The organism is Streptomyces sp. NPDC007084 (genome assembly GCF_040703595.1).
Classification (GTDB): Bacteria; Actinomycetota; Actinomycetes; order Streptomycetales; family Streptomycetaceae; genus Streptomyces.
In genome coordinates, this window is record NZ_JBEYFY010000003.1 from 1 (window position 1) to 57,671 (window position 57,671).

Annotated in this window: 44 protein-coding genes; 16 read left to right on the forward strand and 28 right to left on the reverse strand. The window is 70.6% G+C overall.

What is annotated here, in order from left to right; genetic code table 11:
* Window positions 1-45: 45 nt before the first annotated feature.
* Window positions 46-378 carry a hypothetical protein gene (locus AB0912_RS03595; RefSeq protein ID WP_366696285.1) on the reverse strand — a complete coding sequence of 111 codons (333 nt, stop codon included), beginning with the start codon at window positions 376-378 and terminating at the stop codon, window positions 46-48.
* 200 nt (window positions 379-578) lie between these two features.
* Between AB0912_RS03595 and AB0912_RS03600 the strand changes: the two genes are divergently transcribed.
* Window positions 579-1,397 (forward strand): rhomboid family intramembrane serine protease, encoded by an 819-nt coding sequence (locus tag AB0912_RS03600; RefSeq protein ID WP_366696286.1) that lies wholly within the window; start codon window positions 579-581, stop codon window positions 1,395-1,397.
* A 23-nt stretch (window positions 1,398-1,420) separates the two neighbouring features.
* On the opposite strand, the gene hemE is transcribed toward AB0912_RS03600, so the two are convergent.
* Window positions 1,421-2,488 carry a uroporphyrinogen decarboxylase gene (hemE, locus tag AB0912_RS03605; RefSeq protein ID WP_366696287.1) on the reverse strand — a complete coding sequence of 356 codons (1,068 nt, stop codon included), beginning with the start codon at window positions 2,486-2,488 and terminating at the stop codon, window positions 1,421-1,423.
* A 314-nt stretch (window positions 2,489-2,802) separates the two neighbouring features.
* Here hemE and AB0912_RS03610 point away from each other — a divergent pair, with 314 nt between their 5' ends.
* From AB0912_RS03610 to AB0912_RS03630, 5 genes are all read left to right on the forward strand, one after another.
* The gene (locus tag AB0912_RS03610; protein ID WP_366696538.1) at window positions 2,803-3,429 is read left to right on the forward strand and encodes a DUF3000 domain-containing protein; all 627 of its coding nucleotides are present in this window, start codon (window positions 2,803-2,805) and stop codon (window positions 3,427-3,429) included.
* 360 nt (window positions 3,430-3,789) lie between these two features.
* Complete coding sequence (locus tag AB0912_RS03615) at window positions 3,790-4,452, forward strand: response regulator transcription factor (protein WP_019073943.1); 663 nt, start codon at window positions 3,790-3,792, stop codon at window positions 4,450-4,452.
* A 158-nt stretch (window positions 4,453-4,610) separates the two neighbouring features.
* The gene (locus AB0912_RS03620) at window positions 4,611-5,888 is read left to right on the forward strand and encodes a ribonuclease D (protein WP_366696288.1); all 1,278 of its coding nucleotides are present in this window, start codon (window positions 4,611-4,613) and stop codon (window positions 5,886-5,888) included.
* A 424-nt stretch (window positions 5,889-6,312) separates the two neighbouring features.
* Entirely contained in the window at window positions 6,313-7,539 is a 1,227-nt protein-coding gene (locus AB0912_RS03625; RefSeq protein ID WP_366696289.1) for an acetyl-CoA C-acyltransferase, read from the forward strand.
* A complete protein-coding gene (locus AB0912_RS03630) occupies window positions 7,536-9,662 on the forward strand; it encodes a 3-hydroxyacyl-CoA dehydrogenase NAD-binding domain-containing protein (RefSeq protein ID WP_366696290.1) in 2,127 nt (708 codons plus the stop codon). Before AB0912_RS03625 ends, AB0912_RS03630 begins: the two co-directional genes overlap by 4 nt.
* Window positions 9,663-9,797: 135 nt before the next feature.
* On the opposite strand, the gene AB0912_RS03635 is transcribed toward AB0912_RS03630, so the two are convergent.
* The 6 genes from AB0912_RS03635 to AB0912_RS03660 form a co-directional block, all read right to left on the reverse strand.
* Entirely contained in the window at window positions 9,798-10,814 is a 1,017-nt protein-coding gene (locus AB0912_RS03635; protein WP_366696291.1) for a hypothetical protein, read from the reverse strand.
* 107 nt (window positions 10,815-10,921) lie between these two features.
* Entirely contained in the window at window positions 10,922-11,980 is a 1,059-nt protein-coding gene (locus AB0912_RS03640; RefSeq protein WP_366696292.1) for an NlpC/P60 family protein, read from the reverse strand.
* A 35-nt stretch (window positions 11,981-12,015) separates the two neighbouring features.
* Window positions 12,016-12,498 carry a poly-gamma-glutamate biosynthesis protein PgsC/CapC gene (locus AB0912_RS03645; protein ID WP_358818429.1) on the reverse strand — a complete coding sequence of 161 codons (483 nt, stop codon included), beginning with the start codon at window positions 12,496-12,498 and terminating at the stop codon, window positions 12,016-12,018.
* Window positions 12,495-14,354 (reverse strand): poly-gamma-glutamate synthase PgsB, encoded by a 1,860-nt coding sequence (pgsB, locus tag AB0912_RS03650; protein WP_366696293.1) that lies wholly within the window; start codon window positions 14,352-14,354, stop codon window positions 12,495-12,497. Before pgsB ends, AB0912_RS03645 begins: the two co-directional genes overlap by 4 nt.
* A 6-nt stretch (window positions 14,355-14,360) precedes the next feature.
* Window positions 14,361-16,622: a HAMP domain-containing protein gene (locus AB0912_RS03655; RefSeq protein WP_366696294.1), complete on the reverse strand. Its 2,262-nt coding sequence runs from the start codon at window positions 16,620-16,622 to the stop codon at window positions 14,361-14,363.
* A 372-nt stretch (window positions 16,623-16,994) separates the two neighbouring features.
* Window positions 16,995-18,221 (reverse strand): CapA family protein, encoded by a 1,227-nt coding sequence (locus AB0912_RS03660; RefSeq protein ID WP_366696295.1) that lies wholly within the window; start codon window positions 18,219-18,221, stop codon window positions 16,995-16,997.
* A gap of 104 nt (window positions 18,222-18,325) precedes the next feature.
* Between AB0912_RS03660 and AB0912_RS03665 the strand changes: the two genes are divergently transcribed.
* On the forward strand, window positions 18,326-19,219 hold the full coding sequence (locus AB0912_RS03665) for a hypothetical protein (protein WP_366696296.1): 894 nt from the start codon (window positions 18,326-18,328) through the stop codon (window positions 19,217-19,219).
* A 4-nt stretch (window positions 19,220-19,223) separates the two neighbouring features.
* A complete protein-coding gene (locus tag AB0912_RS03670) occupies window positions 19,224-19,598 on the forward strand; it encodes an NTP pyrophosphohydrolase (protein WP_366696297.1) in 375 nt (124 codons plus the stop codon).
* Between the two features lie 129 nt (window positions 19,599-19,727).
* Here the strand turns inward: AB0912_RS03670 and AB0912_RS03675 are convergent, their stop codons facing one another.
* From AB0912_RS03675 to ngcE, 9 genes are all read right to left on the reverse strand, one after another.
* Window positions 19,728-21,251, reverse strand: a complete 1,524-nt coding sequence (locus AB0912_RS03675; RefSeq protein WP_366696298.1) for an amino acid permease — start codon at window positions 21,249-21,251, stop codon at window positions 19,728-19,730.
* Between the two features lie 165 nt (window positions 21,252-21,416).
* Complete coding sequence (dxs, locus tag AB0912_RS03680) at window positions 21,417-23,348, reverse strand: 1-deoxy-D-xylulose-5-phosphate synthase (RefSeq protein ID WP_366696299.1); 1,932 nt, start codon at window positions 23,346-23,348, stop codon at window positions 21,417-21,419.
* Window positions 23,349-23,543: 195 nt separating this feature from the next.
* Window positions 23,544-24,833, reverse strand: a complete 1,290-nt coding sequence (locus tag AB0912_RS03685) for a sugar ABC transporter permease (RefSeq protein ID WP_366696300.1) — start codon at window positions 24,831-24,833, stop codon at window positions 23,544-23,546.
* A complete protein-coding gene (locus tag AB0912_RS03690; protein WP_366696301.1) occupies window positions 24,830-25,621 on the reverse strand; it encodes an ATP-binding cassette domain-containing protein in 792 nt (263 codons plus the stop codon). The genes AB0912_RS03685 and AB0912_RS03690 overlap by 4 nt, the downstream gene beginning before the upstream one ends.
* A gap of 183 nt (window positions 25,622-25,804) precedes the next feature.
* Window positions 25,805-26,905 carry a substrate-binding domain-containing protein gene (locus AB0912_RS03695; protein WP_366696539.1) on the reverse strand — a complete coding sequence of 367 codons (1,101 nt, stop codon included), beginning with the start codon at window positions 26,903-26,905 and terminating at the stop codon, window positions 25,805-25,807.
* Window positions 26,906-27,038: 133 nt separating this feature from the next.
* Window positions 27,039-28,238 (reverse strand): ROK family transcriptional regulator, encoded by a 1,200-nt coding sequence (locus tag AB0912_RS03700; RefSeq protein ID WP_366696302.1) that lies wholly within the window; start codon window positions 28,236-28,238, stop codon window positions 27,039-27,041.
* A 245-nt stretch (window positions 28,239-28,483) separates the two neighbouring features.
* Window positions 28,484-29,422, reverse strand: a complete 939-nt coding sequence (locus AB0912_RS03705) for a carbohydrate ABC transporter permease (protein ID WP_366696303.1) — start codon at window positions 29,420-29,422, stop codon at window positions 28,484-28,486.
* Window positions 29,423-29,437: 15 nt separating this feature from the next.
* Entirely contained in the window at window positions 29,438-30,370 is a 933-nt protein-coding gene (locus AB0912_RS03710; RefSeq protein WP_366696304.1) for a sugar ABC transporter permease, read from the reverse strand.
* Between the two features lie 58 nt (window positions 30,371-30,428).
* Window positions 30,429-31,877: an N-acetylglucosamine/diacetylchitobiose ABC transporter substrate-binding protein gene (gene ngcE / locus AB0912_RS03715; protein WP_366696305.1), complete on the reverse strand. Its 1,449-nt coding sequence runs from the start codon at window positions 31,875-31,877 to the stop codon at window positions 30,429-30,431.
* Window positions 31,878-32,449: 572 nt separating this feature from the next.
* Between ngcE and AB0912_RS03720 the strand changes: the two genes are divergently transcribed.
* A complete protein-coding gene (locus tag AB0912_RS03720; RefSeq protein WP_366696540.1) occupies window positions 32,450-36,187 on the forward strand; it encodes a GH92 family glycosyl hydrolase in 3,738 nt (1,245 codons plus the stop codon).
* A gap of 89 nt (window positions 36,188-36,276) precedes the next feature.
* Here the strand turns inward: AB0912_RS03720 and AB0912_RS03725 are convergent, their stop codons facing one another.
* From AB0912_RS03725 to AB0912_RS03735, 3 genes are all read right to left on the reverse strand, one after another.
* A complete protein-coding gene (locus AB0912_RS03725) occupies window positions 36,277-39,555 on the reverse strand; it encodes a GH92 family glycosyl hydrolase (protein WP_366696306.1) in 3,279 nt (1,092 codons plus the stop codon).
* Between the two features lie 591 nt (window positions 39,556-40,146).
* Entirely contained in the window at window positions 40,147-42,861 is a 2,715-nt protein-coding gene (acnA, locus tag AB0912_RS03730) for an aconitate hydratase AcnA (RefSeq protein WP_366696307.1), read from the reverse strand.
* A gap of 318 nt (window positions 42,862-43,179) precedes the next feature.
* Window positions 43,180-44,157 (reverse strand): aminoglycoside phosphotransferase family protein, encoded by a 978-nt coding sequence (locus tag AB0912_RS03735; protein ID WP_366696308.1) that lies wholly within the window; start codon window positions 44,155-44,157, stop codon window positions 43,180-43,182.
* Between the two features lie 280 nt (window positions 44,158-44,437).
* Between AB0912_RS03735 and AB0912_RS03740 the strand changes: the two genes are divergently transcribed.
* From AB0912_RS03740 to AB0912_RS03750, 3 genes are all read left to right on the forward strand, one after another.
* Complete coding sequence (locus AB0912_RS03740) at window positions 44,438-44,629, forward strand: DUF4236 domain-containing protein (protein ID WP_366696309.1); 192 nt, start codon at window positions 44,438-44,440, stop codon at window positions 44,627-44,629.
* A gap of 255 nt (window positions 44,630-44,884) precedes the next feature.
* On the forward strand, window positions 44,885-46,414 hold the full coding sequence (locus AB0912_RS03745) for a UDP-N-acetylglucosamine 1-carboxyvinyltransferase (RefSeq protein WP_366696310.1): 1,530 nt from the start codon (window positions 44,885-44,887) through the stop codon (window positions 46,412-46,414).
* Between the two features lie 217 nt (window positions 46,415-46,631).
* Window positions 46,632-47,600: a DUF5996 family protein gene (locus AB0912_RS03750; RefSeq protein WP_366696311.1), complete on the forward strand. Its 969-nt coding sequence runs from the start codon at window positions 46,632-46,634 to the stop codon at window positions 47,598-47,600.
* A 31-nt stretch (window positions 47,601-47,631) separates the two neighbouring features.
* On the opposite strand, the gene rpsN is transcribed toward AB0912_RS03750, so the two are convergent.
* Both rpsN and rpmB read right to left on the reverse strand, forming a co-directional pair.
* On the reverse strand, window positions 47,632-47,937 hold the full coding sequence (gene rpsN / locus AB0912_RS03755; protein ID WP_366696312.1) for a 30S ribosomal protein S14: 306 nt from the start codon (window positions 47,935-47,937) through the stop codon (window positions 47,632-47,634).
* Window positions 47,937-48,173, reverse strand: coding sequence for a 50S ribosomal protein L28 (gene rpmB / locus AB0912_RS03760; RefSeq protein WP_366696313.1), 237 nt, complete (start codon window positions 48,171-48,173; stop codon window positions 47,937-47,939). The genes rpsN and rpmB overlap by 1 nt, the downstream gene beginning before the upstream one ends.
* Window positions 48,174-48,364: 191 nt before the next feature.
* On the opposite strand from rpmB, the gene rpmG reads away from it, so the two are divergent.
* From rpmG to rpmF, 3 genes are all read left to right on the forward strand, one after another.
* Complete coding sequence (gene rpmG / locus AB0912_RS03765) at window positions 48,365-48,529, forward strand: 50S ribosomal protein L33 (RefSeq protein WP_366696314.1); 165 nt, start codon at window positions 48,365-48,367, stop codon at window positions 48,527-48,529.
* Window positions 48,530-48,578: 49 nt separating this feature from the next.
* Window positions 48,579-48,836, forward strand: coding sequence for a type B 50S ribosomal protein L31 (locus AB0912_RS03770; RefSeq protein WP_366696315.1), 258 nt, complete (start codon window positions 48,579-48,581; stop codon window positions 48,834-48,836).
* A 228-nt stretch (window positions 48,837-49,064) separates the two neighbouring features.
* Window positions 49,065-49,235, forward strand: a complete 171-nt coding sequence (gene rpmF, locus AB0912_RS03775) for a 50S ribosomal protein L32 (protein ID WP_366696316.1) — start codon at window positions 49,065-49,067, stop codon at window positions 49,233-49,235.
* A 162-nt stretch (window positions 49,236-49,397) separates the two neighbouring features.
* On the opposite strand, the gene AB0912_RS03780 is transcribed toward rpmF, so the two are convergent.
* The 6 genes from AB0912_RS03780 to AB0912_RS03805 form a co-directional block, all read right to left on the reverse strand.
* Window positions 49,398-50,285, reverse strand: coding sequence for a TIGR03943 family protein (locus AB0912_RS03780; protein ID WP_366696317.1), 888 nt, complete (start codon window positions 50,283-50,285; stop codon window positions 49,398-49,400).
* Window positions 50,282-51,319: a permease gene (locus AB0912_RS03785; RefSeq protein WP_366696318.1), complete on the reverse strand. Its 1,038-nt coding sequence runs from the start codon at window positions 51,317-51,319 to the stop codon at window positions 50,282-50,284. Before AB0912_RS03785 ends, AB0912_RS03780 begins: the two co-directional genes overlap by 4 nt.
* Before the next feature lie 345 nt (window positions 51,320-51,664).
* Complete coding sequence (locus AB0912_RS03790; protein ID WP_366696319.1) at window positions 51,665-52,462, reverse strand: hypothetical protein; 798 nt, start codon at window positions 52,460-52,462, stop codon at window positions 51,665-51,667.
* Window positions 52,463-52,639: 177 nt separating this feature from the next.
* A complete protein-coding gene (locus tag AB0912_RS03795; protein ID WP_366696541.1) occupies window positions 52,640-53,455 on the reverse strand; it encodes an ABC transporter permease in 816 nt (271 codons plus the stop codon).
* 101 nt (window positions 53,456-53,556) lie between these two features.
* On the reverse strand, window positions 53,557-54,510 hold the full coding sequence (locus tag AB0912_RS03800) for an ABC transporter permease (RefSeq protein ID WP_366696320.1): 954 nt from the start codon (window positions 54,508-54,510) through the stop codon (window positions 53,557-53,559).
* A gap of 33 nt (window positions 54,511-54,543) precedes the next feature.
* On the reverse strand, window positions 54,544-56,166 hold the full coding sequence (locus AB0912_RS03805; protein ID WP_366696321.1) for an ABC transporter substrate-binding protein: 1,623 nt from the start codon (window positions 56,164-56,166) through the stop codon (window positions 54,544-54,546).
* Between the two features lie 521 nt (window positions 56,167-56,687).
* Here AB0912_RS03805 and AB0912_RS03810 point away from each other — a divergent pair.
* On the forward strand, window positions 56,688-57,173 hold the full coding sequence (locus AB0912_RS03810; protein WP_366696322.1) for a nuclear transport factor 2 family protein: 486 nt from the start codon (window positions 56,688-56,690) through the stop codon (window positions 57,171-57,173).
* Window positions 57,174-57,671 lie beyond the last annotated feature (498 nt).

The following is a 57,671-nucleotide window of genomic DNA, read 5'->3' on the forward strand; positions in this document are numbered from 1 at the left end:
GGCCTCGGCCGCCCGCTGCCGCCGTCCGCCGCCCCGGCCCCGGCGTCAGGCGGACTCGTGGCCCGCCGCGCCGTTGACGCGGTCCAGCGCCTGCCGGGCCTGTTCCCCCGGCGCGCGGGGCGGCAGCGAGGAGACGGAGGCGGGCGCGGTCACCGAGGGCGGCGCCTGGGCGGGCTTGGCGTGCGCCGCGGACCGGGTGGAGCGCAGCCGGTGGCTGACGGCCTCGTCCAGGGTCACCGGCCGCTGCATCCGGGCCGCGAGCCGTCCGGCCTCCTGGCCGAGCGCGGCGACGTCCTCCCAGGGGAGATGCACCACCAGCGCTATCCGCGCCTCGCCGTCGGGCAGGGCCTGCATCGCGGGAGTCACTCCGTCGTTCATCGCCTGTGTCCTCACGTCGTCACGTCGTCGCGTCGAACCCACGCCGCGGCGTCCGACACGGCGGGGGCGGTCGAGGACACATACGGCCGCCGGGGCCGGTGTGTTCAGCGGGGCGCCCCGGGAGCACCGGCCACGCGCGCTCGTCCGCCGGCACCGGCGGCGCGCGGATTCACCCCGCGCATCGGGGGCAGTACTTTCTTGTGGTCATCCCCGTCCATGACGTGAACCCGGTGCGGCGCACGCCTTATGTCACGTACGCGCTGATCGCCGCCAATGTCATCGTGTTCCTCTACACCCCAGGCCTGGCCGGATCCGTGGCGGGTGACAGCGCGCTCTCGCAGCTGTGTCATCTGCACGCGTTCATGGACCAGTACGCGGCCGTGCCGCAGGAACTGATCCACCATCGGATGCCGCGGCTGGTGCCGACCGGAGAGGTCGGCGCCGGACCGGACGGCCCGGGCTGTGTGCTCGGGCCGCCGGACTACGACAAGTCGCCGCCGCTGTCGGTGCTCACGGCGATGTTCCTGCACGGAAGCTGGCTGCACCTGCTGGGCAACATGCTCTTCCTGCTGATCTTCGGCAACAACATCGAGGACCGCCTCGGCCACGTCCGCTTCACCCTGTTCTACGGGGCGTGCGGCTTCGCGGCGGCCTATGGCTTCGCGCTGGTCAACGAGGACTCGGGCGACCCGCTGATCGGCGCCTCGGGGGCGATCGCGGGCGTCCTCGGCGCCTATCTGGTGCTGTATCCGAAGGCCAGGGTGTGGGTGCTGGTCCCGTTCCTGGTGTTCCTGCCGCTCCGGCTGCCCGCGTGGATCGTGCTGGGCTTCTGGTTCGTGCTCCAGGCCGCCTACTCGTCGGGGGCGGCCGTGCCGGACGCGGGCACCGTCGCCTACGCGGCGCACGTCGTCGGTTTCCTGGCCGGCATGCTGCTGGCCTGGCCGCTGCGCCCCGGCACCCCGCCACCACCCGAGCCGCGCCGCCTGCTGTTCGGCAGACAGGCGCGGCCCGGCTGGTGAACCGGCGGGGTGAGGGACAAGGCCTAGCGGGCCGTCTGGGTGTGGACGTACTCCACGAGGCGGGTCAGGGCGTCCGGGTCCATCGAGGGCAGCACGCCGTGGCCGAGGTTGAAGACGTGGCCCTCCAGGCCGGCGGCCGCGTCCAGCACCTCGCGGGTCTTGGCCTCGACGGCCTCGGTCGGCGCGAACAGCACGGCCGGGTCGAGGTTGCCCTGAAGCGCCTTGCCGGGTCCGACGCGGCGGGCGGCCTCGTCGAGCGGGACGCGCCAGTCGACGCCGACCACGTCCGCGCCGGCCTCGCCCATGAGGCCGAGCAGCTCGCCGGTGCCGACGCCGAAGTGGATGCGCGGGACGCCGTATCCGGCGACGGCGTCGAAGACCTTCGTGGACGCCGGGAGGATCGAGCGGCGGTAGTCGGCGGGGGCGAGCGCGCCGACCCAGGAGTCGAAGAGCTGGACGGCGCTCGCGCCCGCCTCGATCTGCACCGTGAGGAAGGCGGAGGTGATCTCGGCGAGGCGGTCGAGCAGGTCGGCCCAGAGCCGCGGGTCGCCGTACATGAGCGCCTTGGTGTGCTCGTGGTTCTTCGAGGGGCCGCCCTCGACGAGGTAGCTCGCGAGGGTGAAGGGGGCGCCCGCGAAGCCGATGAGGGGGGTCTCGCCCAGCTCGGCGGTCAGGAGCTTGATGGCCTCCGTGACGTACCAGACGTCCTCGGGGGTCAGGTCGCGGAGCTGGGCCAGGTCGGCGCGGGTGCGGATCGGGTTCTGCACGACGGGTCCGACGCCCGGCTTGATGTCGAGGTCGACACCGATGGCCTTGAGCGGGACGACGATGTCGCTGAAGTAGATCGCCGCGTCCACGCCGTGCCGGCGGACCGGCTGGAGGGTGATCTCGGCGACCAGCTCGGGCCGCATGCAGGACTCCAGCATGGGGATGCCCTCGCGCACCTTGAGGTACTCGGGCAGTGAGCGGCCGGCCTGCCGCATGAACCACACGGGCGTGTGCGGCACGGGCTCGCGCCTGCACGCCTTGAGGAAGGCGGACTCGTACGTGGCTGTCGGCTGCTGCCCGGCGGGGCTGTGGTTGGCGCTCACGACGGAAAGTCTCCCACGGCCCGCCGACATCCCCGTCCCGGCCTCCGGGGCTCCACGCGACCGGCGCGGTCGACGGGAGGACGGCTTCCACGGCCGGTGCCGTCGGCTCCGCCGGGGGTGTGCCCTCGGCTCCGGCGGCCGGTGCCGGCGGCTTCGGCGGGCGGCCGGGGGCACCCCGGAGAGCGGTGTTCGCCGAGCGCGATCCGGACAGGGGTCCCACGCACGGGTGTCCCTCCCTGCGCGCGGGCTCCGTTCCCCTTAATCTTCCCCGCATGGCTGCGGCTCAGGGACGACTGTCGGACGGCGCTGGCGGAATGGACGACGCGAAGGAGGAGGACAGGAATGCGGTGGAGACGGCCCCGTTGCCCTTCCGGGCTGCCGTCGACGCACTGAGGGCCGCGCGACCGCGGCCGGACATCGAGATCGACCCGACGCGACCACCGCAGCGCCTGGCGCCCTACGCCTACGCGCTGGAGGCCGCGGTCGTCGCCGACGACGAGGACCTGGCCGACGGCCGGCTCGTCCTGCTGCACGACCCGGCGGGGCACGACGCCTGGCAGGGCTCCTTCCGGCTGGTGACCCTGGTCCGCGCGGAACTGGAACCGGAGATGGCCGCGGACCCGCTGCTCCCCGAGGTCTGCTGGTCGTGGCTGACGGGCGCGCTCCAGGCCCGCGGACTGTCGTACGGCGAACCGAGCGGCACCGTCACGCGCGCCAGTTCGCACTACTTCGGCGGGCTGTCGGAACGGCCCGCCGCCTCGCAGATCGAGATCCGGGCCTCCTGGACGCCCCGGGAGGGCCTCGGCGGAGTGCCGGACACGGCCGCGCACCTCGCGGGCTGGTGCGATCTGCTGTGTCAGATCGCCGGGCTGCCGCCGGTGCCCCCGGGCGACGCCTCGGTGGTCACCCTGCCGCAGCGCCGGGGCCCCCAGTCCCGCTGAGGGAGCCCCCCGCCCGCTCGAAGCACCCCGGAAGAACCTGGAAGTCCCCCCGAAAGGGCGCGCGTCGCGACGCGCGCCTTTCTCATGTCGTGACCCGTTTGACCTCCGGCTTCCCCACCCTTGCCGGTTTCTTTGTCGATACGGCCACTTTCGGCCGCGTATCGACGCAGACCGACTCGGTTCGATCTTCGGATGATCGATCGCGTGTCCGAATTGCACGGATTGTTACTCATCACTTCGTGATCATTCTCTAAAGGTCCACAGGTTTGATGCCGAAGACGTCTGTGACCTTGAAAGCACGGTTCATCCTGGCTCGCCCCCCAGAGCCGGTCCCCCGTCCCCGCACCCCCAGGAGGCCTGGTGTCCGTTCTCCTTGAGCAGCCCGCAAGCCTGGTCGCCTACCGCCCGAACAAGCCGACCGCCATGGTGGTCGTGGCCGACCCCCGGGTCCGCTCCACCGTCACCCGCCACCTGTGGGCGCTCGGAGTGCGCGACGTCATCGAGGCGTCGTCCGTCGCGGAGGCCCGTCCCCGCATCGGCAACCCGCGCGACATCTGCGTCGCCGATGTCCACCTGCCGGATGGTTCCGGCCTCACCCTTCTGTCCGAAACCCGAGCCGCGGGCTGGCCCAACGGCCTCGCCCTCTCCGCCGCCGACGACATCGGCGCCGTGCGCAACGCCCTCGCGGGCGGCGTCAAGGGCTATGTCGTCACCGGCACCCGCACCAACGTCGGGCTCCCCACCCGGCCCGGCGCCGCGCCCATCGGCTCGGCCGCCGCCCGTATGCACCGCCGCCCCCCGGGTGCCCCGAGCCACCCGGGCGGCTACCGCGAACTGTCCGGCCGAGAGGTCGAGGTCCTGCGCCTGGTCGCGGAGGGCCAGTCGAACAAGGCCATCGGCGTCTCCATGGGACTGTCCGCGCTGACCGTCAAGAGCCACCTCGCCCGTATCGCCCGCAAGCTCGGCACGGGCGACCGCGCCGGGATGGTCGCGGTCGCGCTGCGGACCGGCATCATCCACTGACCCCTCCCCCCTCCCCCGCCACCCGCACTCTCCACCCGGCCTCCTCCCCCGTGCGTGAACCGGATCTTTCACCGAGCTGACTGGTTTACGACCCCCAGACGCCCGTCGACGGAACGTTCCGTCGACGGGCGTTGTCCATACACGGATACCCTTGACAGGTGACCGACGCCCAAGAGACCGCAGCAGACAGCTCACTGCGAACCACCGGAGGCGGCCCTCCGGACGACGTCGAATCGGCGCCGATCCCCTTGCTGGAACCCCGCGAGGGCATTCCGCCCGTGATCGCGGACGAGGCCGCCCTCGCCGAGGTGGTCGCCGCCTTCGCCGCGGGCACCGGCCCGGTGGCCGTCGACGCCGAACGCGCCTCCGGGTACCGGTACGGCCAGCGCGCCTATCTCGTCCAGCTCCGCCGCGCGGGCGCGGGCAGCGCGCTCATCGACCCCGTCGCCTGTCCCGACCTGTCGGGCCTCGGCGAGGCGATCTCCGACGCCGAGTGGGTACTGCACGCCGCCACTCAGGACCTGCCCTGTCTCCGCGAGATAGGCATGATCCCCACCAGCCTCTTCGACACCGAGCTGGCCGGCCGGCTCGCCGGGTTCCCCCGGGTGGGCCTCGGCGCCATGGTCGAGAGCGTCCTCGGCTTCGTCCTGGAGAAGGGGCACTCCGCCGTCGACTGGTCGACCCGCCCGCTGCCCGAGCCCTGGCTGCGCTACGCCGCGCTCGACGTCGAACTCCTCGTCGACCTGCGCGACGCCCTGGAGAAGGAACTCGACCGGCAGGGCAAGCTGGACTGGGCCCGCCAGGAGTTCGACGCGATCGCCTCGGCCGAGCCCGCCCCGCCGCGCAAGGACCCCTGGCGCCGCACCTCCGGCATGCACAAGGTCCGCCGCCGCCGGCAGCTGGCCGTCGTACGGGAGCTGTGGGAGACCCGGGACCGGATCGCCCAGCGCCGGGACATCTCGCCCGGCAAGGTGCTCGGCGACTCGGCCATCGTGGAGGCGGCCCTCGCCCTGCCCGCCAACGTGCACGCCCTGTCCGCGCTGAACGGCTTCGGGCACCGCATGGGCCGCCGTCAGCTCGACCAGTGGCAGGCCGCCGTCGACCGGGCCAGGGAGCTGCCGGACGCCGAGCTGCCGCAGCCCGGCCAGCCGGTGACCGGACCGCCGCCGCCGCGCGCGTGGGCCGACAAGGACCCGGCCGCCGCCGCCCGGCTGTCCGCCGCGCGGGCCGCCGTGTCGGCGCTGGCCGAGCGGCTCAACATGCCGCAGGAGAACCTGATCACCCCCGACACCGTGCGCCGGGTCTGCTGGGAGCCGCCCGCCACGCCGGACGCCGAGTCGGTGGGCGCCGCGCTCACCGGGTACGGGGCGCGGCCCTGGCAGGTCGAGCTGGTGACCCCGGTCCTGGTGACGGCGCTGTCCTTGAAGACGGTCTGACGTCCAGCGGTTCCGGAACGGGGGTTGGCGGCGCTTGAAGGCGGTTCACCGGCCCCCTGAAGGTGGTCCGGCCGCGTCTTCGAGCGGCGGGGCGGCACACCCGGAACGGCCGGACGGGGTGCCCGGAGCGGCCGGACGGGGTGCCCGGAGCGGCCGAACCACGCCGAACGGGCGCCCCGGGCCGGTGCGGAGGGTCGAGATCGCGCCAAGATCCGCGGGCCTGCCGGGGCGGGTAAGGGCCGGGCCGCCGGCCGGGGCGTAGGCCGGGGTGTAGGCCGGGGTGTAGGCCTTCCGGATGTGACGTTCACCGCTCCCGGCCGCGGGACTGGGCACGATGGTTACTCGTAAGTAGCATGGGTGCTGAGCGCGCGCTCAGGCGTGTGCCCGCGCAGCAGTGCCATCCCGCATCTGGAGGAGAGCCATCGTGCCTCGTACCGTCAGGGACGTCGTCTTCGTCGACGGCGTCCGCACCCCGTTCGGCAAGGCGGGCCCGAAGGGCATCTACCACGAGACCCGCGCCGACGATCTCGTCGTGAAGGCCATCCGGGAGCTGCTGCGCCGCAACCCCGGTCTTGACCCCCAGAAGATCGACGAGGTCGCCATCGCCGCGACCACGCAGATCGGCGACCAGGGTCTGACCCTGGGCCGCACGGCGGGCATCCTCGCCGGGCTGCCGCAGTCGGTCCCGGGCTACTCCATCGACCGTATGTGCGCGGGCGCGCTGACCGCCGTCACCAGCACCGCGGGCTCCATCGCGTTCGGCGCGTACGACGCCGTCATCGCCGGCGGTGTCGAGCACATGGGCCGTCACCCGATGGGCGAGGGCGTGGACCCGAACCCGCGGTTCGTCAGCGAGAAGCTGGTCGACGAGTCCGCCCTGTTCATGGGCATGACCGCCGAGAACCTGCACGACCGCTACCCGACGATCACCAAGCGGCGCGCCGACGAGTACGCCGTGCGCTCGCAGGAGAAGGCCGCCAAGGCGTACGCCAACGGCAAGATCCAGCAGGACCTGGTGCCGATCTCGGTGCGCAACACCAACGCCGAGGCGGGCGAGACGGGCTGGGGCCTGGTCACCGCCGACGAGCCGATGCGTCCGGGCACCACGCTGGAGAACCTGGCCAACCTGAAGACCCCGTTCCGGGTGCACGGCCGGGTCACGGCGGGCAACGCGGCCGGTCTGAACGACGGCGCGACCGCCTCGATCCTCGCCTCCGAGGACTTCGCCCGCGAGCACGACCTGCCGGTGAAGATGCGGCTCGTCTCGTACGCCTTCGCGGGCGTCGAGCCGGAGGTCATGGGCTACGGCCCGATCCCGGCCACCGAGAAGGCCCTCGCGAAGGCCGGTCTGTCGATCGAGGACATCAACCTCTTCGAGATCAACGAGGCCTTCGCCGTCCAGGTGCTCGCGTTCCTGGAGCACTACGGCATCGCCGACGACGACGCGCGCGTCAACCAGTACGGCGGCGCCATCGCCTACGGCCACCCCCTCGCCTCCTCCGGCGTCCGGCTGATGACCCAGCTCGCCCGCCAGTTCGAGGAGCAGCCCGAGGTCCGTTACGGCCTCACCACCATGTGCGTCGGCTTCGGCATGGGCGCCACGGTGATCTGGGAGAACCCGCACCACAAGGACGCCGGAGGCGACAAGTGAGCACCGCTGAACTCCTCAAGGGCGCGGCCGAGCTGTTCCCCGACGAGGTCGTGACGTCCGCGCACGTACGCCACCTCGACCTGCCGTTCGGTGCCGGGCGCTTCGCGCTCATCACCCTCGACAACGGCTTCGACCACACCAAGCCGACCACCTTCGGCCCCGCGTCGCTGGCGAACCTCAACGCCGCCGTCGACCAGGTCGAGAAGGAGGCCGCGGCCGGCGAGATCGTCGGTGTCGGTGTCACCGGCAAGCCGTTCATCTTCGCGGTCGGCGCCGACCTCAAGGGTGTCGAGCTGCTGAAGCGCCACGAGGACGCGCTCGCCATCGGCAAGGGCGGCCACGAGGTCTTCAAGCGTCTGTCGGGCCTCGCGGTGCCGACGTTCGCCTACTACAACGGGGCGGCGATGGGCGGTGGCGTCGAGGTCGGTCTGCACTGCACCTACCGGACCGTCTCCGCGGCCCTGCCGGCGTTCTCGCTGCCCGAGGTCTTCCTCGGTCTGGTGCCCGGCTGGGGCGGCTGCACGATCCTGCCGAACCTGATCGGCGCCGACAAGGCCGTCTCGGTCATCATCGAGAACTCGCTCAACCAGAACAAGCAGCTCAAGGGCGGTCAGGTCTACGACCTCGGCATCGCCGACGCGCTGTTCGAGGGCGCGGACTTCCTGGAGCAGTCGCTGCTGTGGACGGCCGCCGTCCTCAAGGGCGAGATCGCCGTGGAGCGTCCGGCGGTCGACCGCGGCGAGGCCTGGGACCAGGCCGTCGCCCGCGGCCGGGCCATCGCGGACAGCAAGGTGCACGGGGCCGCCCCGGCCGCCTACCGCGCGCTCGACATCATCGCCGCGGCCAAGGACGGGGACCTCCAGAAGGGCTTCGACGCCGAGGACACCGCGCTCGCCGACCTGATCATGGGCGGTGAACTGCGCGCGGGCATCTACGCGTTCAACCTGGTCCAGAAGCGCGGCAAGCGTCCGGCGGGCGCGCCGGACAAGTCGCTGGCGCGTCCGGTCACCAAGGTCGGCGTCGTCGGCGCGGGCCTGATGGCCTCGCAGCTCGCCCTGCTCTTCCTGCGCCGCCTCGAAGTGCCCGTCGTCCTGACGGACATCGACCAGGAGCGCGTCGACAAGGGTGTGGGCTACGTCCACTCCGAGATCGACAAGCTGCTCCTCAAGGGCCGCGTCAACCAGGACAAGGCCAACCGCCTCAAGGCCCTGGTCTCCGGTGTGCTCGACAAGGCCGAGGGATTCTCCGACGCGGACTTCATCATCGAGGCCGTGTTCGAGGAGATCGGTGTCAAGCAGCAGGTGTTCGCGGAGGTCGAGGCGGTCGCTCCGGCGCACGCGATCCTCGCCACCAACACCTCCTCGCTGTCGGTCAGCGAGATGGCGTCGAAGCTGAAGAACCCCGAGCGGGTCGTCGGCTTCCACTTCTTCAACCCGGTCGCGATCCTGCCGCTCCTGGAGATCGTGCGCGGCGAGCAGACCGACGACGCCTCGCTGGCCACGGCGTTCGCCGTCGCCAAGAAGCTGAAGAAGACCGCGGTGCTGGTGAAGGACGCCCCGGCGTTCGTCGTGAACCGTATCCTCACCCGCTTCATGGGCGAGATCCAGAACGTCATCGACGAGGGCACGCCGGTCGAGGTCGCGGAGAAGGCGGTGGAGCCGCTGGGTCTGCCGATGTCTCCGCTGGTCCTGCTGGAGCTGGTCGGTCCCGCGATCGGGCTGCACGTGTCGGAGACCCTCAACCGGGCCTTCCCCGACCGCTTCACCGTCTCCCCGAACCTCGCCGCCGTCGTCAAGGCCGGCAAGCGCGGCTTCTACGTCTACGACTCCGGTAAGCCGGAGCTGGACCCCGAGGTCGCCGCGCTGCTCCAGCAGGGCGATGTCGTCCTCACCGAGGAGCAGGTGCGGGACCGGGTGCTCGACGCCGTCGCCCAGGAGATCGGGCTCATGCTCGACGAGGGGGTCGTCGCCGAGGCGCAGGACATCGACCTGTGCCTGATCACCGGTGCCGGGTGGCCGTTCCACCTCGGTGGGATCACTCCCTACCTGGACCGGGAGGGTGTCTCCGAGCGGGTCACCGGCAAGCGGTTCCTGGCCGAGGGCCTCGCGTCGGTCCCGGTGTAACACCGGCCCACGCACACCGGTGCCCCGCACGTCAACTGACGTGCGGGGCACCGCCGTTCGCGGGGGCGCTGCTCCCGGACCTCTGCTCCTCAAACGCCTGCGGGGCCGCGATATCCGCGCCCGGCGTCGGGGAGGTCACACCGGGTGCCAGGGTTCCAGGGCCAGGCCCGGTTCGGGTTTGCGCTGAGTGAGGAGGAGTTGGCCGGTTCCCGGCGAGAGGGTCGCGGCGACGACACGGCCGGACTCGTCCTCCGCCAGCGCGACCACCGCGTCGGCGGGAAGGGCGGGCCCGGACTCGGCCCACCAGGCCCCCGCGGCCTCGTCCTCGGTCGGATACGCGGCGAACGCCACCCGCCCACTGGCGGACCGCTGCGCGAGCAACGTGCAGTCGTGCCCGTCGAGTTCACAGCGGATGGCGCTGACGGGACCCGGCCCGGCGGAGGCGAGGACGGCCGCGGGCTTGCCGCCGGGACGCCAGGCGCAGAGGTCCCCCGACGCGTCGGTGAAGAAGAGGGTCGTGGAGCCGGCGGAGGTCGCGAGCGCGCGCAGGGTGCCGGGGCGGACGGATGCCTCCAGGGCCTCCTCCAGGGCGGGTTCGGCGCCCGCCTCCCGCTGGCTCCAGTGCAGCACGCCGCCCGGCACGGCCGCGTACAGCTCGACGAGCCCGGACGTGCCGGTCACGGCGGCCAGGTCCCCCTGGACGTCGTGGCCCTTGAGGTCACGCCAGGGCCCCCAGCCGCCCTTCAGCTTCTGGGCGATCATGCTCACGCCGCCGCCCTTGTTGCGGACGAAGACATGGGCGCGCCCCTGCGCGTCGACGGCGACGGCGGGGTTGCCGGTCCGGCCGCCGGTGCGGTTGGGATGCCCGATCGGGTGCCAGTCGAGCGCGGCGAGGTCGGCCCGGTAGTGGGTCGAGTGGACGAGCCCCGACTCGTCACGGACGGTCGGACGCCAGGAGACGAGGTGGGTGTAGCGGTCGGACCCCTGGCCCAGGGCCAGGACGGGGTGCAGGCGTTGGGCGCCGCCCACGGTGCGCGGCCGGTCCCAGGGGCCGCCGGGTCCGCGCTCCGCCCGGCAGTGGACGGCGGCGTCCGACAGCAGGTACACGGCGAGCCTGCCGTCACGGCCGCGTATGAGCCAGTCGACGTTCACCGGTTCACCTTAGTCGTGGGCCCCGCGCCCGCCGCCTCCCGCCCCCCGCCCGATCCCTCTGCTCCGCGCGCTTCCTCTGCTCCGCCAGCTCCCTCTGCCCCTCCAGCTCACAACCGCTTGGCGCTGCGCAGCAGTCCGGCGTAGAAGCCGTTGCCGTCGATGCGGGACGCGCCGCCCTTGTCGCCCATGGTCGGCCCGTTGACCTCCTTGCGGCTGGAGATGAAGACGCGGTGGCCGTCGGTGTCCACGCCCAGGTACAGGGCGACGTGGTCGAGGTGGTTGCCGGTGCGGTGGTCCATCTTGAAGAAGAGGAGGTCACCGGGCTGGACGACGTCGATGTTCTTGGGGCGGGTGTACCAGGGCGAGGGGCCGGACAGTTTCAGGATGTCGACGCCGACCTTGGAGCGGGCCATGCCGTCGGCGCTGCGCGCCAGTCCGTCGCCGGACGTGTTGCTGGACATCAGGGGGTAGCGGGCCCGGTAGCCCCAGACCATGCGCATGAAGCCGGAGCAGTCCAGGGCGCGGTAGCGCTCCTTGCGGGCCTGCATGGTGGAGCCGTCGCGGAAGGTGTAGTTGATGCCGAGGTAGTCGTAGAAGTCGTTCTGTTCGAGGCGGTCGACGCCGTCGTCCTTGAACGGGCCGAAGACCGCGTCACCCGCGTACGGCACGCCCTCGTCGTCCTTCTTCACGGGGGCGCCGTCGACGTACTGGAAGGCGATCGCGAAGATGTCGTCGGTCTCGCTGCCGTAGAACTCCTTGAACCAGTCCTTGAACCACTTCTCCTTCTCGGCGCCCTTGCGCCAGGCCTCGGGCATGAGGCGCACCCAGTCCTGGGTCACCACGCGGGACTGCGTGTTGGACGGTTCGGTGAAGGTTCGGGAGGGGCCGCGCAGGGTCGCGGTGCGAGCGCCGTCCGTGAAGGTGGCGAGGACGTCGCCGTTCTCGCCGCGCAGCACGGAGCGGGTCGGGTTGTTCAGGCGCTCCCAGGTCTGCTTGCCGGTGGCCTTGCCCGAGTTCTCCAGGTCGGGCCGGTCGGTGACGGCCTGCACGGCCGGGACCTTCGCCTCCTCGTCCTTGCGGAGTTCGTAGGTGAAGTACGCGCTGCCCGTGAGCAGGACGAGGACGGTGGCCGCGTGAAGGACGGGACGGCCTTTGCGCTTCGGCATGGTGACGGCTCCAGAGGTTCCGAAGGGAAGGCGGGTCAGGCGGTCGGCATGGCGCCGAGGAGAATCCCGGCGGTCAGCACGACATAGGTGGCGAGCGTGACCGAGCCGGTCGACAGCAGCGTGGCCCCCTTGGGCTGGCGCACGAGCTGGTAGCCGATCAGACCGGGGACGATGAAGCCGAGGGTCTGGTTGGCGTAGAGCAGCGGGAACTCCATCTGGAGCACGATGATCACGGTGGCCTGGATCAGCACGCCGGACAGCACGACGGCTGCGAACAGGCGCTTGCCGTAGAGGATCACGAAGCGCTGGAGAAGCAGCGTGGTGACGTACGTGAGGACGGTGACGCCCACGACGAGCGCGGCGCGCTGGAGGTCCTCGATGAGGGTGAGCGCCAGCCAGCCCGGGGTGATCATGCCGCCGGGCGACAGGTTGGTCGTGAGATAGCAGATCAGCGAGAACATCAGGCCCAGGCCGATGCCGATCGCGGCGATCTCGGGGGTCAGGACGGAGGGGATCAACGGGGCTCTCCTGGGCTGTGCCACTGCTGGTCGTCGGCGGGGTGAGTGGGAGGGACGCGGGGTTCGAACAGACCCCGGGGCGGGGGCTGTTCACCGTGCTCGGGTGCCTGGGGCGGCGCTGCGGCGGGCCCCTGCGACACGTCCGGCCAGCGGGCGGACGCCTGGTCCGGCCGGCGGCCGCCACGGGCCGCCTGCTCGGTCTGCTGCGGGTGCTGCGGGTGCTGCGGCTGGTCCGACCGCTGCGGTTGGTGCGGCTGCGGGGAGTACGCGGACTGCCGGGGGTACTCGCCCTGTCCGTGCCCGGGCTGCTGGTGCACGGGCCGCGGGGTGTTCTGCCGGGGGCCGCCCTGTTGGGGCCCGCCCTGCTGAGGCCCGCCCTGTTGGGGCCGGCCCTGCTGTGGCCGGCCCTGCTGCGGATACGGGTTGTCCGCGGAGCGCTGCACGGGGACGTGGGGCTGGGACTGCGGCTGGGACTGCGGCTGGACCTGGGCGGTGTGAGGCGCGTAGCGCGTCTCGTACGCCTCCGGGTACCGCTGGTAGGGGTCGATCCGCGGGGCGTAGAGCTGCACGGTCTCGACGTGCTCGCGCACCGCGGGTACGGCGGGCGGCGCGGTGGTGACCGCGGGGGCGCCCGCGGTGCCGGGCCGGGCGTCGGCCGCGTCCTCGTCGGGGCTGTCGTCGGCGGGGAGTTCGGCGAGGTGCTCCAGGAGGTGTTCGCCCTGGCCGTGGATGTTGCCGATGGCCACCAGCGAGCTGTCCGGGCCGAGTTGGGCGAGGAGCAGGCCCATGAACTCCTCCGGGTCGCGCCGGTCGCCGCCGAGGTCGACCGCGCGGGAGCGGTACTCGGCGGGGATCGCGTCGATGGCGCTCTTGGCCGGGTGGCCGATGACGAAGACCTTGTCCGGGTCCAGCTCGGGGATGATCTCGCCCATCTGGCCGTTGCGCTCGACGCGGTCGGGGCGGCAGTTGATGACCACGTTGAGCGGGCGGTGGATGGCGCCGAGGTCGAGCAGCTGGTTGATGTTCATCAGCGTCGACTCGGGGTCGTTGGCCGCGAAGACGTTGGCGAAGCGGAGCTTCTTGTCGTCCTCGGTGACATACCGCTCGACGGACAGGACACCCGGGTCCGGCGGGGCGTCGTACATGCCCTGGAGGGCCGTCTGCCGCTCCACGCCGAGCAGTTCGGCGACGGTGAGCGCGATGGCCACGTTCTCCTTGAAGGTGAACCAGCTGAACCCGCGCAGCTCCTCGTCCGTGACGGACTCGGGGTCGGCGTAGATCAGCTTGCAGTCGCGGGCGTCGGCCTCCTCCTGGAGGATGGCGTAGCGCTCCTTCTCGGCGGTCACGCAGATGCCGCCCTCCGGCATGGACCGGCACAGCGAGCGGGCCACGTCGTCCAGGGTGGGGCCCATCTCCGCGAGGTGGTCCTCACGGACGTTGCACAGGACGCCGATGGTGGACCGGATCAGCTTGGACTGGTTGATCTCCTGGAGCGCCGGCATCACCGCCATGCACTCGATGACCAGCGCGTCCGGGTTGTACGCGGCGGCGCGCCGGACGATGCCGATCTGCTCGACGACGTTGGCGATGCCGAACTTGCGGTAGACCGGCTCCTCGGTGGCGTCGGGGTGGATGAACCGGGCCGCCGTGCCGGTGGTCTTGGCGACGGTGGCGAGGCCGCCGCCGCGCAGCGCGCCCGCGCACAGCCGGGTGATGGACGACTTGCCGCGGATGCCGTTGACCAGCACCCGGGTGGGGATGTTGTCCAGGTTGGTGAAGTGGCGCCGCTGTTCGACGATGCCCGCCACCAGCAGGATCGCGCAGCACACCATCAGGACGGTGTAGAGGAAGAGCACGGCCGATCAGTTCCTAACGTGCTGCTGCTGGGCCGTGCCGGGTGCGCTCCGGCGTGGCGTTGGCTGCTGTCTGCGCTGTTCCTGGAGCTGCTGGCGGACGAGTTCGAGGGAGCGGGTGACCGCGCCGACCTCGTCGTGGTTGCGCGGGAACAGGACGGTCTTGCGGTCGCCGTCGGCCAGTGCCTCGGCCTGTCCGGCCAGGGCGCGCAGCGGACGGACGACCACGATGTGCATCCAGCCGAGGCAGGCGGCCGCCGCCGCGGCGCCGAGCAGTCCGGCGAGTACGGTCCGGTGCTGGACGTCGTACTCGGGGATCGCGAGCCGGTCGGCGGGCTGCCAGCTCACGACGGTCCAGTTGAGCTGCTTGGCCGCGCCGCCGCCGACGAAGGGGGCCGCCGCGGCGATCTGCACCCCGTGCTCGCGGTAGAGGACACCGGCGGCGTGCGCGGACTTGCCGACCTTCTGGCCGGACGCGGAGACGAGGTCCTTGAGGCGCTCGTCGGGCAGCGACTGGAAGGCGAGGTAGCCGGTGTTGCCTGCGATGACCTTGCCCTGGTCGTCGACGAGGCGGACGACACCGAGGCCGGGCCGCTTGAGCATGGAGTTGAGGAAGTCGAGGCGGAACTCGCCGACCAGGGCCGAGCCGCCGCGGCCGGGGATCTCGGCGGTGCCCACCACGATCGGCTTCTTGCCGCCGCGTCCGAGGAGCTGGAGCGGGGCGACGGTGGCCGGCTTGGGCCGGGCCTCGCGGGGCTCGTCACCGACGCCGGCGACCACCTCCCCGGAGGCGTCGACCACGTAGAGCGCCTGGTAGCGCAGGTGCTGGTTGAGGGTGCGGTCGAGCACCTTGGTCATGTCCGCCGGGGTGGTGCGGTCGCCGATGAGCGTGGCGACGGACTGGAGGTCCGCCTCGCCCTCGTTGAGCGCGCGGCGCACCCGGTCGGTGAGCGTGTCGGTGCGCTCGCGCTGGTCGTTGACGAGCTGCTGCGGGACGACGACGGTGCCGTCGGCCCGGTTCAGGATGAGCAGCAGCGGTACGGACCAGGCGAGGAGCAGGACCGCGCAGACGGCGAGGAGGGCGCGGGTGCCGACGCGGCGCAGGCCGCGCGGGCGCGGCGCGGAGTCGTCGGGTCCCGCGGGTTCGCCGAGGAGCTGGCCGCGCAGCCGTTCCAGGGCGACGCCGATCCGGCGGGCCTCGCCGTAGCCGGGGACGCCGACCGGGCGGGCCAGGTCGCCGCGGGTGAGGCGGCGCGACTCCAGGAAGAGCCGGATGAGCGGTCGCTGCACGGTGCCGAGCAGGACGGCGACGGCGATGCCGCCGACGACCAGCAGGGCGCCGGCCGCGATCAGCCAGAAGACCGGGGAGGCGGAGTGGGTGGGGTCCTCTGCCACCTTCACCATGGCGACCACGGTGAGTCCGAGGGCGGTCGCGGTGGTGCTCTCGCCGGGTTCGGGCGAGGAGAGGGTGGCGTAACCGGCGACGGAGCGGTCACTGAGGAAGCTGCCGCCGAGCAGGCTGCCGCTGACGCCCTGATAGCCGCCGGAGCCGGGCTCCTTGGAACTGAGCGGATGCTGCGCCGCGCGGCCGGCCGCCTTCTTCGCGAAGGCCTTGAGCTGTTTGTTGGAGGCGGCGACCTCCTTGCGCTGGAGGTCGGTGAGCACCTGCTCCGGCTCGGGGATGCCGTCACTGCTGAGGATCGTGCCGGCCCGGTCCACGACCGCGATGGAGCGGAACTGGCCCAGGCTGATGCCGGGGAACTTGAGGCTGTTGGAGGCGACGAGCAGGAGCTGCGGCTTGCCGGGCCAGGAAAGCAGCGCGAACGACAGCAGCCGGACCTCGCCGTTCTCCAGGCGCACCATGCGCGGCGCGAGTCCGCCTTCGTCGCCGAGGGCGGACCGGTTGAGGGAAGTCAGCGGGACGGTCTCGCCGCGGGCGGCGACGAGTTTGCCGGTCCGGATCTCGACGACCGCCGTGCCCATCCACTTCTGGTAGGTGTTGCCCAGTTTGTCGAGCACGGTGTCGCCGGAGACCGGGGCGCCGGCGCTGAACAGGGCGGCGGACCGGTCGAGGTCAGTCACCGACTCGTCGATGGAGGCCCGCATGGCGATCGCGCCGTCCTCCGCGAAGTGCTGCTGCGAGGTCTGCACGGCCTTGGGCAGCGAGGTGTCCCCGCCCGGACCGAGCACGAGTGCCGTGACAGCCGCCAGGGAGAGGAGAAGCGCCGACAGGACCGCTATAGGCGGTCGTATGCCGCCGAGCAGCGACATATCAGCTCTGCGGCGAGCACGGTGCTGCCGCGCCGGGGGCGATGGCGCCAACGGACGGGTCCTCTCAAACGGTTGTACGGGCAGGCCGGCGCGGAGGCGGCCGGCACGCACGTGCGGGTGGATGCGGGTGCGGGTGCGACAGGAAGGCACAGCTGGGGAAAAACTGGGTCTCCGCGCGTGTCAGACCAGCGAAGGTGTCAGGAAGTTGCACACATGGAAAGTGATCTAGACAACATCATGTTTTAGCTGGCCATCTTCGGGCAGGTCTGATCAGTTCCAGTTCATACGAAGTTCATATACATGTCGGGGCCGGGACACGTATCGCGCCCGGACCCTCTGCGGGGACCGGGCGCGTTGCGACGCCTGGCGTGCTCAGCCGGGCATCTCCGTGAGGGGCTTGAGGCCGTCCTTCGCCGCTCCACGGTTGAGCATGGTGCCCTCGGTCCGCTCGAAGGCCAGCCGCAGCCGGGCCCGCTCCTGGTCACTGAGGTCGTGGCGCCTCAGCTCGGCGGCCACGTCCACCAGCCGGTAGTTCTCGACCTCGCCCTTGGCCGGCTCGGCCGGGGTGCCGTCCGCGTCGGCGTCCGGGTCCGGCGGGATCTCCACGAGGGTCGGCTCGTACCGCGCCTCGACCTCCCACTTGCCGCCGCGCTGCGTGAAGGTGAACCAGCCGATCACGCCCTCCTCGGTGAGCCCGGTCGGCACGTCGTGCCGGGCGACCTGGTTGCCGAGTCCGTACGCGATCCAGGTGCCGTCGACCTTCTCCATCGGCTGCACGACGTGCGCGTGGTGGCCGATCACCAGGTCGATGCCGGTCTTCCGGGCGAGCTGCCGGGCGAATTCGAGCTGCGGCGTCGAGGGGTTGGGGTGGTGCTCACGGCCCCAGTGGATGGAGAGGATCACGACCTCGGCGCCGGCCGCGCGGGCCTGCTTCTCGGCCGCCTTGATCCGGCCCAGGTCGTTCTGGTTGACCAGCCACGGCTTGTCCTTGGGCAACTCGTGGGCGTTGAAGCCGAAGGCGAAGGAGATCTGCGCGACCTTCACGCCCTTGACGTTCATGATCAGCGGGGTGAGCGAGTCCTTGCGGGTCCGGAAGGAGCCCGTGTGCTTGAGCCCGGCCGTGTCCAGGGTGTCCAGGGTCCGCTTCACGCCCGCGTACCCGTGGTCGATCGAGTGGTTGGAGGCGGTGGAGCAGGTGTCGTAACCGACGTCCTTGATGGTCCCGGCGATCTGCGGCGGTATGAGGAAGTTCGGGTAGCTCTCGAAGGGGCCGGTCGGCTTGCCGATCACCGGCTCCATGTGGCAGATCCCGAGGTCGGCCTTGCTGATCACCGGCTTGATCCCGGCCATCAGCGGGCCGAAGTCCAGTCCGTCGGTCCCCTTGCCGGTCTTCTTGGCGTCGGCCCTGGCCTGGTCGACGAGCTGAGGATGGATCAGGATGTCCCCGGCCGCGGCCACGGTGAACGACCGGCCGCCCCCCTTCGACGAGGAGTCGGAGTCCTCGGCGCCCCCGACGAGGCCGCAGCCCGCCAGTACGGCGACGAGGGCGAGCGGGGTCAGGGCGGCGGGGAGGGTGCGGCGGCTACGACGTCTGGTCACCGAGATATCTTGATACAACCATGAGAGCAAACCGCTCCAGAACGATAACGATCGCAACACTTCTCCTGCTCCTCACCGCTCTGGCCGGTTTGGGAACAGTACTCGTGCGCGCCCACCGCGGCGACGGCGGGGACTCGGCCGCGGACCCCGCCGGGAGCGGCCCCCCGCGGGTCGACCTGGCGCGCTCGATCGCCGCCTACACCGACCGGTTCGCGCCGGACGGCTCCTTCCAGCCGCCGTCCGCGACGGAGCGCGAGACCGTCGCGGACGGCGTGGGCCTGCTCCTCGACGGCCACCGCGAGCAGGCCGAACACCGGCTCGCCGAGGTCGACTTCGCCGTGCGCACCATCGTCGACAGCGTGACCGGCCGACGATTCGCAGAGGTGTACGACCGCGTCGACCAGGGTCCCGCGCCGCGCGGCTGGGGCCGTGTCCTCGTCGGCCTGGACCACCCCGTCCGCTGGTCCGTACAGGTGCCCCATCCGGTCGCCGACCAGGACACCGAACTGCTCGGCGTGCGCGTTCTGCGGGGCTCCCCCGGAGGCCTTCTCGTCATTGCTGGCGCACATCGCAAATCCGGTGAGGGCAACGCGGCGGACGTGGCGCACCGCCGGGACACGGTCTTCCACGCCGTCTGCGCCGAACTCGTCCGGCGCGGTGTCCCCGGCGTGCAGCTCCACGGGTTCGCCCGGGAGTCCGCCCCGCGCTACGACGTCATCGCCTCGACGGGGGCCGGCAAGGACGGGCTCGCCGCCGGGCGCCGGCTGGCCGACGCGCTGGGCAGCCGCGGCTTCGCAGTGTGCCGGGCCTGGGCCCGCTCCTGCCCGCTCTCCGGGCAGGACAACACGCAGGGCCGGGCGGCGGCCGCCGCCAAGGTCCCCTTCCTGCACGTGGAGTTCGCCCCGGGGCCGCGCACCGACGGACGCCAGGCGGCGCGGGTGGCCGAGGCCGTGTCCGTGGTGACGCGCGGCTGGGCCGGCGGCGCTCTGGCAGGGTGAGTCCATGACGACTCTGCTCATCGTGGACGGCGCCAACGTGGTCGGGTCGGTGCCCGACGGCTGGTGGCGTGACCGGCGCGGCGCGGCCGAGCGGCTCCGGGACCGGCTGGCCGGGCTCGCGGAGACCGGGGTGCCCGGGCTGCCCGGCCCGCTGGAGATCGTGCTCGTGGTGGAGGGCGCCGCCCGGGGGGTGGACCCCGTCCCCGGTGTCCGGGTGGACGAGGCCCCGGGCAGCGGCGACGACCGGATCGTCCAGCTCGTGGCCGGGTCACCCGACCGCCCCCGGCTGGTCGTCACCGCCGACCGCGAACTGCGGCGCCGGGTGACCGAACTGGGCGCGGAGGTCACGGGCCCGCGGACCGTACGGCCCGGTTCCTGATCCCGGGAGCGGAGCGCCGCTCGCCTCGCCCCGCCTCGCCGCACCTCGCCCCGCCTCGCCGTGCCCCGCCGCGCCTCGGACAGGCGTCCCACGAGGCCGCGCCTCGGACAGGCGTGCCGCGAGGTGCCGTTACGCCCTGGGGCCGGCCGGCGGCGTGCCCCCGGCGCTCGGCGCCGACTCCGGGCGGCGGGCCAGGCCGCTGTGCGTGCGCCCGTAGAGGAAGTACACGACGAAGCCGATCGCCATCCAGATCGCGAACCGCAGCCAGGTCTCGGCGGGCAGGTTCAGCATCAGCCACAGCGACGCCAGCACCGACAGGATCGGCACCCACGGCACCAGCGGGGTGCGGAACGCGCGGTGCAGGTCGGGGCGGGTGCGGCGGAGGATGACGACGCCGACGGCGACCACGACGAAGGCGAAGAGGGTGCCGATGTTGACCAGCTCGGCCAGCTCGCTCAGGCTCGTGAAGCCGGCGACGATCGCGATGATCACGCCGAGCAGGATCGTCGGCCGGTGCGGGGTGCGGAACCGGGGGTGGACACGGGAGAAGAACCGCGGCAGCAGCCCGTCGCGGCTCATCGCGAAGAAGACGCGGGTCTGGCCGAGCAGCAGGATCATGCAGACCGTGGTCAGGCCGACGGCGGCGCCGAAGCTGATGACACCGGCGAACCACGGGTGGCCGGTGGCCTTGAACGCGTCGGCGAGCGGGGCGTCGACCGACAGCTCGGTGTACTTCTGCATGCCGGTGACCACGATCGACACGAGGACGTAGAGCGCGGTGCAGATGAACAGGGAGCCGAGGATGCCGCGCGGCATGTCCCGCTGCGGGTTCTTCGTCTCCTCGGCCGCCGTCGCGACCACGTCGAAGCCGATGAAGGCGAAGAACACGACGGAGGCGGCGGTGAAGATGCCGAGCACGCCGAAGTTGGTGGGGGCCCAGCCGAACATGAGCTGGACCAGCGGCGACTTGATGCCGCTGCCCGCCTCCACGTGCTGCGCCTTGGGGATGAACGGCTTGTAGTTGTCGCCCTTGATGAAGAAGGCGCCGGCGATGATCACGATCATGACGACGGTGACCTTGATGGCCACGACCAGCGTGGTGATCCGGGCGGAGAGCTTCACCCCGACGACGAGGATGGCGGTCAGGACCAGCACCAGGGCGGCGGCGAGGATGTCGAAGCCGAAGCCGCTGGCCCCGTCGCGCCCGCTGAGGTAGTCCGGCAGATGCCAGCCCGCGTTGTCCATCAGCGAGCGGACGTAGCCCGACCAGCCGACGGCCACCACCGCCGTGCCGAGCGCGAACTCCAGGACCAGGTCCCAGCCGATGATCCAGGCGGGCAGCTCGCCGAGGGAGGCGTAGGAGAAGGTGTACGCGGATCCCGCGACCGGGACCGTGGAGGCGAACTCCGCGTAGCACAGGGCCGCCAGGCCGCAGGCGACGCCGGCGACGACGAAGGCCAGCGAGACACCCGGACCGGCGTTCTCCTTGGCGACCTTGCCGGTGAGCACGAAGATGCCGGTGCCGATGATGACACCGACACCGAAGACGGTGAGGTCCAGCGCGGACAGCGACTTCTTGAGCGCGTGCTCCGGCTCCTCGGTGTCGGAGATCGACTGTTCGATCCTCTTCGTCCTGAAAAGGGTGTTGCTCACGGGCGTACCTCCCACGCTTGTCGTCCTCGACATCATCGAGAGGGCGGGTGACACGTATGCCCCGACGCGGGCCCCGTTAACGCGAACGGCCGGTTCCACCACCCGTCCAGGGTGCTGGAACCGGCCCTTCGGCCCTGCCGGGCGCGCGGTCCGCGCCGCCGCGTGTCAGTCGCGGGCGGGCTCCACCGCCTCCACGGTCCGCGCGGCGCCGCGCTCGTAACGCCCGTCGAGCCGGGCGACCAGACCGGTGACCTGCCGGGCGATGTCCGGGGCGGTCAGCCCGATCTCCGCCATGACCTCGGCGCGCGAGGCGTGGTCGAGGAAGCGCGGCGGGATGCCGAAGTCGCGCAGCGGCACGTCGACGCCCGCGTCGCGCAGCGCCTGGGCGATGGCCGATCCGACGCCTCCGACGCGGGAGTTGTCCTCGACGGTGACGACCACGCGGTGCTGCTCGGCGAGCGGGGCCATGGCCTCGTCGACCGGCTTGACCCAGCGCGGGTCGACGACGGTGGTGGAGATGCCCTGCTGGTCGAGGAGGGCCGCGATCTCCAGGCACATCGGGGCGAGCGCGCCGACGGAGACCAGCAGCACGTCCGGCGTGTCGGTGCCGGGCGCCCGCAGGACGTCCATGCCGCCGACCCGGCCGACGGCGGGGACCGCCGGGCCGACCGCGCCCTTGGAGAAGCGGACCACGGTGGGCGCGTCGGTGACCTCGACGGCCTCGCGGAGCTGGGCGCGGACCTGGTCGGCGTCGCGCGGCGCGGCGAGCCGGAGGGTGGGGACGACCTGGAGGATCGACATGTCCCACATGCCGTTGTGCGAGGCGCCGTCGGTGCCGGTGACACCGGCCCGGTCGAGGACGAAGGTGACCCCGCACTTGTGCAGGGCCACGTCCATCAGGACCTGGTCGAAGGCGCGGTTGAGGAAGGTCGCGTAGACGGCGAAGACCGGGTGGAGGCCGCCGGTGGCGAGGCCGGCCGCGGAGACGGCGCCGTGCTGCTCGGCGATGCCGACGTCGTAGATCCGGTTCGGGAAGGCGTCGGCGAATTTCTTCAGGCCGACCGGCTGGAGCATCGCGGCGGTGATCGCGACGATGTCCTCGCGCTCCTTGCCGAGCGCGACCATCTCGTCGCCGAAGACCGAGGTCCAGTCGGCGCCGGAGGCCTTGATGGGCAGGCCGGTGTCGGGGTGGATGGGGCCGATGCCGTGGAAGCGGTCGGCCTCGTCCTGGAGGGCGGGCTGGTAGCCGCGGCCCTTCTCGGTGAGGCAGTGCACGATGACCGGGCCGCCGAACCGCTTGGCGCGGGTGAGGGCGGACTCCAGGGCCTCGATGTCGTGGCCGTCGATCGGGCCGACGTACTTCAGGCCGAGGTCCTCGAACATGCCCTGCGGGGCGATGAAGTCCTTCAGGCCCTTCTTCGCGCCGTGCAGCGTCTCGTAGAGGGGCTTGCCGACGACCGGGGTGCGCCCCAGGAGGTCCTTGCCGCGGGCCAGGAAGCGCTCGTAGCCGTCGGTGGTCCGCAGGGTCGCCAGGTGGTTCGCTAGGCCGCCGATGGTCGGCGCGTACGACCGCTCGTTGTCGTTGACGACGATGATCAGCGGGCGGTCCTTGGCGTCGGCGATGTTGTTCAGCGCCTCCCAGGCCATGCCGCCGGTCAGGGCGCCGTCACCGATGACCGCGACCACGTGGTCGTCCCGGCCGAGGACCTCGTTGGCCTTCGCGAGGCCGTCGGCCCAGCCGAGGACCGTGGAGGCGTGCGAGTTCTCGATGACGTCGTGCTCGGACTCGGCCTGCGAGGGGTAGCCGGACAGGCCGCCCTTCATCTTCAGCCGGGAGAAGTCCTGGCGGCCGGTGAGCAGCTTGTGGACGTAGGACTGGTGGCCGGTGTCCCACAGCACCCTGTCCTTCGGCGACTCGAAGACGCGGTGCAGGGCGAGGGTCAGCTCCACGACACCGAGGTTGGGGCCGAGGTGGCCGCCGGTCTTGGAGACCGCGTCGACGAGGAAGGTCCTGATCTCCCCGGCGAGCTGGTCAAGCTGCTCCAGGCTGAGCCGGTCCAGATCGCGCGGTCCCGTGATGCGGGTCAGCAGCGGCACCCGTGCCTCCTTGCAGTAGAGCTGTTGCCGGGCCTTGTCGAGTCTAATGTTCCGCCTTTGCGGGCGCGGGCCGGGCCCGGGGATCCAAGCCACACGATCGGCCGTACCGGATGGGAACGCGCGTTCGCCTTCCGGACGTGACTGTGCCCGGCACCGTCATCGGTGCCGGGCACGGGGTCGTGCGGGGCAGGAACCCTACGCGCGACCCGCCGTCTTCTGGGTCTTGCGGGTGACGGCGTCGATGACGACCGTGGCGAGAAGCACACCACCGGTGATCATGTACTGGACCGGGGAGGCGATGCCCTCCAGGGCCAGGCCGTACTGGATCGAGACGATCACGAGGACACCGAGGAGGGCGTTCCACGTGCGGCCGCGGCCACCGAAGAGGCTGGTGCCGCCGATGACGGCCGCCGCGATGGCGTTCATCAGCAGGTCACCGGCGCCGGCGCCCTGGTTGGCGGAGGCGATCTTCGAGGCGATGAACAGACCGCCGATCGCGGCGAAGGTGCCGGAGATCGAGAAGACCGAGATGCGGATCAGCTCGACGTTGATACCGGCACGGCGGGAGGCCTCGACGCTGCCGCCGAGCGCGAAGATCTTCCGGCCGTAGGCGGTACGGCGCAGCACGAAGTCCGTGAGCAGCAGGACCGCGATGAAGATCACCACGGCGAGCGGCAGGCCCTTGTACTGGTTGTAGACGATCGCCACGGCGAAGGCGAGGATCGCCAGCAGCACCGTGCGGGCGATGGTCTCGCTCAGCGGCCGGGACGGCACGCCGGCCGCCTCGCGGCGCCGGTTGCCGAGGTAGGAGCTGATGAAGAACCCGGCGGTCACGACGACCGCGAGGACGTACGCGGCGGCCACATCGGTGAAGTAGTAGCTGGTCAGCTTGGCGACGACGCCCTCGCTGTCCAGGTTGATGGTGCCGTTGCTGCCCAGGATCTGGAGCATCAGGCCGTTCCAGAACAGCAGACCGGCCAGCGTGACGGCGAAGGCCGGCACACCGATGCGCGCGAAGAAGAAGCCCTGGATGGCACCGGCGACCGTGCCGGTGAGGATGGCCAGGATGAACGCCAGCCACTCGTTCATGCCGTGCGTGACGCTGAGCACGGCGAAGCTCGCGCCGGCCACACCGGACAGCGAACCGACCGACAGGTCGATCTCACCGAGCAGCAGCACGAACACGATGCCGACCGCGATCATGCCCGTGCCGACCATGGCCACGGAGATGTCGGACAGGTTGCCCGCGGTGAGGAAGTTGGAGTTCAGCGTCGCGAAGATCGCCCAGATGACGACCAGGCCGAGGACGACCGGGATGGAACCCAGGTCACCGGCCTTGATCTTGCGCTTGAACTCGCCCACGTAGCCGGCGAGGCCCTGCTCGCGGACCAGGAGCCGGGGGTCGACCACGGTGACGGCCTTGGCGGCCGCCTCCGGGTTCTCCACGGCACCCTCAGGGGTCTCAGAAGTCTTGTCGATGCTCACTTCTGAGCCTCCCCGTTGCTGCGCGCCGCACGACGGGTCACGGCGTTCTCCGTGGCGCCCGTGATGGCGGAAATGATCTCTTCCTGGGAGGTCGACTTGACCTCGAAGATGCCGTTGTTGCGCCCGAGGCGCAGGACGGCGACCTTGTCGGCCACGGCCTTGACGTCAGCCATGTTGTGGCTGATGAGGATGACCGCGTGGCCCCGCTCGCGGAGCCGCTCGACCAGGTCGAGGACCTGGGCGGTCTGCTCGACGCCGAGGGCGGCGGTGGGCTCGTCGAGGATGACGAGCTTGGGCTCACCGAGCATCGAACGGGCGATCGCCACCGTCTGGCGCTGACCGCCGGAGAGCGAGGCGATCGGGATGCGGACGCTGGGGATACGGATGGACAGCGTGTCCAGCAGCTCGCGGGAGCGGCGCTCCATCTCGACCTCGTCCAGGATGCCGCGCTTCTTCAGCTCGCGGCCCAGGTAGAGGTTGCCGACGACATCGATGTTGTCGCAGAGCGCGAGGTCCTGGTACACCGTCGCGATGCCCAGGCTCTGGGCGTCGTGCGGGCGGTTGATCTGGACGGACTTGCCGTCCCACTCGATGGCGCCCTCATCGATGGGGTGCACGCCGGCGATCGTCTTGACCAGCGTGGACTTTCCGGCGCCGTTGTCGCCCACCAGGGCGACCACTTCACCGGCGTGGACCTCAAGCTCTACATCGGTGAGCGCCTGGACGGCACCGAATCGCTTGGAGACCCCGCGCAACGCCAGAACAGGCGTAGCGGACACGTGAACCATCTCCTTCGCCGCCTGACCCGGCGGGAGGTTGTGCAGAAAGTTTGGAGGGGTGTTCCGTCCGGCGCCCCGCCTAGCTTGCGGGGCTGTTGGATGCGGGGCGCCGGAGGGGCTTCGAATCACGCAAGTCCCGTACGGGAATTCAAGTCCGAATTCCCGTACGCGGATAGAGACTTGCGAGGGTTGTTACTGCAGGCCGATCTTCTTGCAGGCCGCGGCGTAGGCCGGGGTGCAGATCTCGTTGACCGTGTAGACGCCGTCCTTGACGACGGTGTCCTTGATGTTGTCCTTGGTCAGCGAGGTGACCTGGACGAGCACCGACGGGACCTGCTTGGTGGTCGGGCTGTCGACCTTGTCCTTGGCAATGTCGTCGAGCGACTTGCCCTGGGCGAGCGCGACGGCCATCTGCGCGGCGGCGTCGGCCTCCGGGGCGTAGGGCTTGTAGACGCTCATGAACTGGTCGCCGGAGACGATGCGCTGCACACCCGCGAGCTCGGCGTCCTGGCCGGTGACCGGAACCTTGATGCCGGCGGCCTTGAGGGCGGTGATGATACCGCCGGCCATGCCGTCGTTGGCGGAGTAGACGCCGATGATGTTCTTCTTGCCGAGAGCCGAGATGGCGCCCTCCATGTTGGAGTTGGCGTTCTCCGGCTTCCACTCCTTGGTGTCGTACTCCTTGCCCACGTTCACCTTGCCGTCGAGCACCTCGTGGGCGCCGGCCTTGAACTGGGCGGCGTTCGGGTCGGTGACCGAGCCGTTCATCATGACGATCTTGCCGTCCTTGGCCTTGGAGCCAAGGGCCTTCAGGAGGGCCTCGCCCTGCGTCTTGCCGACGGTCTTGTTGTCGAACGACGTGTAGGCGGAGATCGGGCCCTGCGCGAGGCGGTCGTAGGCCACGACCGGGATGCCGGCGTCCTTGGCCTTCTGGACCGAGCTCTTGATCGCGGCGGAGTCCACGGCGTCGACGATCAGCACGTCCACCTTGTTGGTGACCATGGTGTCGACCTGCTGGTTCTGGGTGCTCGCGTCCTGCTTGGCGTTGGCGTAGACGACCTCGCCCTTGCCGTTCGTGAGCTCCTTGACCTTCTTCTCGATCAGCGGCTTGTCGAACTTCTCGTAGCGGGCCGTCTGGTTCTCCGGAAGGAGCAGACCGACCTTGATCGCGTCGCCCTTCTTGGCGGAGCTGCTGGAGCTGTCGCTCCCGCCACCGGATTCCTTGGCGCTGCCACAAGCGGCCAGCGAAACGGCCATCGCACCAGCGGCAACGGCAACGGCGGCACGACGCATCTGCGTGTTCACTTCAGAAACCTCCCTGACGAGGCCGCGTCGTTGCGGCCGAGGTGGCTGGAAGTCAACTCGGCCACACGTGCGACGTCAAGAAGTAAATACTTAACGAGATGGCAACGGTGCCATGCGTTCTCTAAGTGAAGGCAGGCGCGACGGCATTCAGAGAACCGTCCAAAAGGGTCGAATCGCCCATCTCGCTGAGCGCGAGAGCAAGCGCCCCGAGCACCTCCGCACGGCCTCCAAGTGCCCCTGGCAACACCGAGAGTTGACGTGCGGCGCTGGGGATCGCGTACCGGCCGACAGACTCCCTGATGGGCCCGAGAACGAGTTCCCCGGCCTCGGCGAGATCGCCGCCGAGGACCACCCGGCTCGGGTTCAGCAAATTGCAGAGATTCGCTACTCCACTCCCGATATGTCGGCCGACGTCGGCGATCACCCGACGGCAGCCCGGATCACCGTCCCGCGCCAGCCTGACCACCCCTTCCATGGTCAGGTCCGTACCGTGACTGGACTGGAGGAGCGGCAGCACATAGCGCGCCGCCGCGAAGGTCTCCAGACAGCCGCGGTTGCCACAGCGGCACACGGGGCCGGATTCATCAAGAGTAATATGCCCGATTTCTCCCGCTGTGCCACCTGGGCCGCGGTAGATCTTCCCGTCGATCACCAGACCGGCGCCGACACCGCTCGCGACCTTGATGTACGCGAGGTCCCTGACCCCGCGCCCGCTCCCCCAGACCATCTCGCCGAGCGCGCCCAGGTTGGCGTCGTTGTCCACGTGCACGGGCACGCCGAGCCGCCCCCGCAGCTCCTCGGCGGGCCTCGCGCCGGTCCAGCCCGGCAGGATCGAGGTGGACCCGAGGGTGCCCGACTCCACGTCGATCGGTCCCGGCACGCCGAGCCCCACACCCGCGATCTTGGACCGGTCGACGCCGGTCGCCGCGATCAGCCGGCTGACCAGCTCCTCGGCGCGGTCGAAGCCCTGCGCGGCCGAGGCGTCCACGTCCAGCGGCTCGGACTCCTCCGCCAGCACCTGATGGGCCAGGTTCCCGACCGCGACGCGCAAATGGGTGTGCCCGAAGTCGACCCCGATCACGATGCCGGCGTCCCCGCTCAGGGACACGCTGCGGGCCCTGCGCCCGCCCGCCGAAGTGGGAGTGACCTCGACCGTTCCCCCGTCCTTGAGTTCACGGACGATGTTGGAAACGGTCGCGGCCGACAGGCCCGTCGTCCTCGCGATCTCCGCCTGCGTGAGCGAGCCGGCGAGGCGCACCGCTCTGACGACGCGCTCCAGATTGGCCCGGTGCAGCGACGACTGCGACCCCGGAGTCTCCATCGACTCATCCACTCCTGCCCTCAGCCGGACGGCCCCGATGCCGCCCGTGTGATCCAGGTCACGTCAACGGAACCCGGGTCACTTACAAGTTGTGAACTCCAAGCTCCGCTGAACGGGTTACCGCAGTCAAGTCCTTGACGAAAATCGGGTCCGTCCAGTTCTGTTCGATTTCCGTCACCCCTCGGACACGCGTACGCCACCCCCGCGGGACGGGGGTGGCGTACGCGGCCGGGCGGGTCGGCGGACTACTTGAGGGTCGCCGAGGTGAGGCCGGCCTGGACCTGGCGCTGGAAGGAGAGGTAGACGATCAGCATGGGGATCATCGCGATCGTCACGCCCGCGAAGAGGACGGGAAGGTCGGTGGCGTATCCCTGCTGCTGCTGGAGCTGGATGAGCCCCTGGGTGAGGACGTAGCGCTCCGGGTCCGAGCTGCTCTGCGGCTGCATCAGCACCGACGGCAGGATGTACTGGTTCCACTGGCCCAGCACATTGAAGATGCCGACGCTGAGCAGTCCGGGCTTGGCCATCGGCAGCATGACCTGGAAGAACGCCCGGGTGTGCGAGGCCCCGTCGAGGACCGCCGCCTCGAAGACCGCCCCGGGCAGCGTCCGGAAGAAGGCGTGCATGAAGAACACGGTGAACGGCAGCGAGTAGGCCACGTACACCAGCACCAGGCCCTGGTACGAGTTCAGCATGTCGAGCCGTTTGACCATGAAGAACAGCGGGACCAGGGCGAGGAAGACGGGGAACATGGCCCCGCCGACGAAGAAGTAGTAGATGACCCGGTTGCCCGGGAACTCGTAGCGGGCCAGCACGTACGCCGCCATCGCCCCGAGGAGCATGGTCAGCGGGACCGAGAAGACCAGCACGATCAGGGTGTTGGCGAAGTAGTCGCCGATGCCCTTGTTCCAGGCCCTGCTGAAGACGTCGAGCTGCCAGTTGGTGGGCCAGCCGAGGGCCGAACCGCCGATCTGGGTGTCGGTCTTGAAGGAGCTGAGGACGAGCCACAGCAGCGGCAGGATGATGAGGATCGCCCAGAGGGCGAGGAAGCCGTGCGAGAAGACGTTGAGGGCGAGGCCCTCGGTGCGCTTGTCGCCCGGCCGGGGCGGGGCCTTCTTCACGGTCCGCTGCGGGGGTACTCCGGCGCCGTCGACCTTCGCCGGCTCCGTGATGGGTGCGCTCATAGTCGTGTCTCCCGCTCAGAACTCGATGCGCTCGCGGCGGGTGGCGCGCAGCGTGACCACGGACAGGATCAGGGTGAGAAGGAGCATGATGACGCCCATGGCGCAGGCGTAGCCACTCTTTCCGTAGTAGAGGAAGTTGCGCATCATGACGTTCGACATGACCTCGCTGTGGTGGTCGGGTCCGCCGCCGTAGCCGGTGCCCTGGGTCATGGTCGAGACGAGGACGAACATGTCCATCGCGATGATGCCGAGATACACCCAGGCCGTCTGCACCGTGTCCCACAGCAGGGGCAGGGTGACCCGGAAGAAGGTGTGGGTGCGGCTCGCGCCGTCCAGCAGCGCGGCCTCGTAGATGTCCTTCGGGATGGACTGCATGGCGGCGGAGAAGAGCACCAGGTAGAAGCCGACGCCGTGCCAGACGACGACCGCCATCAGGCACCAGAGCACCAGGTTGGGCTCGTTCATCCACTCGATGGGGTTGTTGCTGTCGACCAGGCCCAGCTTGATGAGCAGGCCGTTGAGCAGGCCGCCGCTGTCACTGCGGTAGAGGGCTCCGAAGAGCACCGCCACGATCGCGAGCGACAGCACCTGCGGGAAGAAGTACACGATCTTGTAGAACCGCGAGCCGGCGACGCCCTGCACGCCACCGGCGCCGCCCCGCCCGCCCGCGTTCACCATGAAGGCGAAGAAGAGGGCGAGCAGGATGGTGATCACCGGGATGAACACCAGGAACAGGATGTTGTGCCAGATCGCTCCGAGGAATACGTCGTCCTGGAACAACGCCTTGTAATTGTCCAGGCCGACGAAACTGAACGTCTGCGACTGGCCCTTCCAGTCGGTGAAGGAGTAACCGATGGTCTGTATGTAAGGCCAGATCACGAAGATCAGATACAGCGCCAAAGGTGCGAGGAGAAACCCCGCGACGAACCGGTACTGCCCTTTTCGCATGGCATCCTGCCCCTGGTGTTCCGGGTGTGCGTGACCCTGGTGTTCCGCGTTTACCTGATCAGTCGCGGTGGTTCTTCTTGGAGTCCGGGTCCTTGGCCGCCTTGTCGACCGCCGCCTGGGCCCGCTTCAGCCATTCCTTCGGCTGAATACGCTTGGCCATCAGCTCGTTGGACGCGTTCTGGATGGACACGTCCATCTCGCTGTACCAGTTGGGGTACAGGTAGTTGAAGCTGTTGTCGCCGGCCGCCTTGGAGGCCTCGACCGTGGACTGCGTGCCGGGACGCAGCTGCACGCCGTCGGAGACACCGTCCTTGAGGATGGTGAGGGAGTTGGCCTTCTGCGCGAAGATCGTCGACCACTCCTTGGAGAGCATGGAGCGCATGAACTCCTTGGCCTCGGGGAGGTTCGCGGCCTTCGCCGGGATGATGAACGGCTCACCGGAGCCGGCCCGGATCGCCTCGAACGGCAGGGCGCTGTCGGGCAGGTTGGGCATCGGCATGAACTTCATGTCGAAGTCCGTGGGCGTCTGCTTGAGCTGCTCGTTCTCCAGCCAGGAGCCACAGGTGATGAAGGCGGCCTTGTACTGGTTCCACCGGGTCTGGGACTCGGTGTGGGTCAGGCCGTTGGTGCCCGACATCAGGTAGCCCTTTTCGACGACCTCGTAGATCGCCTCGACGGCCGCCTGGGCCGCGTCGCTGCCGACGAACGCCTTGGGGTCCAGGTTGTCGATCGCCTTCATGGCGTCCAGACCGCCCTTCTTGGCGATCAGGTCCATGATGGCGACGTTGATGTAGTACGGGTACTTGCCCTGGTGTGCCAGGCCGCCGATGCCCTGCGACTTGGCGTCCTTACAGATGGCGAGGAAGTCGTCCCAGGTCTTGGGGACCTCCCAGCCCTTCTCCTTGAAGAGCTTGCCGGAGTACCACAGACCCCACACCGTGTAGATGTAGTTGAGGGCCACGACCTTGCCGCCCTGCAGGCCCGGGTCGAGCGTGCCCGGGATGAGGGTGTCGCGGACCTTCTTGCTCGGGTCGTCGATGGACGGGGCGTCCAGGACCGAGGCCAGGTCGAGCAGGTTGCCGTTCTTGTAGAGCACGTCCAGCTTGATCTGCTGGGCGCCCGAGTCGTCGACGATGTCCGGCGGGTTGCCGCCGTTGAAGCGCGGCTGGAGCTTGCCGGTGATCTCCTGGGTGCCGGTGTGGGCGCTCTTGGTGCCCCACTTCTTGTCGAAGGCCGCTTCCCAGGCCTTGGCGTAGTCGTCGCCGTAGCCGCCCTTGAAGACGACGACGTCGAGCTTGCCGCCGCCCTTCTTCACGCCGAAGGGGTTGTCCTTGCTGGTCTTGCCGGTGCCCTTGTCGTCCGAGGTGTCGTCGCCGCCGCCGCTCGCACACGCGGACAGGAAGCTCATCGTCGGGACGGAGATCAGACCGAGTGCGGCCGACCTCTTGATCAGGTCGCGACGGCCGACACCCTCGGCGCCGTTGTTCTCGGCGGAAGTGGATCCCATGCTCAAGTCCTCGCCTTCTCCAGGACTCAGGCGGTGAACCGGATCCTCCCCGGCACCGCGGTTAGGTCAAGCTGGGGTCGTGCGTGGGGGATTCAGTGGGACGAATCGGCGGTACGTGTATCGACCACGGTCCACCGGCCCCCGAATTTCCCCCCTGGGTCCTGCCTGTCCAGAGCCAGTCGATCGACTGGCCGGACGCGACAGGTATAGTCCACTTCCCGCCAACTGAGCAAGATCGAATGCAGGTTTGGCCTTCGGTCTTTTCCGAGTTGAGACCTCCCGGAAATATGGGGCAGCCACGGATCACCCCGGCGAAGGCCCCCTGGGGGCCAACCTCCCGCAATGGAGTCAATGCGCGGTTCGTCGCACCGCATTCGCCCCGGATGCCACATCCAACACCCTTGACAGCACGGACCACTTGACGCCCCAATGGTCATTGCGCACGAAAATTGACAACGTTGTCGATGTCTTGGGAGGGCTCGCGGATGCAGCAGAGAGCTCGGTACAGACGGAGTTCCACGGGTCGCGCCGGACGGGTTTCCCCGGTCGCGCTGGGGGTGGCGGCCCTGTCCCTGGTGGCCGCCTCGCAGGGGGTGGCGGTCGCCCTGCCCGCCCAAGCGGCGGCACCCGACCGGGAGTTCAGCTCCTCGTTCGAATCGGATGATCCGGCGCCGGACTGGATCAACACGGTCGATACCGGACCCGACGGGACGAAGAGGTCGTCCGGAGTGGACGGCGGCTACAGCACGGGCATCCCCGGCAATGTGACCGATCACGTCACCGATGTGCGTGCCAGCGACGAGAACACCGCCGGCGGCGAGGTCAAGGAGAACCTCGTCGACGGTGAACCCGGCAGCAAGTGGCTGACGTTCGCGGCCACGGGCTGGGCGGAGTTCGACCTGGACGCGCCGCTCAAGGTGGTCACGTACGCGCTCACATCCGCCAACGACCACGACGAACGCGACCCGAAGGACTGGACCCTCCAGGGCTCCACCGACGGCAAGGACTGGAAGACCCTCGACACCCGCTCCGGGGAGACCTTCGGCGAGCGGTTCCAGACGAAGTCGTACGACCTCGCGGAGCCGGCCGAGTACCAGCACTTCCGGCTGGAGATCACGAAGAACAACGGCGGGGACATCCTCCAGCTCGCCGACGTCCAGTTCTCGACCGGGCGGAGCGACGACCCGACGCCCAAGGACATGCTCTCGCTGGTGGACCGCGGGCCGAGCGGCTCCCCCACCGCGAAGGCGGGCGCCGGCTTCACCGGCAAGCGGGCGCTGCGCTACGCCGGCACCCACAAGGGTGAGGGGCGTGCGTACTCGTACAACAAGGTCTTCGACGTGAACGTGCGGGTCGGCCGGGACACCGAGCTGGGGTACCGGATCTTCCCCGCGATGGCGGACGGTGACCGGGACTACGACGCGACCAACGTGTCCGTGGACCTGGTCTTCACCGACGGCACCTCGCTGAGCGGGCTGAACGCCGTGGACCAGCACGGGTTCGCGCTCACCCCGCAGGGCCAGGGCGCGTCCAAGGTGCTCTACGTCAACCAGTGGAACAACGTGACCTCGCGGATCGGTTCCGTCGCGGCCGGCAAGACGGTCGACCGGATCCTGCTCGCGTACGACTCGCCGAAGGGTCCCGCGAAGTTCCGCGGCTGGCTGGACGACGTCTCGCTGCGGACGGTGGCGCCCGAGAAGCCCAAGGCGCACCTGTCGGACTACGCGCTCACCACCCGGGGCACGAACTCCAGCGGCGGCTTCTCGCGCGGCAACAACTTCCCGGCGACCGCCGTCCCGCACGGCTTCAACTTCTGGACGCCGGTGACCAACGCGGGCTCGCTGAGCTGGCTGTACGACTACGCGCGCGCCAACAACGCCGACAACCTGCCGACGATAGAGGCGTTCAGCGCGAGCCACGAGCCGAGCCCGTGGATGGGTGACCGGCAGACCTTCCAGGTGATGCCGTCCACCGCCTCCGGCACCCCGGACACCGGCCGGGACGCCCGCGAGCTGGCCTTCCGGCACGAGAACGAGACCGCACGGCCGTACTACTACGGGGTGACCTTCGAGAACGGTCTCAGGGCGGAGATGGCGCCGACAGACCACGCGGCGGCGCTGCGCTTCACCTATCCCGGTGACGACGCCAACGTGGTCTTCGACAACGTCACCGAGCAGGCCGGGCTGACGCTCGACACCGGCGCGGGTGTGGTCACCGGCTACTCGGACGTGAAGTCCGGCCTGTCGACCGGCGCCACCCGGCTCTTCGTCTACGGGGTGTTCGACGCCCCGGTCACCGAGGGCAGCTCCAAGGGCGTCAAGGGCTACATGAAGTTCAAGACCGGCGCCGACCACTCCGTGACGCTGCGCCTGGCGACCTCGCTGATCAGCGTGGACCAGGCGAAGGACAACCTGCGCCAGGAGATCCCGGACGGCACCTCGTTCGCCGCCGTGAAGGCCGGGGCGCAGAAGCAGTGGGACCGGCTGCTCGGCAAGGTCGAGGTCCAGGGCGCGACCCCCGACCAGCTCACGACGCTGTACTCCAGCATGTACCGGCTGTACCTGTACCCCAACTCCGGCTTCGAGAAGGTCGGTTCGACGTACCAGTACGCCTCGCCGTTCTCCCCGATGCCGAACCCGGACACTCCGACCCACACCGGGGCGAAGATCGTCGACGGCAAGGTGTACGTCAACAACGGTTTCTGGGACACCTACCGGACGACCTGGCCCGCCTACTCGTTCCTGACGCCCGGTCAGGCCGGGGAGATGGTCGACGGGTTCGTGCAGCAGTACAAGGACGGCGGCTGGACCTCCCGCTGGTCCTCCCCCGGCTACGCGGACCTGATGACCGGCACCTCCTCGGACGTGGCGTTCGCGGACGCGTACGTCAAGGGGGTCAAGTTCGACGCCAAGGCGGCGTACGAGGCGGCCCTGAAGAACGCCACGGTCGTCCCGCCCACCTCCGGCGTCGGCCGCAAGGGCATGACCACCTCGCCCTTCCTCGGCTACACCAGCACCGACACGGGCGAGGGCCTGTCGTGGGCGATGGAGGGCTACGTCAACGACTACGGCATCGCCCAAATGGGCCGGGCGCTCTACGAGAAGACCGGCGTCAAGCGCTACAAGGAGGAGTCGGACTACTTCCTCAACCGCGCCCAGGGCTACGTGAACCTCTTCGACTCCAAGGCCGGCTTCTTCCAGGGCCGGGACGCCAAGGGCGACTGGCGGGTCGACTCCGCGAAGTACGACCCGCGCGTGTGGGGCTACGACTACACGGAGACCAACGGCTGGGGGTACGCCTTCACCGCGCCGCAGGACTCGCGGGGTCTGGCGAACCTGTACGGCGGGCGCGCCGCGCTGGCGGACAAGCTCGACACGTACTTCGCGACGCCCGAGACGGCCTCCCCGGACGTCGTCGGCTCCTACGGCGGCGTCATCCACGAGATGACCGAGGCCCGGGACGTCCGGATGGGCATGTACGGACACTCCAACCAGGTCGCCCACCACGTGAACTACATGTACGACGCGGCCGGGCAGCCCTGGAAGGCGCAGAAGAACGTCCGCGAGGTCCTCTCGCGGCTCTACGCGGGCAGCGAGATCGGCCAGGGCTACCACGGCGACGAGGACAACGGCGAGCAGTCGGCCTGGTACCTGTTCTCCTCGCTCGGCTTCTACCCGCTGGTGATGGGCAGCGGCGAGTACGCCATCGGCTCCCCGCTGTTCACCAAGGCGACCGTGCACCTGGAGAACGGGCGGGACCTGGTGATCAAGGCCCCGCGCAACAGCACGAGGAACATCTACGTGCAGGGCGTCACCGTCAACGGCAAGCGCTGGACCTCGACCTCGCTGCCGAACTCGCTGATCTCGAAGGGCGGTGTGCTGGAGTTCGACATGGGCGCCAAGCCGTCCTCGTGGGGCACCGGCAAGAACGCGGCGCCCGCCTCGGTCACCCAGGACGACAAGGTGCCCTCGCCGCGCTCGGACACCCTCAAGGGTGACGGCGCGCTCTTCGACAACACCTCGGCCACGGATGCCGCCGTCACCTCGGTGGACCTGCCGGTGGGCGGCGCCACGAAGGGCGTGCAGTACACCCTGACCTGCTCGGACCACACCAAGGCGCCGGCCGGCTGGACCCTCCAGGGCTCCTCGGACGGCACCACGTGGAAGGACCTCGACAAGCGCTCCGGCGAGTCCTTCCCGTGGGACAAGCAGACCCGGGCATTCACGGTGGCGCGGGCGGGCTCGTACGCCCACTACCGGCTGGTCCTCGACGGACCGGCGACCCTCGCGGAGGTGGAACTGCTCGCCTGACGCACACGGCACGGCGCAAAGGGGCGGGCCCGGAGGAGACTCCGGGCCCGCCCCGCGTCGTGACCGCTTCAACTCACTTCGCTAATGGTTCACTTGCCGACGGCGAGGGTGAAGACGTGCAGGTCCGCGTTGTCCGGGAGTGTGACGCTCTTGACGGTGCGCCCGGCCGGGGCCTCGAAGGGCTTGGTGGCGAAGACGTAGGTGGCCACCGGGTCCTTGTCGGCGCCCGCGACGTTGCGGTAGGCGGCCTTGGCGACGGTCGCGTTGCCGTACTGGACGGTGCCGCCCCCGCCGCCGACCGTCCAGTCGGTGAAGGCCAGTTGGACGGATTCGGTGCCGCCGTCGGTGTAGGTGACGGTCGCCCGGTTTTCCTGGTTGCCGTTGACCGCGCTGCCGACGAAGGACAACCGGGCGGCGGGGTCCGCCAGTTCGATGGTCTGGCCGTGTGCCGAGGCGTTGTCGGGGCGGCCCGCCGGCGAGTCGGGCCAGGTGAAGGCGAGGCCGTCCACCGTGCCCGCCCCGCCCGGGGTCAGCCCCGCGTCGGCGAGGGCCTGGCGGGAGTAACTCCAGCCGCCGCCGTCGAAGTCGGCCTCGTCGTGGTCGCCGGCGTCGTCGGAGACGCCGGTGTTGTCGTAGGCCGCGAGCAGGGAGCCCGGGGCGGCCACGGTCAGCGCCACGGGCTGGGCGTACGAGGTGTCGTCGGAGGTCACGGTGACCTTGACGTCGTAGAACCCCTGCTCGGCGTCGTCGGCGGCGGTGAGGGTGATCCGCTGGGCGCCGTCGCCGACGGTGCCCTCGGCGGGTGTCGCCCTCACTCCGTCGGGGGTGTCCACGTGGAAGCGGACCTCGGGGCCGGTGCCGCCGCCCAGCGCGAGGGCGCGGATGTCCAGGGCGGTGCTGCCGCCCGGTGCCAGGGTGGCCGCCGTCGGGCCGACTCCGATCTGGTACGGCTGCTCACCGGTGCGGAAGGAGGGCGGCGCCGCCTTCTCCGCGCTGCCCCAGGTCTTGTCGGGGGCGGTGGACAGCGTGTAGTCCAGGGTGCCGCCGTCGCGGACGAAGGAGGCGGGGAGCCAGGGCCGTTCGCTGCCGCGTCCGTCGACCCGAAGCGACCGGATGTAGGGGGCGTCCGCCGCCGCGCCCGTCGCGCGGATCGCGATGTCGCGCCGGCCCGGCCGGTCGATCTCGATCCTCGGGAACAGCGGTGAGGCCAGGGTGAGTTCGGCGCGGGAGGGGACCTGCGGGTACATGCCGAGCGCGGAGAAGACGTACCAGGAGGACATCTCGCCGAGGTCGTCGTTGCCGGGGATGCCCTCGGGCTTGACCGACCAGAGCCGGGTCATCGCGGCGCGGACGGTCTCCTGTGCCTTGTAGGGGGCGCCCGCGTAGTCGTACAGGTAGGGGACATTGATCGACGGCTCGTTGTCCAGCTCGGACTTGTCGCCGCCGCTGCCGGTGAACGCCCAGCCGCCGTCCGCGTCGTGGAAGAAGGTGTCGAGGCGGGCGAGGGCCTTGTCCCGGCCGCCCATCGCGGCGAACAGGCCCGCCGGGTCGTGCTGGACCATCCAGGTGTACTGGGCGGCCGTGCCCTCCACGAAGCCGTTGCCGGTCGCCGGGGTGAAGCCGGTGACCCAACTGCCGTCGGCCTTGCGGTTGGCGATGTAGCCGCCGCCGGGGTCGGCCGCGATGTTGAAGTTGTTCTGCCACCACTGGGAGCGCTCGGCGAACTCGGCCGCGGTCTTCTTCTCGCCCGCCGCCGCGGCGAGTTGGGAGATGGCGAAGTCGGCGCCGGACATCTCCAGGGTCTCGGCCGCGCCGCCCCAGGCGTTGGTCACCGACGGCATGTAGTGGTGGTCGAGGTACTTGTCGAGGGAGGGCCGCTGCCCGACGGACAGGACGGGCTTGCCGGCCGAGGACAGGTCTCCCTCGGTCGGCACGGTGGCCGCCTTCACCAGGGAGGCGAGGGCGCCGCGCAGGTCGAAGCCGGTGCCGCCGAAGGCGCGGATGCCGGCGAGGGCGGCCGGTGACGGGTCGCCGTTCATGACGTGCGTGCCGCTCGCGCCGTGCAGCCAGCGGTCCCAGACCCCGCCGTTCTGCCGGGCGAGTTCGAGCAGGGACTGCGCGATGTCGGAGCCGGTGTCCGGGTCGAGCAGGGTCAGCAGCTGGACCTGGGAGCGGTAGACGTCCCAGCCGGAGAAGGTGCCGTACTGTGCCGCGTGCCCCCGGCCGACCGTGTGCACCGCGTCGTCGGCGCCGCGGTATCTGCGGTCGGCGTCGCTGATGACGTTCGGGTGCAGGAGGGAGTGGTAGAGCGCTGTGTAGAAGGTGGTGCGGTCGGCGTCGGTGCCGCCGCCGACGCCGATCGCGCCGAGCCGGTCCCGCCAGGCGCGGTGCGCGGCGTCCTGGACGGAGGCGAAGGAGCGGTTCGGCGGGTTCTCGGCGGCGAGGTTGGCCGCGGCGCCCGCCTGGCTGACGTAGGAGATGCCGACCTTGACGTTCACCGGGCCGGTGCCGGGCGCGAACCGCACATAGCCGCCGGCGCCCTTGCCCGCGACGGGGCGGCCGCCCTGCGCGAACCCGCCGGTGCCGCCGCTCGCCTCGGTGGACCCGGGGCTGAGCCGGCCGTCCTGCCAGGTGCCGGTGGCCTGGAAGGCGCGGTCGAAGCGGGCGGTGAAGTACAGGGTGTAGTAGGAGCGTTGGCCTTCGGGGTCGAGGTAGCCGCAGAAGTTGCCGGAGGTGACGGAGCCGGAGACGGTGCGGGTCTTCGGGTCGATCCGCACGGTCGAGTCGGTGGAGCCGACCTCGGAGTTGGCGGTGCGGATCAGCAGCGAGGCTGGCTTGTCCTCGGGGAAGGTGAAGCGGCCCGAGCCGGTGCGGGCGGTGGCGGTGAGGTCGGCGGTCACCCCGGAGGCGAGGCCGACCTTGTAGTGGCCGGGTTCGGCCTGTTCGTCGGTGTGCGCGAAGTCGGCGGCGTAGACGGCGTCCTTGGTGTCGCTCGCCGGGGAGGAGGTGACCTCACCGGCGTACGGGAAGAACGGGATGTCCCCGCTGCCGCCCGCGCAGCCGGTGCCGGACATGTGGGTCAGGCTGAAGCCCCGGATGCGGGTGGCGTCGTACTGGTAGCCGCCCGGCGCGGCGGTGCGGGTGGCGTCCCCGCGGGTGTTCTCGGGGCTCCAGGAGAGCATCCCGAACGGCGTGACGGCGCCGGGGAAGACGTTGCCGCCGTCCCTGGTGCCGATGAGCGGGTCGACGTGGACGGTGGGGTCCTGGACGAGTTCCGGTGGACCGGACGGGGGTGCGGCGAGCGCCGGGGTGGCGCCGGCGACCGTCAGGGCGACGGCCAGCAGGACGGATGACGGACGGAAACGCATGACGCGGCCCCTCCTCCTTCGGACGGGTCGCGCACCACGGGTCGCACAAGCCGCTGGGACAGTAACGTGCGTCACGGGTACCACGGAAGACCGCGTCCGGCCGGGAAGGCGCGCTCGCCGTCCTGGCGGGCGGGCGGTCCCCATTGGCGGGGCGGGGCGGGGCGAGGCGGGCGGGTCCCGTTGGCCGGGGGGCGAGCCGGGCGGGTCCCCGTCGACGGAGCGATGCGGGCCGGACCGGACCGGGCGGGGCGGGGCGGGGCGGGGCGTGGTAAACCGGTCCGCGTTGCCGCTGTGATGGGTGGGATGTCCGTCAACTGCCTTGACATCGTTGTCCGTTGAGGCGGTAGAGTCGGTCGCAGACCATGCAGACAACGTTGTCGCGCGCCCTGGTCGCCACAAGCCGCACCATCCCGGGCAGGACTCCCCCCGATCTGCCCGGGCTCGCGGACCGGGCGGGCCCGAACCCACCCGCCCGGTCCGCCCTGAGCCATTCCGCGCGGGGCAGCGCGAAGGGCCGCACCCCCGCCGGACGGGGATGCGGCCCTCGACTCGCTTGCCGGACTCGCTTGCCGGACTCGCTTGCCGGACCGCTTACTTGCGGATCAGGTTGCGCAGCACGTACTGCATGATGCCGCCGTTGCGGTAGTAGTCCGCCTCGCCGGGGGTGTCGATGCGCACGACCGCGTCGAACTCGACGCCGGTGTCGGTGGTGACCTTCACCGTGCGCGGGGTGGTGCCGTTGTTCAGCTCCTCGACGCCGGTGAAGGAGAAGGTCTCCTCGCCGGTCAGACCGAGGGACTCGGCGGTCGCGCCTTCCGGGAACTGGAGCGGCAGGACGCCCATGCCGATGAGGTTCGAGCGGTGGATGCGCTCGTACGACTCGGCGATGACGGCCTTGACGCCGAGGAGCGCGGTGCCCTTGGCGGCCCAGTCGCGGGACGAGCCGGAGCCGTACTCCTTGCCGGCCAGGATGACCAGCGGGATGCCCTGCGCGATGTAGTTGCGCGAGGCGTCGTAGATGAAGGAGACCGGCCCGCCGTCCTGCGTGAAGTCGCGGGTGTAGCCGCCCTCGGTGCCCGGCGCGATCTGGTTGCGCAGGCGGATGTTGGCGAACGTGCCTCGGATCATGACCTCGTGGTTGCCGCGGCGCGAGCCGTAGCTGTTGAAGTCACGGCGCTCGACACCGTGCTCCGTGAGGTACTTGCCTCCGGGGGTGTCGGCCTTGATCGCGCCGGCCGGGGAGATGTGGTCGGTGGTGACCGAGTCGCCGAGCTTGGCGAGGACGCGCGCGCCGGCGATGTCCGAGACCGGGGTGGTCTCCATCGTCATGCCCTCGAAGTAAGGGGGCTTGCGCACGTAGGTCGACTGCGGGTCCCACTCGAAGGTGTTGCCCTCGGGGATCGGCAGCGCCTGCCACTGGGCGTCGCCCGCGAAGACGTCCTGGTAGGACTTGTTGAACATGTCCTCGCCGATGGCGTTCGCCACGACGTCGTTGACCTCGGCCTCGGAGGGCCAGATGTCCGCCAGGTAGACCGGCTTGCCGTCCTGGTCGGTGCCGAGGGCGTCCTTGGTGATGTCCACCTTCATGGACCCGGCGAGGGCGTACGCGACGACCAGCGGCGGGGAGGCCAGGTAGTTCATCTTGACGTCGGGGTTGATGCGGCCCTCGAAGTTCCGGTTGCCGGAGAGGACCGAGGTGACGGCGAGGTCGTGGTCGTTGACGGCCTTGGAGACCTCCTCCGGCAGCGGGCCGGAGTTGCCGATGCAGGTGGTGCAGCCGTAGCCGACGAGGTTGAAGCCGACCTTGTCGAGGTAGGGGGTGAGCCCGGCCTTGTCGAAGTAGTCGGTGACGACCTTGGAGCCCGGGGCGAGGGTGGTCTTGACCCACGGCTTGCGGGTCAGGCCCTTCTCCACGGCCTTCTTCGCGACGAGCGCGGCGGCGACCATGACGTACGGGTTCGAGGTGTTGGTGCAGGAGGTGATGGCCGCGACCGTCACCGCGCCGTGGTCGAGCTCGTAGGTCGAGCCGTCGGGGGCCGTGACCTGGACCGGGTTGGAGGGGACGCCGTTGGTGGCGGCCGGGGAGTCGGAGGCCGGGAAGGACTCCTTGCCCGCCTCGTCGTCGTCGGCGACGTAGTTGCGCACGTCGCTCTTGAACTGCTCGGCGGCGTTCGCGAGGACGATGCGGTCCTGCGGGCGCTTCGGGCCGGCGATGGAGGGGACGACCGTGGAGAGGTCCAGCTCCAGCTTCTCGGAGAAGTCGGGCTCGGCGGCCGGGTCGAGCCAGAGACCCTGCTCCTTGGCGTACGCCTCGACGAGCGCGAGCTGCTGCTCGGAACGGCCGGTCAGCTTGAGGTACTTGATGGTCTCGCCGTCGATCGGGAAGATCGCGGCGGTGGAGCCGAACTCCGGCGACATGTTGCCGATGGTGGCGCGGTTGGCCAGCGAGGTGGCGGCGACGCCCTCACCGTAGAACTCGACGAACTTGCCGACGACGCCGTGCTTGCGCAGCATCTCGGTGATCGTGAGGACCAGGTCGGTGGCGGTGGTGCCGGGGGTCAGCTCACCGGTGAGCTTGAAGCCGACGACGCGCGGGATGAGCATGGAGACCGGCTGGCCGAGCATCGCGGCCTCGGCCTCGATGCCGCCGACGCCCCAGCCTAGGACGCCCAGGCCGTTGACCATCGTGGTGTGCGAGTCGGTGCCGACGAGGGTGTCGGGGTACGCCTGGCCGCCGCGGACCATCACCGTACGGGCCAGGTGCTCGATGTTCACCTGGTGGACGATGCCGGTGCCCGGCGGGACGACCTTGAACTCGTCGAAGGCGGTCTGGCCCCAGCGCAGGAACTGGTAGCGCTCCTTGTTGCGGCCGTACTCCAGCTCGACGTTCTGGGCGAACGCGGTGTTGGTGCCGAACTTGTCGGCGATGACGGAGTGGTCGATGACCAGCTCGGCCGGCGCCAGCGGGTTGATCTTCGCCGGGTCGCCGCCCAGCTCCTTGACGGCCTCACGCATGGTGGCGAGGTCGACGACACAGGGCACGCCGGTGAAGTCCTGCATGATCACGCGGGCCGGCGTGAACTGGATCTCGTGGCTGGGCTGGGCCTGCGAGTCCCAGCCGCCGAGGGCCCGGATGTGGTCGGCGGTGATGTTCGCGCCGTCCTCGGTGCGGAGCAGGTTCTCCAGCAGCACCTTCAGGCTGTACGGAAGGCGAGCCGAGCCTTCCACCTTGTCCAGCCGGAAGATCTCGTACGACTCGTCGCCCACCTGCAGCGTGCTGCGGGCGTCGAAGCTGTTCGCCGACACGACAGTCTCCTTCATTGATGTGCGCGTTCCCACCGCATCCTGCCGCCACGACGCCTTGCCCGATCCACTAAGGTAAGGCTAAGTTAGGTAACCCTTACCACCGGATGGACGAAGCGGTGCGGCCGCGGTACGCCTCGGCAGATATCTCGATGTCGAGATAACTCTAGTACATGGGCGCGGCGAGGTCATGTCTGGGCGGCTGTGACCTCGGCCCGGTGTGCCGTGACCGGGCTGGGCCCGGTTTTCCTCCTCGACTTGGCGACCAGCCGGTCCGCCGCTCGGCGGGTCTGCCGGTCCGTTGGTCCGCCGGCCCGCGGATCAGCCTCGGGTCAGGGTCGTGAGGAAGCGGGTTCGCGGGTCGGTTCGGGCCTTGGCGATTCCGGGGGCCGCCATGAGGGCGGCCAGGGCTCGGCACCAGGCGTGTACGCGGTCGGGAGACATGCCGGGGACCAGTTCCGCCAGGTGCTCGATCCGGCGCTCCAGCGTGCCGGGACCCTCGGCCCCTTCGAGTACCCAGTCCACGGCGTCGAAGTCCGGGTCGCCCCATGAAGGCCTCGGGTCGATCGCCACCAGGCGGCCACCCGGACCGGACGCCGGGCCGGACAGCACGTTGGCCGGATGGAGGTCTCCGTGTACGAGTCCTACGGGGCCGGTCGTGGCGAGGCCCAGGGCCGCCGAGTGGGCCTCGGCAAGCATCGCCGAGGCCCGCTCCACGCCGTACACGTCGGTCTCGTCGGTCTCGTCGGTCTCGTCGGCCGACGCCATCCTGCGCTTGGTCAAGTCGAACAGGAAGTCGATCCGGTGGGATAGGGGGTGCAGTACCGAGTGCGTCCCGGCCCGCGCGTTGGATGAGGCGTCCCGTAGGTCCCGTAGGTCCCGTAGGTCCCGTAGGTCCCGTAGCAGGGTCGCGACCTCCGGCAGGGTCCAGTCGAGTCGCCGGGCCGGCACTCCCGGTTCCACGTGGTCCAGGAGCAGGGCGCCGGCGGCCAGGTCCTCCGCCAGGAGGGTGACGACGGACGGGGTCGCCGCCCAGCTCCGCAGGGCCTCGGCCTCCTCGCGGGCGATCGCGGTGTCCGGCGTGAGCTTCAGCCAGACCGGGGCGCCGGTGTCACGGCGTGAGCAGCGGAACACCCGGGAGGTGCCCCCGCCACCCGCCGCGACGAGGTCCAGGCCCCAGCGTGCGGCGAGTTCGTCGACGAGCGCGGGCAACTCGTCGCACCAGGCGAGCACTTCGGGTCCGAACCGGACGACCAGCCGGTCCCGGACATCCGGTGTGACGCGGGCCGGCTCTCTCAACGGGCTCCTCGGAAGATGGTTCGGCGGACAGTTCGGTTGACGGTTCGGCAGTGGTCGACGCGGGTCTCGCGCAGTCTAGGAGCAGGAGGCCGGTGGGATCTTCGCCGCAGCGGTCGAGTTCTCGCCGTAGCGCCATCCCGAAAGCGGGCGAACCCGGTCAACCGCGCTCCTGTTCAGGGGAGTTGACGGGTCGTAGGTCATGACAGGCACGTCGGAGCCGTTTCGGGGTATCCGATCGCTGCCGGGGAGGGCCCGGCGCAACCGAGGCGAAGGGGCAGTCATGCCGCTCACGTTCCGCAAGAGCTTCAAGATCTTTCCCGGTGTGCGGCTGAACATCAACCGCAAGTCGATGTCCGTCACCACCGGCGGCGACAAGGGCCCGCGCTACACGCACAGCACCACCGGGCGCAGGACGACCTCGATGAACCTGCCGGGCCCGTTCGGCTGGCGCAAGACCCGCAAGGCCAGGTGAAGTAGAGCCAAACAGCACAAGGTGGACATGGGTGGACGTAGAAGACTCGACGTCATATACACCCCTCTTCGCGGCACTCACCGGCGGCGACGTCGACGCGTGGCACCTGCGGGAGCCCCTCGGCGGTCACCGCCGTGCCGTCGCCGGACCCGCCTCCCCACCCGAACTCCCCTCCCCTGGCCCACCGATGGAGCCCGTCACCCGGAAGGCGGCGCTCCATTTCTTTTTATCTCACATCCGATATACGGTCGCGCCATGGCAGACGACTACCTCGTACGTATCGGCAAGCTCATCCGTGACGCCCGGCAACACCGGGGCTGGACACAGTCGCAGCTTGCCGAGGCACTCGGCACCAGTCAGAGCGCCGTCAATCGCATCGAGCGCGGCAACCAGAACATCAGCCTTGAGATGATCGCCCGTATCGGTGAAGCCCTGGACAGCGAGATCGTCTCGCTCGGCTACGCGGGCCCGATGCATCTGCGCGTCGTCGGCGGACGCCGCCTGTCCGGCTCGATCGACGTCAAGACCAGCAAGAACGCGTGTGTCGCGCTGCTGTGCGCCACCCTGCTGAACAAGGGGCGCACGGTGCTGCGCCGGGTCGCCCGTATCGAAGAGGTGTACCGCCTTCTGGAGGTACTGGGCTCGATCGGCGTCCGCACCCGCTGGATCAACGGGGGCGTCGACCTGGAGATCGTGCCGCCGGGCGAGCTGGACATGGAGGCCATCGACGCCGCCGCCGCCCGCCGTACGCGGTCCATCATCATGTTCCTGGGCCCGCTGCTGCACCGCCTGGACGCCTTCAAGCTGCCGTACGCGGGCGGTTGTGACCTCGGCACCCGCACCATCGAGCCGCACATGATCGCGCTGCGCCGGTTCGGGCTCGACATCGCGGCGACCGAGGGGCTCTACCACGCGCAGGTCGACCGGTCCGTCACGCCCGGGCGTCCGATCGTGCTGACCGAGCGCGGGGACACCGTTACCGAGAACGCGCTGCTCGCAGCCGCCCGCCACGACGGCGTCACCGTCATCCGCAACGCCTCCTCCAACTACATGGTCCAGGACCTGTGCTTCTTCCTGGAGGCCCTGGGCGTACGGGTGGAGGGCATCGGCACCACCACGCTCACCGTGCACGGCGTGCCGAACATCGACGTCGACGTGGACTACTCCCCCTCCGAGGACCCGGTCGAGGCGATGAGCCTGCTCGCCGCCGCCGTGGTCACCGAGTCGGAGCTGACGGTGCGCCGGGTGCCGATCGAGTTCCTGGAGATCGAGCTGGCGGTCCTGGAGGAGATGGGCCTCGACCACGACCGCACGCCCGAGTACTACGCGGACAACGGCCGCACGCGGCTGGTGGACCTGACGGTCCGGCCCTCCAAGCTGGAGGCGCCCATCGACAAGATCCACCCGATGCCGTTCCCGGGCCTGAACATCGACAACGTCCCCTTCTTCGCGGCCATCGCGGCCTCCGCGCAGGGCAAGACGCTGATCCACGACTGGGTCTACGACAACCGGGCGATCTACCTGACGGACCTCAACCGCCTCGGCGGCCGGCTCCAGCTCCTCGACCCGCACCGCGTCCTGGTCGAGGGCCCGACCCGCTGGCGCGCCGCCGAGATGATGTGCCCGCCCGCGCTGCGCCCCGCCGTGGTCGTCCTGCTCGCCATGATGGCCGCTGACGGCACCTCGGTGCTGCGCAACGTCTACGTCATCAACCGCGGCTACGAGGACCTCGCGGAGCGGCTGAACTCGATCGGCGCGCAGATCGAGATCTTCCGGGACATCTAGATACGCGCGTGCCGCCGCACCTCTCCCCGACCTGCTGCCCCGAGGCGGGGGGGGTGGGAGTGGTGCGGTCCGGGGCGGGTGGGCGGAGGCGGGGGTTCGGGGGCCGTGGGAGAATCGAGGGTGTGCGGTCGCGGCGCCGGCGTGCCCGGTACGGAGGCACTGCCGTGGCACTCCACGGCCGTCCGCAACTGGTGTTCAATCCGCCGGGAGGCTCCCCGTGAGCGAACGTCCCGAGGCGTGGCCGGTGCTGGACCACGCGGAACTGGCGCCCATGATCGAGTATGTGAACCGGGTGGTTCAGGTCGCGGGCAAGTACTCGCTGGACGACCCCTTCGAGGTCGGGTGGGGCAACATCGTCCTGGAGGTGTCCCCCCGCGGGCTGCGCACCCCGACGTTCCGGCGAAGAGGGGCGACCTTCTCGGTGCACTACCGGCTGCTCGACGGTGACGTGGTGATCGAGACCGACCGGGCCTCGCGCACACTGTCGCTGTCGCGGACGTCGGTCGCCGACTTCTTCACGGCGTTCTGCGAGGCCGCGTCCGAGCTGGGCATCCCGCATCCCGGTACCCCGCAGATCTGCGAGATCCCCGCCGCTCCGCCGAACTTCGCGGACGACCGGGTCGAGCGGGTGTGGAACGCGGACTCGGGCCGCCTGATGTGGGAGGCGTTCGACCTGGCCGCGGGCGGTCTGGAGGCGTGGCAGGCCCCGTTCCTCGGACACCGGCCGCGCGTCGGTGTGATGTGGGGCGGGTTCGACCTGTCGGCGACCCGGTGGCGCCCGAACCGGACGAAGCCCGGACCGGACGGCCCGCCGTTCATGCGCAACGCCCAGTTGCACGAGTACGTGTCGGTGGGGTTCTCCTTCGACAACACTCACGGCGACGGCACGAGCCCGCTGGACATCGGGCTGTACGCCTACATCTGGCCGCAGCCGGACGGCCTTTCGGGCCGCGACTGGGGTGTCGAGGGCGCCGACTGGCACGCGGACCTCGGCCTGGCACTGCTGCCGTGGCAGAACCTGCGCGGACAGCCGGACCCGCACGGCGCGGTCGTCGCGTTCGGCGACGCCGTGTACGAAGCGGCCGTGCGGACCGCGGGCTGGCCGGCGGATCTGGTGGGGCCACGGGTCGACGGCTGGCACATGAGCCGGCACCAGCCGGCCGAGACCGCGGGACAGCAGGGCTAGGAACCCTGCCGAACCCCGCCCAACAGGGCGTTCACCAGGAGGACTTCACCACCCCCGGCAGATGACCGGCATGGGCCCGCGCCCGTACGTTCAGCCGGGAGAGACCGAACTTCCGCAGGTGGCCACGGGAGCGGCCGTCCACACTGTCGCGGTTCCGCACCCTAGTCGCGCTCGCGTCCCGGGGTTGGCGCCGGAGTTCCGCCCGCGCGGCGGCCTTCTCCTCGTCCGTGGCCCGTGGAGACGCCAGAACGGCCTTGAGTTCGGCCCGGCGCCCCGCGTAGCGCTCCACGATCCGCCGCCTCTGGGCGTTCTTCGCGATCTTGCTCTTCTTCGCCATCAGACACGCTCCCCGCGGGCCCGGATCCGGGCGACTGCGGCCTCGACGCCGATGGCGTCCACGGTCTTGATGGCTCGCGCGCTCAGCCTCAGCCGGACGTACCGGCCCTCACCGGGCAGCCAGTAGCGCTTGTTCTGGATGTTGGGGTCGAACCGACGCGAGGTGCGCCGGTGCGAGTGGGAGATCTTCTTGCCGAAGGCCGGCCGGGCGCCGGTCAGTTGGCAGTGGGCGGACATGACGGTTCTGCCTCTCTCTTCACCGAGTCGTGAGCCATGGCCATGGCTATGTGCCATGCGCCATGCGCCATGCGCCATACGCCATGCGCCATGCGCCATACGCCATGCGCCATGCGCCATGCGCCATGCGCCATGCGCCATGCGCCATCACGGCTATCGGTAATGGAAATCATTGTCGTATGCTACCCGCCATGGCCCGCAACGAGGTACGCCCGATCGTCAAGCTCCGTTCCACCGCCGGAACCGGCTACACATACGTGACCCGCAAGAACCGCCGGAACGACCCGGACCGGCTGGTCCTGCGCAAGTACGACCCCGTCGTCCGACGGCACGTCGAGTTCCGCGAGGAACGCTGACCGCGTCCGCTCCGCCCGCCCGTCGGCCCCCGATCGAGAGAGCACACCCATGAAGCCTGGAATCCACCCCGCCTACCGCCCGGTCGTGTTCCGCGACAAGGCCGGTGACTTCGCCATCCTCACCCGGTCCACGATGACCAGCGACAAGACCATCGAGTGGGAGGACGGTCACACCTATCCGGTGGTCGACGTCGAGATCTCGTCGGCCAGCCATCCCTTCTACACGGGCACCGCCCGCGTCCTGGACACCGCCGGCCGCGTCGAGCGTTTCGAGCGCCGCTACGGGCCGGACGGGGGTCGCCGATGACGCTCGTCTGACCGGTACCCGTGTGGTCGTCGCCGGATCGTCGCCGGACTCCATACCGGCGCCCGCCGTACTACGGCCGCCGAACGGTTGCCGCGCGAGGTTGCGCGACGGCGTCCCGCCGCCCCCGCTCGATTCCTGCCGCCCGCTCAGCGATTGCCACGAGCCGGCTGAGCCCCCCTCCTCCTCCCGACCCTCTCTCCTCTCCCCTCACCCGACGAAAGGACCGTCATGGCCGTCCCCAAGCGCAGGATGTCCCGGAGCAACACCCGTCACCGCCGCGCCCAGTGGAGGGCGAGCACCCCGGCGCTCGTCCCCGTCACCGTCGACGGCGGCACCTACCTGGTGCCCCAGCGGCTGAAGAAGGCCTACGAGCGCGGTCTCCTGCGCCCTGAGGGCTGACGCCCTGTCACCCGGTCCGGCTCCGGCGGCTGGGCGCGACTGCGCGTTCCCGCTCGCTCCGCGCCGGCCGTCAGCCCGGTTGTCCCACGGTCGGCCTGACTCCGGTCGCCCCGCGAGGGGTTCGCCGGTGGGCAGCGCGCCTCCCGGCCGGCGGAAGCATGGTCAACGGGACGGGACGAGCGGCAGATCGTCGGTGTAGCCGTTCGCCGGCCGGTCTGTCTTCGTGACGGTCCGGGCATCCAGCTCCGCCCGGGCGGAGCTGGTGCCGAGCCGCCCGCTCGGGTGCACGGTGCCCGTAACCGAGACCCAGGTGTCCGCGGCCAGGGGCGGTGCGCCGTGGATGCGGACCTTCACCGACTGCGCGTCCGCGGCGCAGCAGGAGATGATGATCCGGGTCAGGTACCAGTCACCGTGCCCCTTGTCGGGTGTGACCAGACCGCTCATCCGGACCGTCCGGCCCTTGATCGCCTGGGTGCGGTCCTGTTGGACGCGCCGGGTGAACTGGGTGAGGGTCATCGGCAGCGGCGAGGTCGCGGGCAGGGCGTCGAACCGGTCCTGCCGGGTAACGGCCCGGGAGGGTTCCCGGGACGCGGTGTACGCGCCGAGGGCGGGCGGGGCGTAGAGCAGCAGGCTCAGGGCGGGCAGGAACAGCAGCCACGCGACACGCGGAACACCTGAGTGCTCGTGATCGTGCCCGTGGTCGTGCCCCTCATGCTCCTCGGGCTCCTCGGGCTCCTCGCGCCCATCGGGCTCCTCGCGCCGATCCCGCCAGTCCCGCCCGTCCCGCTCATCCCGCCCGTCGGAGTCATCGTCGCGGTCACCGCCGGAACCGGGAACCCCGTGGCGTGCTGCCGCCCCGGGCCGCAGCCTCGGCGCGAGGTACGACCATGCCTCCGCGGCCCCCAGTGCCAGCAGCAGGACGCCCGAGGCGACGAGCAGGGGCCGCATGCCCGGTCTGACGTACCGCAGGCAGAGGTCGGTGAGCAGCGAGACCTGGAGCAGCCCGCAGCCGCTGACCAGGAGCAGGAACATCTGGACCGGCCGTTTCACAGCAGTGCCACTCCGATCAGGACGCTGCACAGGACCGCGACGACGGTCGTGGCGGCGGAGAAGCGGACGGCGAACGCCCGGCCGAACGTGCCCGTCTGCAGGGCGATGAGTTTCAGGTCGACCATCGGTCCGACGACCATGAAGGCCAGCCGTGCCAGCGGCGAGAAGCCGGTGAGCGAGGCGGCCACGAAGGCGTCGGCCTCGGAACACACGGCGAGGACGATGGCGAGCCCGGCGAGGAAGAGCACCGACAGCCACGGTGAACCGGAGAAGACGTCGAGGACCGAACGCGGCACCGCCACGTTGAAGGTGGCCGCGGCCATCGCGCCGAGGACCAGGAAGCCTCCGGCGTGCAGGAAATCGTGCTGGAAGCCGAGCCGGAACTCCCGCAGGCGGCTGTGCCCGGGCCGGTGACCCGAGTGGCGCGGGGTGGGGCGCAGCCACTCCTCGCGGCCCAGCAGAAGCCACAGCCAGCCCATCACCGCCGCGGTCGCGAGTGAGGCGAGCAGGCGTGCCAGGACCATGACGGGGTTGCCGGGGAAGGCGACGGCCGTGGCGGTCAGGACCACCGGGTTGATGGCGGGCGCGGACAGCAGGAAGGTGAAGGCCGCGGCCGGGGTGACACCCCGGCCGATGAGGCTCCGCGCGACCGGCACCGACGCGCACTCGCAGCCGGGCAGGACCGCACCGGCCAGACCGGCCACCGGAACGGCCAGCGCCGCCCGTCTGGGCAGAACACGGCCGATCACGCGCTCCGGGACGAACGCGTTGATGGCACCTGATATCGCGGTGCCCAGCAGGAGGAACGGCATGGCCTGCACCGTGACGGCGAGACAGACCGTCCGCCAGGCCCGGACCGCCGGCGCCTCCAGCCATCCCCCGCCGACGAAGAGCACGACGTTGACGAGAGCCATCGTCACGCACGCCAGGAACATCCACGTGCGCAACCGCTCCCGCGTCGGTCGTCTGTCGGTGCGGGCGGCAGCCCCGACGACCGGCTCGGCCTCCTCGGCCAGTCCAGACCCCTGGGGCATGCCTTCTCCGAATGTCGAACGTCCGGAGCGAATATAGCCGCGCCCGCTCAACCGCCACCCCGCCCCGCCCCCGGCACCGGCTCCGGCACCGGCTCCGCCCCGCCGCACCGGCCCTGGCTCCGGCCTCGGCTCCGGCCTCGGGCGGCCGGACCCCGGGGACCGCCCAGCCCTCGCACCTGGCGCTCCCTACGTCCCTACGGGGGCACCCCGCCCTTCGCGTACGTCCCTACGGGGGCACCCCGCCCTTCGCGTACGTCCCGCCCGAGGCACCCGCCGCCCCCGTACGTCCCGCCCGGGGCCCCCGCTCCCGTACGTCCCCGGTGGGCGCCAAGGCTCTGCCCCGGGTCAGCCGTAGGGGCTGGAGGACATGTACAGCGTCTCGGGGCTGTCCGGCACGACGGGATACTGCAGGGTGTCGTGCCGGCGGTGGCGGCCGGACTGGCTCACGTCGTACGCGGGCGTCTTGGGGGTCAGCCGCCCTTCCGAGGCGAGCATCTGCGCGCGCAGGAGCAGTTCCTTCGAGCTGAGGCCGAGTTCCGTCGCGACGGTCTGGAGGTCCAGATCGGATTCCCAGCTCCACAGCAGCACGGAGTCCATACCCGCCGTCCAGGCCACCCGCTCGCCCGACGGCTGCTGTTCCATCAGCGGCGGACGGCCCGGCGGCGGGGTCTCCGGCCGGGGCTGAGGCATCTTCGCCCAAGCGGCTCCCGTGAGCGGCTCGTTGCCGGAGGGCGGGACGGCGGTGGGGACGGCGGCCTGGCCGGTTGCCGGGCCGGTGGCCTGGCCGGTGGCCGGCGGGGCCGCCGGGGGCTGCGCCGGCCTGCCGGCCGGAGGAGCGACAGCGGCCGGCTCCGGTGGGTGAGGAGACGTTTCGGCAGGGGGGCTGAGCAGTTGGTCGGCGACGATCCGGGCGTCTTCCTTGCCGACCGTGCGGCGCGCCACACGTACCTCACGCTCGTTGAGCCCCATCAAGTCCGCCACCGCGGCGTCACTGCCGACCGTGACCGCGAACGCCGCCAGGGTCCTCGTCCTGCTGGCCAGCGCCTCGTCCATCACCGCCTGGGCCTCGCGCACCCGGTCGTCCGTACTGCAAAACGCCTCGGCGAGGAGCGTGTTGCGCTCCCAAAGTTCACGTGGTTCCACGCGGGAACAACGTTTCTGCGGGCTCTCGCGACACCCGATCCGAAGTGGATCACCCGAAGGGGTCATCGACAGGGATGATCACACTTGGCGGACCGGGACTCCGGGCGAGCGGCCGACCGGTCGTCAGGCTCCGTTCCGCCGCGCGGCCGTCGGCCCGGGCGCCGCGCGGCCGTTTCCTCAGCGCTGCCCGGCCCACTCACCGTCCAGCGCCCGGGAGACCCGGTTGACGGCGAGGACCAGGGACGCGACCGTCAGCCCCGGGAGGGTCGAGACCCACCAGGCGTCGGCCAGGTAGTCGCGGCCGTCCGCGATGAGGGTCCCCCATTCGGGTGCCGGGGGTGGGGCGCCGTAGCCGAGGAAGCCGAGGGCGGACACCGAGAGCACGGCCGTGCCCAGGTCCAGGGTCGCCAGGACGACGACCGGTCCCGCGGCGTTCGGCAGGACGTGCCGGAGCAGGACGCTGTACCAGCGGGCCCCGGACACCCGCGCGGCCTCCACGTAGGGGGTGTGCCGCACTCTCAGCACCTCCGCTCGCATGACCCGGGCGAACCCCGCGATCCCCGCGACGCCGACCGCGAGGGCGACGTTCGCGGTGCCGGTGCCGAGGGCCGTGACCACCGCCAGGGAGAGGAAGAGGCCGGGCACCGCGAGGAGGACGTCGACCAGGCGCATCAGGGCGCTCTCGATCCAGCCGCCGCGAAAGCCGGCGACGAGTCCCAGGCCGCTGCCCGCAACGAAGGCGACCGCCACCGCGATCAGGGTCGCCCGCAGGGACAGGGCGGTGCCGTGGGCGACTCGGGAGAACAGGTCGCGGCCGAGGCCGTCGGTGCCGAACCAGTGGCGGGCGCTGGGCGGTTGGAGGATCTCGGCGGCCGAACCGCGCAGCGGGTCGACTCCGGTGAACAGGGACGGCCGGAACGCGGCGAGCAGGACCGCCGTGAGCAGCAGGAGCGAGAGGACCAGGCCGGGGCGGCGGAGGAGGAAGCGCGGCAGGCGGCGGGGCGCGGTCCGGCGTCCGTCCCTGCCCGCTGGGGGTGGGGACGCGGGTTCGGGCCGCTCCGTGGCGGCGGGGGAGGTGGTGATCAGCGCCTCGGTCACGCGAAGCTCCTTCGGCCGGAGGCGACGATGCGCCGGTCGAGCAGCGGGTAGGCCAGGTCCACCAGCAGGTTGACGACGACGAAGACGAGCGCGCCGAACACGACGACGCCCTGGACGACGGGGATGTCCTGGACGGTGACCGCGTCGGTGGTGATACGGCCGAGTCCGTTGCGGGAGAAGACGTTCTCCACGACCACGGCGTTGGCGGTGAGCTGCCCGGCCAGCAGGCCGACGACGGTGAGGGCGGGCAGCGCCGCGTTGCGCAGCGCGTGCCGGAACTGCACCCGGACCCGGCCCGCCCCCTTGGCCCGCGCGGTCTGCACATAGGGCTCGTCGAGCACGGCCAGGAGGCTCTTCGAGAGGACCTGCGCCACCAGGACCGAGGCGGGCAGGGCGAGGGTGACGGCGGGCAGCACCAGACCGGCCGGCCCGTCGTTCCCGAAGGCGGGGAACAGCCGCAGCCGGAACGAGAAGAGCTGCACCAGCATCAGTCCCACCCAGAACGAGGGCAGAGAGATACCGATCGCGGGCAGCGACAGCAGGGACTGCCTCAGCAGGCGGCTGCGGGTGGCGGTGGCCGCGAGCGCGATCGACGCGCCGAACAGCACGGCCAACGGGAGTGCCGCGGCGGCGAGTTGGAGGGTCTGCGGCAGGGCGTCCCGCAGCGTGGCGGAGACGGGCCGGCCGGTGGCGACGGAGTTGCCGAGGTCGCCGCGCAGGGCGTGCCCGAGGGACACGGCGTAGCGGACCGCGAAGGGCCGGTCGAAGCCGTACTGCGTGCGCAGCTCGGCCAGCCGTTCGGGGGTGACCTGGGTGGAGTTGAGGCCCGCGCCGGCCATCGCCGCGACCGGGTCGCCGGGCAGCAGGTCGAGCAGGAAGAAGGTCAGTGTGTACGCGGCCCACAGGACGCCGACGGCCTGTGCGAGGCGCCAGAGGACGTACCGTCGCATCGTCGTTCCCTCGTTCGGAGTTCCCCGGCCGGGTCAGTTCTTCCAGGCGTCGTGCAACTGGACGCCGCCCGAGGCCCCGAGCCGCAGGTCGTGGACGTGGGCGGAGACGCCGACAAGGGCCACTTGATCGACGATCGGTATGACGTATGCCTGACGGACGATCAGCCGCTGTGCCTCGGCCACGAGTTCGTCGCGGTCGGCGGTGTCGGTGGTCGCCGCCTGCCGGTCGAGGACGGTGTCGAGCCGGCCGCCGGGCAGCCGGTAGGAGTTCACCTGGTGCGTCGAGTAGAGGGTGCGCAGCGCGTCGGGGTCGGCCCGGGTGAGGTCGCCGCCCCACAGGGCGTCGTAGGCCCCGGTCTTGATGGTCTGGGGGAACTGGGTGACCTGGAGTTCCTTGATGACCAACCGGACTCCGACGTCCTTGAGTTGCTGCTGCGCGATTTCGAGGGCGGCCTGGTAGGCGCCGGAACGGTTGAAGGACACCACGGTCAGGCTGAGCCGGGTGCCGTCCTTGGCGCGGATGCCGTCGGCGCCGGCCCGCCAACCCGCCTGTGACAGCAGGGACTTCGCCTTGGTGGTGTCGTGGCCGAGGTCGGTGGAGAGGTCGGTGTAGCCGGGGGTGGTGCGGGACAGGACGCTGGTGGCGGCGCGGGTGCCGGTCGGGAAGACGGCCTTCGCGATCTGCGCCCGGTCGACGGCGAGCCCCACGGCCCGCCGGACCCGGACGTCCCGGGTGAGCGGACGGTCGTTGTTGAAGCCGAGGTTGAAGACGACGCCGGGGTTGGGGCGCCGTTCGACGCGGGCGCCGCCGCGGCGCAGTACGGCCTCGTCCTGGCGGCGCACACCGCCGATCGCGTCGACCTGTCCGGAGCCGAGGCTGCCCGCCCGGACGCCGGACTCGCCGACCACCTTGAAGTCGACGCCGTCGAGATAGGCGGCGCCCTTCTTCTTCCAGGCGGCCGAACCCCAGGCGTAGTCCTTGCGCCTGTTCAGCGTCAGGGACTGGTTCTGCCGGTACGAGGCGACCGTGAAGGGGCCTGATCCGTGCACGCCCTCACCGCACCGGGACTGCGGGGTGCGGGCGGTGTCGGCGGCGGAGACCAGGGCCAGCGAGGCCGTGGAGGTCGCCTGGAGGAACTGGGCGTTGGGCCGGTCGAAGACGACCTCGGCGGTGTGACCGTCCACCACCCGGGTCTCGCGGTAGCCGTTGAGATAGCCCTGGGCCAGGATCGCCAGGCCGCCGAGTTTGGCTATCGCGTCGAAGTTCTTCTTGACGGCGGCGGCGTTCACGGGTGTGCCGTCGCCGAAGGTCGCGCCGTCGCGCAGATGGAAGGTGAACGTCCGGGCATCGTCGCCGACTTCCCAGCTCTTGGCCAGCCAGGGCACGATCCGGCCGGTGGCGGGGTCCTGGTCGGTGAGCGAGTCGACGGTCTGGCGCAGCGCGTAGAGGGTGTCGCTGCTGCCGACCTGCTGCGGGTCGAGGCAGCCGGCGTCGGTGGCGACGGCGAAGGTGAGCCGTCCGCCGGAGGCGGGCGGTCCGGAGGCTCCGGGAGCGGCGGACCCGGCGCCCCCACAGGCGCTGAGTACGGTGGCCAGGCTGAGCGCCAGAGCCAGGGCCGACGCCGGGCGGTGCGGGGTCGGGCGGTCTTTCTTCACGGCTGCGGTCTCCTGCGGGACGAGGGGTGGGCGACGAGCGACGCGGCCCGGGTGGGGGCGTGCCGGGCGGCGGTCGGCCGGTGGGCGGGGTGGGTGCGCGGGGAGGTCGTGCGCGGGGTGAGTCGGTGCGCGGCTCAGAGTCGGTGCGCGGCCCAGAACCGGTGCGCGGGGAGGGGCGGTCAGTGCGCGGGGAGGGGCGGGGCCCGGTGGAAAGACGGGGCGCCGACGCGGTGAACGCGTAGGTGTCAGGCGGGGCGACAGGCCGCGCTGTTCACGCGTCGCAGATCGATGTGACGGCGCGACGACAGCAATGCGCCGGTCCCCGCGGGGGCGACGGCGGGAACGGGGGAAAGCGTGTTGCGCATGCCGCTTTCCTTCCGTCGGCGGGGCCGTGGCGAAATCCGATAACGGGCGTACCGTAGCCAGTTGCGGCGATGGCAGTCAATGGCCTTTTCTCATGGCGGGGGTGTTCGCCGTGTCATCATGAGCGCGAAACTCTCCCGGGCCCGGAAAGGAAAGACATGGCCTCCACGAACGGTGATCTGCTGGCCACGATCGAAGCGGAGCGCGAGATCTACCGCACCTTCTACAAGTTCTTCCGCCTGGTGGACACGGGGCGGTACGAGCAGTTGGTGGACTGCTTCACCAAGGACGCGTTGATCGAGTACGACGTGATGCCCGGGCCCACGCAGCGGTTCCACGGACGCGACGAGTTCACCGCGTTCATGTCCGCCGGACGTCGCTTCCGGCGCGAGCCCACCGTCGCGCACGTCCTCGGCCAGACCCTGGTGGAATGGACCGACGGCGCCCCTCACGTGCAGGCTTACGCCACCGTGTGGCACTGGAGCGCCACCCGGACCGCCGCCGGTGAGCACCGGCCGGCGGACTGGACGGTGGTGGGGCTCGTCGAGGACGACTTCGAGCTGGAGGACGGCCGCTGGCTGATCAGCCGCCGCTATGTGGCCCCGGTCGCCGGGCTCGTCGCGGCGGGCCGGGCCCCGCTGTAGAGCGCTGCGGCACCGGATCTCCCGGACCCCGGCCTGTCTTCCAAGAACACCGGTGACAGTCGGGTGCGGGCACTCGCGTCGCCTGTTCAACAGGCATCACGCGTTCACCGGGTGTCCCGTATTCACGAGGCGTTCCGTATCCAAGAGGCGTCCCATATTCAAGAGGCGTCCCATATGCGACGCCAGCGGCAGCGGTGATATTCCTTCGGGGACAGTGGTGACAGGGGCGGCATTCCTTCCGGCACATCGGTGACGTTCTTTCCGATACATGGGTGACATTCTTTCGGATACACCGGTGACGGAATTGCGGATACGTACGTGACACCTTCCCAGTGACGGCGAGATGCCCGGAACACGGGCTTCCTTTTGTCGTCACGAGATGTCCGCGAGGCCCCCGCCCCGGTGGTGGTCAGTTCATTTTCGGCCAGGGCCAAAGACCGCGTCCGCCACGATCCTCCCCGCTCAACGTGCCGGGGCGGGAGCGAGGGCGCGGCCTCC

Bases quoted from the DNA above. Each gene is read 5' to 3' on its own strand.
- AB0912_RS03595 (WP_366696285.1), bottom strand. From the start codon at position 378: ATGAACGACGGAGTGACTCCCGCGATGCAGGCCCTGCCCGACGGCGAG.
- AB0912_RS03610 (WP_366696538.1), top strand. From the start codon at position 2,803: ATGGACGACGCGAAGGAGGAGGACAGGAATGCGGTGGAGACGGCCCCG.
- AB0912_RS03640 (WP_366696292.1), bottom strand. From the start codon at position 11,980: ATGCCGAAGCGCAAAGGCCGTCCCGTCCTTCACGCGGCCACCGTCCTC.
- AB0912_RS03655 (WP_366696294.1), bottom strand. From the start codon at position 16,622: ATGTCGCTGCTCGGCGGCATACGACCGCCTATAGCGGTCCTGTCGGCG.
- AB0912_RS03670 (WP_366696297.1), top strand. From the start codon at position 19,224: ATGACGACTCTGCTCATCGTGGACGGCGCCAACGTGGTCGGGTCGGTG.
- AB0912_RS03690 (WP_366696301.1), bottom strand. From the start codon at position 25,621: ATGGTTCACGTGTCCGCTACGCCTGTTCTGGCGTTGCGCGGGGTCTCC.
- AB0912_RS03695 (WP_366696539.1), bottom strand. From the start codon at position 26,905: ATGCGTCGTGCCGCCGTTGCCGTTGCCGCTGGTGCGATGGCCGTTTCG.
- AB0912_RS03700 (WP_366696302.1), bottom strand. From the start codon at position 28,238: ATGGAGACTCCGGGGTCGCAGTCGTCGCTGCACCGGGCCAATCTGGAG.
- AB0912_RS03705 (WP_366696303.1), bottom strand. From the start codon at position 29,422: ATGAGCGCACCCATCACGGAGCCGGCGAAGGTCGACGGCGCCGGAGTA.
- AB0912_RS03710 (WP_366696304.1), bottom strand. From the start codon at position 30,370: ATGCGAAAAGGGCAGTACCGGTTCGTCGCGGGGTTTCTCCTCGCACCT.
- ngcE (WP_366696305.1), bottom strand. From the start codon at position 31,877: ATGGGATCCACTTCCGCCGAGAACAACGGCGCCGAGGGTGTCGGCCGT.
- AB0912_RS03725 (WP_366696306.1), bottom strand. From the start codon at position 39,555: ATGCGTTTCCGTCCGTCATCCGTCCTGCTGGCCGTCGCCCTGACGGTC.
- AB0912_RS03740 (WP_366696309.1), top strand. From the start codon at position 44,438: ATGCCGCTCACGTTCCGCAAGAGCTTCAAGATCTTTCCCGGTGTGCGG.
- AB0912_RS03745 (WP_366696310.1), top strand. From the start codon at position 44,885: ATGGCAGACGACTACCTCGTACGTATCGGCAAGCTCATCCGTGACGCC.
- rpsN (WP_366696312.1), bottom strand. From the start codon at position 47,937: ATGGCGAAGAAGAGCAAGATCGCGAAGAACGCCCAGAGGCGGCGGATC.
- rpmB (WP_366696313.1), bottom strand. From the start codon at position 48,173: ATGTCCGCCCACTGCCAACTGACCGGCGCCCGGCCGGCCTTCGGCAAG.
- rpmG (WP_366696314.1), top strand. From the start codon at position 48,365: ATGGCCCGCAACGAGGTACGCCCGATCGTCAAGCTCCGTTCCACCGCC.
- AB0912_RS03770 (WP_366696315.1), top strand. From the start codon at position 48,579: ATGAAGCCTGGAATCCACCCCGCCTACCGCCCGGTCGTGTTCCGCGAC.
- rpmF (WP_366696316.1), top strand. From the start codon at position 49,065: ATGGCCGTCCCCAAGCGCAGGATGTCCCGGAGCAACACCCGTCACCGC.
- AB0912_RS03785 (WP_366696318.1), bottom strand. From the start codon at position 51,319: ATGCCCCAGGGGTCTGGACTGGCCGAGGAGGCCGAGCCGGTCGTCGGG.
- AB0912_RS03800 (WP_366696320.1), bottom strand. From the start codon at position 54,510: ATGCGACGGTACGTCCTCTGGCGCCTCGCACAGGCCGTCGGCGTCCTG.
- AB0912_RS03810 (WP_366696322.1), top strand. From the start codon at position 56,688: ATGGCCTCCACGAACGGTGATCTGCTGGCCACGATCGAAGCGGAGCGC.